The sequence below is a fragment of the Bremerella cremea genome (assembly GCF_039541315.1).
Lineage (GTDB): Bacteria > Planctomycetota > Planctomycetia > Pirellulales > Pirellulaceae > Bremerella > Bremerella cremea.
In genome coordinates, this window is sequence record NZ_BAABFZ010000003.1 from 1 (window position 1) to 57,671 (window position 57,671).

Annotated in this window: 42 protein-coding genes and 1 tRNA gene (1 of these 43 running past the window's edge); 22 read left to right on the forward strand and 21 right to left on the reverse strand. The window is 56.7% G+C overall.

Going from position 1 to position 57,671, the window contains the following annotated elements:
* Positions 1-304: 304 nt before the first annotated feature.
* Both ABD890_RS02205 and ABD890_RS02210 read left to right on the forward strand, forming a co-directional pair.
* Positions 305-712 (forward strand): hypothetical protein, encoded by a 408-nt coding sequence (locus ABD890_RS02205; protein ID WP_345085318.1) that lies wholly within the window; start codon positions 305-307, stop codon positions 710-712.
* Positions 713-803: 91 nt separating this feature from the next.
* Positions 804-1,751, forward strand: a complete 948-nt coding sequence (locus ABD890_RS02210; RefSeq protein ID WP_345085321.1) for a methyltransferase domain-containing protein — start codon at positions 804-806, stop codon at positions 1,749-1,751.
* 19 nt (positions 1,752-1,770) lie between these two features.
* Here ABD890_RS02210 and ABD890_RS02215 read toward each other — a convergent pair whose 3' ends face one another.
* The 5 genes from ABD890_RS02215 to ABD890_RS02235 all read right to left on the reverse strand — a co-directional run bounded on the left by ABD890_RS02215 (position 1,771) and on the right by ABD890_RS02235 (position 4,981).
* A complete protein-coding gene (locus ABD890_RS02215) occupies positions 1,771-3,027 on the reverse strand; it encodes a hypothetical protein (protein ID WP_345085324.1) in 1,257 nt (418 codons plus the stop codon).
* Entirely contained in the window at positions 3,024-3,566 is a 543-nt protein-coding gene (locus ABD890_RS02220; protein WP_345085327.1) for an RNA polymerase sigma factor, read from the reverse strand. Before ABD890_RS02220 ends, ABD890_RS02215 begins: the two co-directional genes overlap by 4 nt.
* Positions 3,567-3,654: 88 nt before the next feature.
* Positions 3,655-3,927, reverse strand: a complete 273-nt coding sequence (locus tag ABD890_RS02225; protein WP_345085330.1) for a hypothetical protein — start codon at positions 3,925-3,927, stop codon at positions 3,655-3,657.
* Positions 3,928-3,930: 3 nt separating this feature from the next.
* Positions 3,931-4,341 (reverse strand): hypothetical protein, encoded by a 411-nt coding sequence (locus ABD890_RS02230; RefSeq protein ID WP_345085333.1) that lies wholly within the window; start codon positions 4,339-4,341, stop codon positions 3,931-3,933.
* 49 nt (positions 4,342-4,390) lie between these two features.
* A complete protein-coding gene (locus ABD890_RS02235; RefSeq protein ID WP_345085336.1) occupies positions 4,391-4,981 on the reverse strand; it encodes a Maf family protein in 591 nt (196 codons plus the stop codon).
* Positions 4,982-5,003: 22 nt separating this feature from the next.
* On the opposite strand from ABD890_RS02235, the gene ABD890_RS02240 reads away from it, so the two are divergent.
* On the forward strand, positions 5,004-5,669 hold the full coding sequence (locus ABD890_RS02240) for an RluA family pseudouridine synthase (protein WP_345085339.1): 666 nt from the start codon (positions 5,004-5,006) through the stop codon (positions 5,667-5,669).
* Positions 5,670-5,895: 226 nt separating this feature from the next.
* The gene (locus ABD890_RS02245; RefSeq protein WP_345085341.1) at positions 5,896-7,200 is read left to right on the forward strand and encodes a serine/threonine protein kinase; all 1,305 of its coding nucleotides are present in this window, start codon (positions 5,896-5,898) and stop codon (positions 7,198-7,200) included.
* A gap of 16 nt (positions 7,201-7,216) precedes the next feature.
* Here ABD890_RS02245 and ABD890_RS02250 read toward each other — a convergent pair whose 3' ends face one another.
* The 8 genes from ABD890_RS02250 to ABD890_RS02285 all read right to left on the reverse strand — a co-directional run bounded on the left by ABD890_RS02250 (position 7,217) and on the right by ABD890_RS02285 (position 19,094).
* Entirely contained in the window at positions 7,217-8,707 is a 1,491-nt protein-coding gene (locus tag ABD890_RS02250) for a hypothetical protein (protein ID WP_345085344.1), read from the reverse strand.
* Between the two features lie 80 nt (positions 8,708-8,787).
* Positions 8,788-11,133 (reverse strand): ABC transporter substrate-binding protein, encoded by a 2,346-nt coding sequence (locus ABD890_RS02255; protein WP_345085347.1) that lies wholly within the window; start codon positions 11,131-11,133, stop codon positions 8,788-8,790.
* Positions 11,130-14,543, reverse strand: a complete 3,414-nt coding sequence (locus ABD890_RS02260) for an outer membrane protein assembly factor BamB family protein (RefSeq protein ID WP_345085350.1) — start codon at positions 14,541-14,543, stop codon at positions 11,130-11,132. Before ABD890_RS02260 ends, ABD890_RS02255 begins: the two co-directional genes overlap by 4 nt.
* 62 nt (positions 14,544-14,605) lie before the next feature.
* Positions 14,606-15,316 (reverse strand): ExbD/TolR family protein, encoded by a 711-nt coding sequence (locus ABD890_RS02265; protein ID WP_345085353.1) that lies wholly within the window; start codon positions 15,314-15,316, stop codon positions 14,606-14,608.
* The gene (locus ABD890_RS02270) at positions 15,316-15,825 is read right to left on the reverse strand and encodes an ExbD/TolR family protein (RefSeq protein WP_345085356.1); all 510 of its coding nucleotides are present in this window, start codon (positions 15,823-15,825) and stop codon (positions 15,316-15,318) included. The genes ABD890_RS02265 and ABD890_RS02270 overlap by 1 nt, the downstream gene beginning before the upstream one ends.
* Positions 15,826-15,843: 18 nt before the next feature.
* Complete coding sequence (locus ABD890_RS02275; RefSeq protein WP_345085358.1) at positions 15,844-16,521, reverse strand: MotA/TolQ/ExbB proton channel family protein; 678 nt, start codon at positions 16,519-16,521, stop codon at positions 15,844-15,846.
* A gap of 28 nt (positions 16,522-16,549) precedes the next feature.
* The gene (locus tag ABD890_RS02280; RefSeq protein WP_345085361.1) at positions 16,550-17,440 is read right to left on the reverse strand and encodes a hypothetical protein; all 891 of its coding nucleotides are present in this window, start codon (positions 17,438-17,440) and stop codon (positions 16,550-16,552) included.
* Positions 17,441-17,474: 34 nt separating this feature from the next.
* The gene (locus tag ABD890_RS02285) at positions 17,475-19,094 is read right to left on the reverse strand and encodes a hypothetical protein (protein ID WP_345085364.1); all 1,620 of its coding nucleotides are present in this window, start codon (positions 19,092-19,094) and stop codon (positions 17,475-17,477) included.
* A 443-nt stretch (positions 19,095-19,537) separates the two neighbouring features.
* Between ABD890_RS02285 and ABD890_RS02290 the strand changes: the two genes are divergently transcribed.
* Positions 19,538-19,610: transfer RNA gene (locus ABD890_RS02290), tRNA-Phe, on the forward strand.
* A gap of 234 nt (positions 19,611-19,844) precedes the next feature.
* Here ABD890_RS02290 and ABD890_RS02295 read toward each other — a convergent pair.
* Positions 19,845-20,183 (reverse strand): HU family DNA-binding protein, encoded by a 339-nt coding sequence (locus ABD890_RS02295; RefSeq protein WP_345085366.1) that lies wholly within the window; start codon positions 20,181-20,183, stop codon positions 19,845-19,847.
* A 559-nt stretch (positions 20,184-20,742) separates the two neighbouring features.
* On the opposite strand from ABD890_RS02295, the gene ABD890_RS02300 reads away from it, so the two are divergent.
* The 13 genes from ABD890_RS02300 to ABD890_RS02360 all read left to right on the forward strand — a co-directional run bounded on the left by ABD890_RS02300 (position 20,743) and on the right by ABD890_RS02360 (position 44,434).
* On the forward strand, positions 20,743-25,365 hold the full coding sequence (locus ABD890_RS02300; RefSeq protein ID WP_345085368.1) for an outer membrane protein assembly factor BamB family protein: 4,623 nt from the start codon (positions 20,743-20,745) through the stop codon (positions 25,363-25,365).
* A gap of 165 nt (positions 25,366-25,530) precedes the next feature.
* The gene (locus ABD890_RS02305; protein WP_345085371.1) at positions 25,531-26,577 is read left to right on the forward strand and encodes an AAA family ATPase; all 1,047 of its coding nucleotides are present in this window, start codon (positions 25,531-25,533) and stop codon (positions 26,575-26,577) included.
* Positions 26,546-27,448 (forward strand): DUF58 domain-containing protein, encoded by a 903-nt coding sequence (locus ABD890_RS02310; RefSeq protein ID WP_345085374.1) that lies wholly within the window; start codon positions 26,546-26,548, stop codon positions 27,446-27,448. Before ABD890_RS02305 ends, ABD890_RS02310 begins: the two co-directional genes overlap by 32 nt.
* Before the next feature lie 16 nt (positions 27,449-27,464).
* Positions 27,465-29,780 (forward strand): BatA domain-containing protein, encoded by a 2,316-nt coding sequence (locus tag ABD890_RS02315; RefSeq protein ID WP_345085377.1) that lies wholly within the window; start codon positions 27,465-27,467, stop codon positions 29,778-29,780.
* Positions 29,777-32,527, forward strand: coding sequence for a hypothetical protein (locus ABD890_RS02320; protein WP_345085379.1), 2,751 nt, complete (start codon positions 29,777-29,779; stop codon positions 32,525-32,527). Before ABD890_RS02315 ends, ABD890_RS02320 begins: the two co-directional genes overlap by 4 nt.
* Positions 32,524-34,851 carry a hypothetical protein gene (locus tag ABD890_RS02325; RefSeq protein WP_345085382.1) on the forward strand — a complete coding sequence of 776 codons (2,328 nt, stop codon included), beginning with the start codon at positions 32,524-32,526 and terminating at the stop codon, positions 34,849-34,851. Before ABD890_RS02320 ends, ABD890_RS02325 begins: the two co-directional genes overlap by 4 nt.
* A gap of 57 nt (positions 34,852-34,908) precedes the next feature.
* Positions 34,909-36,894, forward strand: coding sequence for a hypothetical protein (locus ABD890_RS02330; RefSeq protein WP_345085385.1), 1,986 nt, complete (start codon positions 34,909-34,911; stop codon positions 36,892-36,894).
* Positions 36,891-37,955, forward strand: a complete 1,065-nt coding sequence (locus ABD890_RS02335) for a hypothetical protein (protein WP_345085387.1) — start codon at positions 36,891-36,893, stop codon at positions 37,953-37,955. The genes ABD890_RS02330 and ABD890_RS02335 overlap by 4 nt, the downstream gene beginning before the upstream one ends.
* Positions 37,956-37,990: 35 nt before the next feature.
* On the forward strand, positions 37,991-39,226 hold the full coding sequence (locus ABD890_RS02340; protein WP_345085389.1) for an NPCBM/NEW2 domain-containing protein: 1,236 nt from the start codon (positions 37,991-37,993) through the stop codon (positions 39,224-39,226).
* A 15-nt stretch (positions 39,227-39,241) separates the two neighbouring features.
* Entirely contained in the window at positions 39,242-41,041 is a 1,800-nt protein-coding gene (locus tag ABD890_RS02345; protein WP_345085392.1) for a S1C family serine protease, read from the forward strand.
* Position 41,042: 1 nt separating this feature from the next.
* Entirely contained in the window at positions 41,043-42,068 is a 1,026-nt protein-coding gene (locus ABD890_RS02350; RefSeq protein ID WP_345085395.1) for a S1C family serine protease, read from the forward strand.
* The gene (locus ABD890_RS02355; protein WP_345085398.1) at positions 42,068-44,026 is read left to right on the forward strand and encodes a PDZ domain-containing protein; all 1,959 of its coding nucleotides are present in this window, start codon (positions 42,068-42,070) and stop codon (positions 44,024-44,026) included. Before ABD890_RS02350 ends, ABD890_RS02355 begins: the two co-directional genes overlap by 1 nt.
* A 63-nt stretch (positions 44,027-44,089) precedes the next feature.
* Positions 44,090-44,434 (forward strand): hypothetical protein, encoded by a 345-nt coding sequence (locus tag ABD890_RS02360; protein WP_345085401.1) that lies wholly within the window; start codon positions 44,090-44,092, stop codon positions 44,432-44,434.
* On the opposite strand, the gene ABD890_RS02365 is transcribed toward ABD890_RS02360, so the two are convergent.
* The 4 genes from ABD890_RS02365 to ABD890_RS02380 form a co-directional block, all read right to left on the reverse strand.
* The gene (locus ABD890_RS02365) at positions 44,403-45,248 is read right to left on the reverse strand and encodes a sugar phosphate isomerase/epimerase family protein (RefSeq protein ID WP_345085404.1); all 846 of its coding nucleotides are present in this window, start codon (positions 45,246-45,248) and stop codon (positions 44,403-44,405) included. The genes ABD890_RS02360 and ABD890_RS02365 overlap by 32 nt on opposite strands.
* A 162-nt stretch (positions 45,249-45,410) precedes the next feature.
* A complete protein-coding gene (locus ABD890_RS02370) occupies positions 45,411-47,183 on the reverse strand; it encodes a Gfo/Idh/MocA family protein (protein ID WP_345085407.1) in 1,773 nt (590 codons plus the stop codon).
* Between the two features lie 13 nt (positions 47,184-47,196).
* A complete protein-coding gene (locus ABD890_RS02375) occupies positions 47,197-48,000 on the reverse strand; it encodes a DoxX family protein (protein ID WP_345085410.1) in 804 nt (267 codons plus the stop codon).
* Positions 48,001-48,264: 264 nt separating this feature from the next.
* The gene (locus ABD890_RS02380) at positions 48,265-49,680 is read right to left on the reverse strand and encodes an MATE family efflux transporter (protein ID WP_345085412.1); all 1,416 of its coding nucleotides are present in this window, start codon (positions 49,678-49,680) and stop codon (positions 48,265-48,267) included.
* 191 nt (positions 49,681-49,871) lie between these two features.
* Between ABD890_RS02380 and ABD890_RS02385 the strand changes: the two genes are divergently transcribed.
* Together ABD890_RS02385 and ABD890_RS02390 are read left to right on the forward strand one after the other, a co-directional pair.
* A complete protein-coding gene (locus tag ABD890_RS02385; protein WP_345085415.1) occupies positions 49,872-50,837 on the forward strand; it encodes a D-2-hydroxyacid dehydrogenase in 966 nt (321 codons plus the stop codon).
* Positions 50,838-51,020: 183 nt separating this feature from the next.
* The gene (locus ABD890_RS02390; protein ID WP_345085418.1) at positions 51,021-52,145 is read left to right on the forward strand and encodes a serine/threonine-protein kinase; all 1,125 of its coding nucleotides are present in this window, start codon (positions 51,021-51,023) and stop codon (positions 52,143-52,145) included.
* An 8-nt stretch (positions 52,146-52,153) separates the two neighbouring features.
* On the opposite strand, the gene ABD890_RS02395 is transcribed toward ABD890_RS02390, so the two are convergent.
* Positions 52,154-53,152 carry a Gfo/Idh/MocA family protein gene (locus ABD890_RS02395; RefSeq protein ID WP_345085421.1) on the reverse strand — a complete coding sequence of 333 codons (999 nt, stop codon included), beginning with the start codon at positions 53,150-53,152 and terminating at the stop codon, positions 52,154-52,156.
* A 506-nt stretch (positions 53,153-53,658) separates the two neighbouring features.
* On the opposite strand from ABD890_RS02395, the gene ABD890_RS02400 reads away from it, so the two are divergent.
* On the forward strand, positions 53,659-54,090 hold the full coding sequence (locus tag ABD890_RS02400; RefSeq protein ID WP_345085424.1) for a thioredoxin family protein: 432 nt from the start codon (positions 53,659-53,661) through the stop codon (positions 54,088-54,090).
* Positions 54,091-54,304: 214 nt separating this feature from the next.
* Here the strand turns inward: ABD890_RS02400 and ABD890_RS02405 are convergent, their stop codons facing one another.
* Both ABD890_RS02405 and ABD890_RS02410 read right to left on the reverse strand, forming a co-directional pair.
* Complete coding sequence (locus ABD890_RS02405) at positions 54,305-54,829, reverse strand: chemotaxis protein CheX (protein WP_345085427.1); 525 nt, start codon at positions 54,827-54,829, stop codon at positions 54,305-54,307.
* Between the two features lie 175 nt (positions 54,830-55,004).
* Positions 55,005-57,029, reverse strand: coding sequence for a sigma 54-interacting transcriptional regulator (locus ABD890_RS02410; RefSeq protein ID WP_345085430.1), 2,025 nt, complete (start codon positions 57,027-57,029; stop codon positions 55,005-55,007).
* A gap of 503 nt (positions 57,030-57,532) precedes the next feature.
* On the opposite strand from ABD890_RS02410, the gene ABD890_RS02415 reads away from it, so the two are divergent.
* Positions 57,533-57,671: the start of a DUF1598 domain-containing protein gene (locus tag ABD890_RS02415; protein ID WP_345085433.1), read on the forward strand. Its footprint extends 1,223 nt past the window's final position; only the first 139 of its 1,362 coding nucleotides appear in the window; its start codon is at positions 57,533-57,535; its stop codon lies off the right edge, out of view.

Below are 57,671 nucleotides of genomic sequence, written 5' to 3' on the forward strand. Positions count from 1 at the left end.
CCAGTGCGAAAGTAGGTATCGCCGGATTCATTTACACTTCAAAGCCCCGTTCTAACGAACGGGGCTTTTTTGTTGCCCTGATGCGAAGTTCAAGGGTTTTGCTTAGCTCGAATCCCCCTCTGTGAAGTCGATTCAGAGCGGACGAATTGATTGCGTGTTGAATCGTTCCTCACATCTTCCTGCCCAGGGGTTTCTTCCGGTTCTTCGGGCCAGTACAACAGACAGAAATCGACCCCGATTCTGAATAGGGAATGTCGATGAGTGATCTGGAAGGTTTGCTGTTAACGCTTAAGGATTCGCATCCATGTTTTCGCCTCAACATCACCAGGCCCGATTCGGCGGCGCGCAGAAAGTTGTCCTGATTGTCTTGGCCGCAGTCGGCGGCTTGGCGTTGCTCGGATGTCTTTCGTGCGGCGGACTGGCTTGGTTCGGCTGGAGCGCTGGTATGGAAGCGATCGCGACCGAAGTGCGTTCCAAATATGGGGACAACCCAGCGATTCAGGAACACATCGGCGAAATCGAAGGCTTCAGCATGAACTTCACCAAGAGCCAGCAAGCTCGTGAAGAGTACGGTAATGATGACGTTCTTCTGTTCGACATCTCCGGTCCGAAGGGGAGTGGCGAACTGATCATCGAACGCCAACGAGGGACCAAAGGTTTCAGCGGGGCGATTCTGCGCACGGAAAACGGCGAGGAGTTCGATCTCGACTAAGCGAAAATACCCGCCTGGTCCTAGAATGCGACCTATCCTTGTGGCGATCTCTAGATCTTCATTGCCCCCGTCGCCCAAGGACTTGCCGAATATGGCCGCTACTCTCGATTGGCAGATCATTGCTTGCCCTAAATGCCATAGCAATATGGAGTTACGTGGCGAAATGGCAGTTTGCACGGGGGAAGATTGCCATACGCAGTTCCCAACAACCGAGGGTGTTCCGATCCTGGTCCGCGAAGACAATAGTATCTTCGACACCCAGCAATTCTTGCGAAAAGAAGACACCTTCTTCCGTTCGATCCCTAAATGGCGGGAATGGATCAGCCACAACATTCCGGATGTGTCGCTGAACGTCAACGCCGAGAAGAATGCCCGGAAGCTGCTTGATCTACTCAAACACCGCCCGGGAAAAGCGCGCGTTTTGGTGGTAGGCGGGGGTGTGATCGGTGCCGGACTCGGCGACGCGCTTCACGATGCCAACATTGAATGGGTCGAGACCGACGTTTCTTGGGGACCACAAACCCAAATCATCTGCGATGCCCACGACTTGCCATTTCATGATGGCTCGTTCGATGCGGTTATCGTTCAGGCAGTGCTTGAACATGTCGTCGATCCGCTTCGTTGCGTCAACGAAATTTATCGCGTGCTGAAAGATGACGGCGTAGTCTATGCCGACACCCCTTTCATTCAACAGGTCCATGGCCGGCAGTACGATTTCACCCGGTTCACCCGTTTGGGCCATCGCCGTCTGTTCCGCCATTTTGAAGAAATCGATAGCGGGATTAGCTGCGGACCTGGTGTCGCGTTGGCGTGGTCGCTGCGCTACTTTTTGCTGAGCTTCTTTTCTTCGCAGCGGATGCGAGGAATCGTCAGCTTCGGTTCGCGGATTTCGTTCTTCTGGCTGAAGTACTTCGACTACTACCTTGCCCGCAAAAAGCAGGCACTCGATGCCGCCTCGGCATTTTTCTTCTTGGGAAGAAAGAGCCCGATCATTTTATCCGATCGAGAACTACTCTCGGACTACCAAGGCGGCTTCTAAGCAAGCGGTCGGTTGCCAATTAAGGTCGAGCCAAAATAATCTGGGCGACCTTGTCTTCCAGCAAGATGAATCTGATTCTCTTCGCACCGTAGCTCAAATCCTGCACGACCGGATGCTGCGGCGAATTTTTGTGAGGTGCGTCAGGCTCGCCATACGCCGCGATGACTTGCTCGCGCGTCGAATCGATTCGAATTCCTTCTTCGGTTCGGCCAGGGAATGGGTTCTTTCGCAAGTTCGCCGCGTCGGCCGGGTTCGCAATGATCATCCCCAACTTGTCGGGCTCACGGCCGGTTAAAACCAATTGCATCCCCAGCGAAGGGTAGCAAAGGTAATCATTGAACAGAGTAAGCTCTGGTTCGCCAAATTCCGCGGCAATCTCTGCGCGGGTCGCTCCGAATTGAATTTTCCCAATACCTACCCCTGGCTTCAAAACCAGATCCTTTTCTTCCGCCACTTCGGAAGAGATCGGCGGGGCGAGCTGCTGGTCTCCTAACCTCTGATATTCCTCAGGAATCTTCATCGTTACGGTCGAAGCGTCGATCGGAGTATCAAACTTGATCTCGTCGAATACAAAGATCGTCTCCGGGTTGGTTTCTAAAACAACTTTTAATCGGACCGGCAATTCGGTCTCGGCATCGGACCAGACCTGTACTTTGGCCGGAACCTGGTCGTCAGGCTTCATTCCCCACAGAAACTTGCCTGACAAACCGGAAAAATGTTTTCCGGACGGCGTGACGTAGTCGTTGATTGGCTCGGTCCCTGCGTCCGCCAATTTTTGGATCAATGAAACGAAATCGGTCGAAACCATCGTGTTGCTGCCTGCCAGCTCGTAGGCAATTTTGTTGGCGTGATCGAGTTGGACTGCTTTGCCCGATCCCACTTCGCCAAATAATTCGCTACTGCCATCGGTTGAAATGAAACGCTGCTTTCCTTCGACCGAGGTCAAAAGGCCCTGGGCTTCGTCGGCATGAACGTTTGCCTGAAAAGTTTTCGTGGCGACGACCTTTTTCAATATGTCGGCCAAGGCAACTTTGGGGGCTTCGATCGATCGCCAAACCAAGAATCCCAACAACACCAACACGCTGGTAGCCAAGATGAAGCGAAAGATTCTTCGCTCTTCCTGCTGTTGCGATGTGGGGAAGGGAAGTTCGCTTCGATCATTTTCAATTTTTTCGAGTAATCCGATCGGTACCGAACTCACCGGAGCGTCCTTCATGGCCTGGGTTGCCTGCTCCAACAGGTCGTCATCAGGCTTCGATTCAATATCGTGATTCATGACACGCTCCTTTTCTGGGGGGCATATTCCGAAAGTTGTTCCCGCAACACGATTCGGGCCCGATGAAGCAGCACGCCCAGGTGATTGGCCGAGGTTTCCATCACTTCGGCCGCTTCTTGGTGAGAAAGTTCTTCGATCGCCGTCAGCACAAACGCGCTGGCTTGGTCGTCGGTCAATTTCGTAATCGCTTCCCGCAGGGCTTCTCGAAGTTCTTCCGCTTCTAACTGACGCCCTGGAAGCAAGCTTTTCGTCGCGATTACTTCGTCGGGATCGGCCAATTCGATACGGTTTCGTTCCCGAATCCTGCGGCGGACGAGATCGATCGCGCGGCTTGTGGCGATGCGTTTTAAGAGAGCTAACGCCGAACGAACCGATTTTTTTCGCTCGTGTTCGACGAATTCGAGAAATGTTTGCTGCAAACAATCGGCCGCGTCGTGGCCATCGTTTCCCAGAATTCGCACGATGACGCCCCACACCGCTTGGGCATGCTGCGTCACAATTGAATTCTCGGCGGTGATTGAAGGGGGTGGATCGTTCACGAATCAGGCTCCTTTCGACTCTGGTCGCCTGACTTTCGATTTCATTACAGACAAGTTTTCAATTTTCTTGAGACGCGACCGATCGGTTTTAGCCAGGTCCGACCGTTTGAAAGACATCGGAGACCCACCACTCGATGTATTCTTCCATGGGGCTCCAATGTCCCCACGCCAAAAGCGGATAATACAGATACATCGCGCCGTAGAAAAAATTCCAGCCGGTTGCTTCGCGAAGCCAAAACGCGATTCCCAAGACCGGGCCGACGCTTAGCACATAGAGAAGTGGCATGATTGCCACAGCTGCGGCGGCCCATCGCCACGATTCGTGAATCGTTACCGGCGAATTTCCTTCGGCCTGGCTCATTTTTCAGGTCTCACGCACCGCAGCCGCGGCAGACCAGGTCTCTTGCGGCGGAATCACAATCGGTCCGCGAAGATGTCGCAGGATGGTCATCATCAGCCCCATGCCGAACCAAACCAGCCAGCAACATGCGAGCGCCGGAAAGATTCCCCAACCGATGGCAAACACAATGCAGGGACTCATCGCCAGGCCGAGTAGAACAAGCCCAGTGGAAATTTGCGATTTGCGCGTCAGCGGTCGTTGCCAGTTTGCCGCAGGGGCATTTTCAATTCCGCCGCGAATGGCGAGGGCGACCACGGCGCCCCAGATAATTGCCAGACCGATCAATTCCCAATAGCCAGACAGTCCGAGAGAAACGAACACCACCGCATCGATTCCGCGAACCAGAAACGGTTGAGCCAGTTGGGTAATTTTCATGAGTCGACCTCCTGTGTGGGATCGATCCTCACGCGCCGCAGGGATCAAGTCAAACAGATTCGCCCATTTGAGTCAGCATCCGTGAAAGAAGTTCCATCGGCAAGCCAACGACATTCGACAAACTTCCTTCGTCGATTTGCACCCAGCCGGTCCGGTCTTGAATGCCGAAAGCGCCGGCCTTGCCTTCCCACAAGCCAGAATCGAGATACTCTTCAATCGCTTCGTCCGAAAGTGCTGCCATCTGGACGACGGTTTGATCGACGTCGACCAATACGTGGTTATCGGGACGTCGCCACAAACAAATGGCCGACCAAACATAATGATCTTCGCCGCGCAGCGTCTGCAAGATTTCGCGAGCATGGTTTCGATCGCGAGGTTTGCCCAGCGGTTGGCCGTTAAGTTCTGCCAACGTATCGCCTGCTAGAATAAGTCCCGACTCGACCCGGGCCGCAACGTCAGCTGCTTTTTCCTGAGCGATGCGTAAAACCGATTCCCGCGGTGATTCGTCTGCCCGAGGAGGCGTTTCAGCGTGGTCGTTCGGAACGATTACCGTAACATCGTAGCCTGCCTCCTTTAACAGGAGTTGTCGTCGAGGAGATTGGCTGGCCAAAATGAGAGAGCCTGCGAAGTTCGCCATCATCGATTCACCAGAAAGATCTGCGTTGCCTCCCTTAGAAGTCCTGTACGAAGATAACCACCTCATCGCGATTGCGAAACCAGCAGACCTGCCCACCATGGGGGTCAGCGATGGCGAAGAGAGCGCAGTCACCCAGGTCAAAGCTTACTTGAAGGAGAAGTATGACAAGCCTGGCAACGTGTTTTTAGGCGTTGTTAGCCGATTGGACCGGATGGTAACCGGCGTGTTGATTTTCGCGCGAACTTCGAAGGCAGCCAAGCGTCTCAGCGAACAATTCCGGGCTCGCTCGACCGAGAAGACCTATCGCGCGATTGTTTCCGGAACGGGAGTCGTCGAAACGGGAACCCTTCGCGATTGGATTCGTAAAGACGAAAAGAACCATCGCATGGTTGCCTCTCGAAATCAGGTTGGCGACGGGCAGAAAGCGGAACTCGAGATCGATTCAGTCGAAGAAGCCCAGCGCGGCTATTTGCTGAAAATCAAATTGATCACCGGGCGAAAACACCAGATTCGCGTGCAGCTGGCCAGCCGCCGCCTCCCTATATTAGGTGACCGAAAATATGGCAGTTCCGACCCGTTTCCGGAGGGAATTGCCCTGCATGCCGCCCAACTGGTCCTTCAACATCCGGTTACTCGACAAAACCTGACCATCAGCAGCCCGATTCCCAGTAGCTGGCGGAAGTTCCTGTGAAACCTATGCTTACGGGCTGCCGAATGACAACAATACGCAGGGGAATTTCGTATTTTGACGAAATTATGGCTAGCGAAGCCTCCCCTAAAACCACGCTCGAAAGCTAAAATAACAAAGCCTCAAGCCTCTTCAATCGATCCGAACGGTGCCCAGCTCTCAAACGAAGAAATTCCGAGATTCCGCGCTTGCCAGTGGCCTTGTGACTGCAAAGCAGCTCGAGGACGCCATGAAGACGCTGCGCGAAGGCTCGCTGAAGCACGAGTTCTCGGACGACGAACTTTCCGAGTTCATGGTGAACTCGAAGCTGCTCACCCAATATCAAGCCGATCAACTCTCGAAAGGCTTGAGCAAATTGACCCTTGGCCCATACGTCATCACCGACTGGATTGGTCAGGGGGGCATGGGTCAGGTGTTCAAAGCCGAACACAACTTCATGGGTCGCGAAGTCGCCATCAAGGTGCTTCCCCAACAGCGATCGACGCCGGAAGCGATCGGGCGGTTTCTCCGCGAGATTCGCATGCAGGCCCAGTTGGATCATGCCAACCTGGTGCGCGCTTACGACGCCGGTCAGGATGGTAACGTCCATTTTCTGGTGACCGAATATGTTCCCGGGACCGATCTTCGCCGGCTGGTACGTGCCAAAGGGCATTTAAACCAGCATCAGGCGGCCAGCATCGTTTCCCAGGCAGCTCGCGGTTTGGCATATGCCCATGAAAAGAAACTCATCCACCGGGACGTCAAACCAGGCAACATCCTGGTAACCCGGGACGGCACCTCGAAGGTCTCGGACCTGGGGCTGGCCGACTTCATGAATGACAACTCCGAGGAATCAAAGCTCGGCAAGATTGTCGGCACGATCGATTACCTCGCCCCCGAACAAATTCGAGATCCGCACGACGTTTCGGCCAAGTGGGACATCTACTCACTCGGCTGTACCTTCTATTACGCGTTGACCGGCAAGGTGCCTTTCCCGGGCGGCAATGTGAAAGATAAGGCACGGCGTCACTGCGAAGAGCCGCCGCTGCATCCGCATCGGTTCAATCCGAATATTGATCGCGAACTGGTCGAAATCATCGCCGAGATGATGGAGAAAGATCCGCTTCGCCGGATTGCGTCCGCCAGCGAAGTGGTTGCCCGGCTCGAGCCTTGGGCTTCCGATCATCGCGCGACCGACTTCACCGGCCAACCAATCAAGTCGGCCTGGCAGCCACCTCCGCCCGTTTATACCGGTGTCGAATCGGCTCGTCTAAACGATACGGAAGTTGGCTCGAACGTCTACGAATTGTCGGAATCTGGTTCGGAACAACCGAGTCAGTATTCACAGTCGACGGTTCAATCGTTGATGGCCGATCAAGACACGAAGACGATTCGCGATTCACGAAGATCGGGCACCATTCCGCCACCAATTCCGATCGTCACGCGGTATACCCGTCGCGAGAAGCAATTGATCATGGCGCTCGTATTTGGGCTGCCAGCCTCGGCCATCTTTGGGGCGATCGTCGCGTACGTCGCGACGATTATCAGCCAATAGCCGATCGCCACAGACCCTAGGGCTGCGACGCGTTCTTTTTCGCGGCTTCCAAATCGCGGGCCAGCTTGCCTTCGACCAGCAGCGATTTGTCTTGAGCAACCAGACGTTGTCCTTTCTCGAACAACTGATCGATTCGCCGCTTGATCGTCGGATCGAGCTTGTTGTCTTTCAGGAATTGCCCCTTGGCGGTTCGCAGATCGAAGGCCAACTCGTTGACCGTGCGGCCTGACCGCAGTGCGGCCAGCCAGCGTTCCGCTTCTTCGATTTCGCCTTCTTCAATCTTACGTTCGACGCGCTGCGACAGAATCTGCCGGCGAGCCATGGTATCGATCAGCTGATCACGCCAACCTTCGACAAAACCTTCCGCCAACAACCGCGGACCATCGTTGGTGATCCGGGCAGTGGTCGACTGCTCGAAGCCTGGTACGACCGGCAAACGAGCCAGCAGATTGCCACCGCTACGAACGTACAGCAAACGTACGCTGTTCTTCGGGTCGTTCGGAATAACCACTTTGCCGTTGGCATCCGAGGCCCCCACCAGTTCCGGGCCATCCGCGTTCTTGGCGTAGATTTCGTATCCGGCGAGCGGTGTGTCTTCGGAAGTCTTGTCGACCAGCTTTAGCGTCGTCGAGTCGAACAGCGGCCGGATGCCAATCGCCAGACGCTGCGTTCGCACGTTGCGTCGACCTGGCATCGCCTGGCTGTAGCCCGACACCATCGAGCCCTTCAGTTGCAGGCCATCGTTTTCTTCGCAGCGGATGTAAGTCCACGGCATGAACACGATGCCGTTGGCAACCAGGTTTCCCTGGCGATCGTTACGCCGCAGCACCGGCTGCAACGCTTCGCCAGGACCAACCAGCCCAGGCACCGTTTCGGGAAGTGGACTTTCCGAGGGAGCCGCCGCGGGCAACGCGTCCCAATCAACCTCAGTATCTTCCGCAGGTGGAATTTGCCCAACCGCTTCGCTCCAGCGCTGCGTTCGGCTGATTGCCTCTTCTTCGACCAACGTTGCCCCGCGAGCGGTCAGCGTGATGTTCGATTTCTGCACTTCGTTGACCCGAGCCAACGGAGCGAACTTCGCATAGCTCAAACGCAGTATCGCAGAGGAAACCAATTCTCGCTGTTGAACCGCTGCCTCGTGCACAGCACCAAACGACTGGGTCAGGCTATCGAACTCGCGAAAGCGAATCTTCCAGTCACCATCCCGTTCCAGCGAAATCAGATGCACCCGATCACACTGGTAAGGCTCGATTCCCAGTTCTTTCAGTTGTTCAGCAAACCGAGCCGGATCGGCCGATTCGCTCATCCAGCGGCTCAAGGGGAGGGGAGCCAACTCGTAGCTGGTCCGCATCACGGCGCCGCTGGTGGCATAGCCTTGCTGCTGTAGTCGATCCCCCAGTCGCGTGACGAAGCCATCGTCGACGTGGCACGACGCGTCCGGTTCGATCCAGACCTGGGTTCGATACGGATCGATCTCCCACGGAAGCTGATCCGCCCCGACTGCCATGCTCGTTCCACACAGCAGTAGCACGCATGCCCACGCGCAAGGAACTCGAGTTTTCAACGGTGCGTTCATAGTGGGAAACTTCAATTCTTCACCACGTCCAGTGCAGGGGCGACATCCCAGCGTTCGACCTGCTGGAACAGACTGATGGGTTGATAACCAACGCCCCCCAGCGAACGCCGGTAGACGAAGTAATCTTGCGTTTGAAACAGCGGCAGGATCAACAAGTCGTCGTGAGCCAATCGATGCAACGACCAGAACCGCTCGCGAACTTCCTGCCAGCTCTGCGATTCGCCCAGTTGGCGAAGTGCTAGTTGGAAGTATTGTCGCTGATGCACCAGCGGCACGTATTGATCGAACATCCGCGGCACATCGATCAGTGGCTCGGCGATTTGAATTTCGGCATACAGCAGATCGACGCCTGCTTCGGCTGGGCTGGTGATTTCAGGGCTCACCACCTTCAGTTCGCACGGCAAACCGATCCGTTTCAGGTACTGGGCAATCGACAAACAGGTTTGACTCGAAATCTCGGAGTTCGGATGGCCGATCACCAGTTTGTCGAGCGGAATCAACGCTTGTTTCAATTCTTCCGCTTGCTTTCGCATCTCGCCCGCAGCAATTGCCCGCAAGGCGATGCTCATCTGCGGTGCGTATTCGCGAGGTTCGATCGATGGATCGTAGCCGTACGCGACCGGATCTTCCAGATTCATCCCGACTGGAATCGGAGCACTCACCACGGCACACCCTTCCAGATCTTCGCCGGCCAGCAAACGCGAATGCAGGATGTCTTGCCGATTGATTCCATACAGCACCCCACGGCGGAAGTCGCGATTCTGCAGGTAAGGGTTATCGAGGTTCGGCACCAGAATATGCATCGTTGGTGCTCGGTAGTGATCAACCACCAGGTCATCCGGTGTTTCCACCAGTAAACGTTTGGCCGTCGCCGGGTCGAGACGGTCGACCATGTGGACTTCCCCGGCATTGAGCGCCGACATGGCTTCAGCCGACGAGGCAAACGGCAGCATCTGAATTTCGCTGGGCGGCAACTTGGCGGACGCTTTGAAGTCCTCGGCCGGCACGAACGCATGGCCTTCATCCTGGAAGGTTGCTTCGCGGAATGGTCCGTTCTGCGGCACCGGGAACTTCGAGACATCTCCCTTGCGGGGCACAAACCCGAACAACGCTTCCGGACGAACATGCGGTAGACGCAATCGCAAATCAACCTGGCGAACCTCACGCACGGCAAGGTCTTCAATCAAAGGAGTCAATCGCGCAACGATCGGGTCGTTTTGCGAAGCCGGATCTTGCAGTTGTCGCGAAAGATCGAAACCAGTGACCGGCGTCAACCGATCACGTACGACCACCGTCATCTCGAAACGATCGGTCGGCCGCAGCATGGTCCCGAACGGTGAAATGTATTCGCCACCTTCCGGACCGTAGCCGACGATCTCGGAAAGATCGCGATAGATCAGCCGCTTGTTACGGCGACCGCTGAGCGTCAGCGTCGAGTGCGGCGGATTCGCTTCCCCTGGGGCAAGCGTGGCGATTCGGACTTGCGGATAACGACGGATCAGTTCATTGAGTTGCTCTTTGCCCGACGGAATATCGGGATCGATCGAAAGCGCCATTTCAGTCGCCCTCAAGGCCGAGCGGTAATCCTTCTGCTGGATCTGCTGGCGAGCGATCTTCATTTCGGATTCGGCCCGCTGAGCGATTTCGGCCCGCCACTTGTTGATACTTTCCTCGAACGCCTGACCGTAAAGTTTCTCGAACCGGCCGATCAATTGCCGCGCCGATTCCCAGTTCTCGGCATCGATCTGCCCCTGAACGAGGCGCTGGCCGACGCTTTGAATCGACGTGTCGAGATTCCGTCGGTTGGGATACTTCCGGCGAGCTTCCTCCAGCATACCGAGCGCTTCATCAAGCGCGCCAGACTGGAACCGCTCGAGCGCATTCTGCACAAGTAACTCTTCCAGAATCGCGTCGATCCCCGGATAGTTGGCGTATTCGTTCTTCAGCCGCTGCAAGTAGCGGAAGCTAAGGTCGAAGTTCTTTGCCTGAAGTTGCGATCGTGCTTCGTCGAGCAGCAACTGCGGGAACTGCTGATAACGCTTGACGTTTCGCCAAGAGATCGCGAACTGACGGCCGGGAACATCGACCAATTCGATCGTCAGGTTGCCGGTCGGCGTTCCGCTTGGTGGACGTCCGCCAGGAAAGACCTGCGGCTTGATCCGCACTGGCTTGCCATCTTTGGCCGTGTCGACCAGCACCAGATCGTACGGCTGGCGTTCGAGCAGCGGCTTGGTCATTTCGACCGGAATTTTTTCTTCTTCCGGTTTCTCTTCCTGAGCGAAGACCGTGCTAGGCCCCAGCAGCCCTAGCAGAGCCAGCCAGGTGAGAACGCGTGTTAGTTCGTAAAACGACTTCACTGGATCAGGTCCTCCACTGGAATGCCGTGAAGGGTTCCGTCGTAACCGTGTGCCCACAGCTCGCCGTTGAAGTACGAAATGCCTTCGCCCAGCGGTTCGCCGATATCGAACTGCGAGGTGGGTTGACCCGTTTCCGCGTCGATCAACCAGAGCTCTCCCTGGCTGAACGAAACGGCCAGCATATTGCCGACCATGATCGGTGTGCTGGCGATCGTGCGACCTTCCAGCGGACATTTCCAAGCGACCGAGAAGTCGTCTCGGATCGCGACCAGGCCATCTTCCGAGGTCGCACAGTAGACGCGGCCGTCGGCGGCATGGGGTGCCCAGACAACGTCGCCAGCGATGGCGATCGGCTCTTGTTCGGCGAGTTCTGGTAATTGGAACAATCGCAGATACTCTTGGCCATCTTTCGCACCGACGCCTACCAGCATCAGCCCAGCGGCGGCGATCGGGCCGCTCATCGGTTCTTCCAGTTCGATCTGATCGAGCGCGGTCAGGTAAGGCTCAGGGCTCGTTTCGACTCCAAGGCGGAACATTCTTGCTTTGCCGTCACTCAGCACGACCGAAGGAACCGACCCGGCAACATTCGCGGGCGAAGACCATTGAATGAGTTCGCCAAACTCCAGCTTTGGCTGAAACGGCTGCACGTCGGCAGCACCGGTCTTTGGATCCACCACCATGATCTGGCCCATTTTCGTGGGCACCAGAACTTGTTGATTCCAAACTGAAGGGACGGTGGCTCGCGGCGTGACCGGGATCTCCCAGCTCACAATTCGCGAGATCACTTTGCCACCACCCATGCCGATGGTCAAAGCTCGGTTCTGGCCATCGGGCGGATAGAAGACGTGCGTCGTGTCGTCGACTTTATCGCCGGAGGCAAACTGATAGTTCTGCGTCGTAACGTCCAGCTTCAGCTCAGGATTATCGAGGATCTCGATCGAGCCGAGCTTTCCTTTCGGCAGCGGGAAAACACTTCCACGGGTCGTGACGACCAGCGGCGTCGGGGCTCCCTTCAGCTCGAAGGCTTTGCCAGCGGTTGGGGCGCCGACGGTTGTCTTCCAGATCTTATCGAGCCGGTTGCCTCCGATCCGTTGAGCCTGCACGACGAAGCCATCGGCGTCGGGGTTACGACGCGCCGAGATAATCTGATCGCCACGAATCAGCGGCGGGGCGACGAACGTGTCGCCGTCGTGATCGACCATCTTTCGCACGACCGAACCTCGCGAGAGCTGCATCACGTAGCGGGTCATGCGGCGACCGCACACCCACAACATGCCTCGATCGACCGCAGCGAAACCGATGATCGGTTCCGAGCTGTCCGACTTCGTGGCCGCAACCAATCGAGCCGGAACTTCCTTGGCGGCGGTGTTCACTTCGTATACCAGCACTTCGCCGCGATCGTTGGTGGCAATCAATCGCGAATCGGAGATGATTGGCGGAACGAGAATCTGTCCCGACTGGCGAACGACATCTTGCACCAGTGTCGCCTCGCCACCGGCGGCGTTCACGTTGAAGACATGCACAAAGCTGTATTCCAGACCGGCGTTCTCGAACAGAAACAGATGCCGCAGCGTGCCGGTTGGCTCGACGGGAATTGCCCCTGTTTCGTGACCAATCGGCACCACTTCGGTGCAGCTCAAATCGTCAGGCGAAAGGACGAACAAGTTCGAGTGTTCCGCCACGGCAAACACGGCGCTGACATCGGCCAGCATCCCCAGTGGAGCCGAAACCTTTTGTGGCAACTGAACTGCCTTCATCACTTCGCCGGTCTCTTTCGAGAGCTTCCAGACCTTACCGTCCGCTTCGACCGCCAGCAAAGCGTTTTCGAACACCTTTGGGCGGAAGAGCGTGCTGGCGAACTCTTGCCGCCAAGCCACTTTGCCGGTGCGAGCGTTGATCGCCACGAGCTGCCCTTCGGCAGCATCAATCAAAGCGACCATCGGTTGACCGTCGTCGGCCACCCACGAAACGGCTTGAGCATTTTCGGCCATGCCTACGTAACGCCGCCACAGCATGCGTCCCGAATCGAGTTCGATGGCATAAGCCGCACCATCGAGACGGAAGGTAACCACTTCCGAGTCTTCCGAGGCAGGCAGCATCGGCTCTCGTTGAACGTAGGTGACCTGAGCCAACGGATTGGCCATGTCGGCGTCGCCGGCGATGGCCATTGGGAAAGTTTCGATTGGCTTGACCTGATCTGCCAGCGTCATGGCCGCTTTTGACACCGCTGCGACCAAACCTTCGTCGGTTCGCAGGGCAGGGTACGAATCGAGCAACGTTCGGCGAAGTTGATACACTTCCTGGAACTTGCCACTGGCCGTGTTGGCTTCAATCTGCGTCAGAGCTTCATTGCGGGCCCGGTCGCGATCGACATCGCGGCGGACACGCACCAGGTTCATGGCGATCGTCTCAATCTTCTGCTGCTGCGTCTCACGCATCGAGGTCGGCATGTAAACCGGATCGTTAACCAACGCCATCGCTTCGTCCGCCAGGTTGGCCAGACGTTCTTTTTCGTCGACGGCGCCACTCTTCTGAGCGTTCTCGGCCAAGCCGGTGGCAATCTCCGGCAAGATCGAAGCCAACTCAGGTCGCGCTTCCTCAAATGCTGGAAGCTGATTAATTTCCGGCAACACGGTTTGCGTTGTAGTCAGGGCCGATTCCCAATTGCTGCCACCTTCCACTGCATTCCAGAGGGCTGCCATACCGAGGCGAACTTCCGCCAGCGGAGCACTGGGGTGGTCGGGGAAGCGTTTGATGAACTTGTCGTACTCGGCGGCGGCTTGCACGTACGAGCCACCGCGGTAGCTCTTCTCGGCGGCCTGGAACATTTCGTCGCCGCTATCGAATGCCAGCCAGAAGTAAAGCAGGGCACCGACGAGCAGCATCAAGATCAAGCTGCTTCCACCGATCAGCAGCAGTGGCGAATCCCACGGATTGGCTCGGCTGGTCTTCTTTTTGTGACCCTTCTTTTTCTTGTCTTCCGGTTCGCCGTCACCTTTTTCGCCAAAAGGATCGTCTTCCGAGGCTGCTTCGTCGGCACCACCCAGGCCAAACGGATCGCCTCCCAAGCCACCTTCCGAAGTCGGAAAGTCATCGAGCGCGACCATGTCGTCGGCACCGATCTCGGCGATCTCATCTTCCACCGGATCGGCAGAAACCCATTTCTCTTGAGCACGTCGACGAGCATCGCTGACTGGTAGCGAGTCGGCGGTCACCCCCGAGCGGGCTTCGGCCAGCAGCTTTTTGGCCTGATACTTGGTCAGCCGCTGCTTCTCGAGCAGAAACCGCACCAACTCCTCGATCGACATGTCGAGAGTGCCCGTGCTGAGCTGACGACGAATGGAGGCAATTTGATTGTCCGCCATGTAGTCGTGGGCTTCGATCAGATCGATAAAGTCCGAAATGTTCATCGTTGCTTTTGATTTCTTTGCTAGTGAACGAATCTGGTGAGGAGCAGGATGCTAGGCAGACGTCATATGTCTTCCTCGGTCGATGTCAGCCGAATCGAGTCGACGCCGGCGTCAGCACCAGCATCAAGGGCGGCGACGACCTTTTCGTGCAAAGCCTCGACATGAGCGATAACCAGCAGCGTCCGCGGTGGCTGTGCTGGGTTAGATGCGCGAGCTTCGCGAATCTGGCGATACATTTCCTGCTCGCTCGGTGCTTCGCGTTCCTGATCCCACCCCGCACAACTGACGAAGTAGGTATTGAAGGAATCGATCCGCACTGTGATGGTATCGGGATCGTCTTCGGGATCTTCTTGTTCCTGGGCGGCCGCGCTGGGTGCGTTGTCTTTGGGAGCCGGAACTTCCATCGACTTCTGCATCTGAAACGAAGCGGTCACCATGAAAAAGATCAGCAACAGGAACGTCACGTCGACCATCGGCGTCAGGTCGAGCTCGCCATCCTGGCCTGCGCGTTCCTTCTTGAAGGCAACCGGCTGTTCTTGGGCGACCACATTTTCCATCTCGCGTGGCTTTGGCTTGGGGGCCACCACCACGTCTTCGGTGGTCAGTTCCATCAACTCTTCCTGGTTGTGCTCATCGCTCAACCGGGCAGGCTTGGGAACTTCCAGACGGGTATCGCAGTTCGAGCAATACGTCGTGCCGCCCACCATATCGACGCTTGCCGAAAGCAAGTCGCCGCACGCCGGGCATCGAAATCGAAAGACGCCGTTGCTCATTATTTGTCTTGAACCCCCAGGTAAAGGCGTTCGATCGTGTCGACCAGCCCTCCGCGCGAAGCGGCCAACGCAATGCGTTCGACTTCGCCATAGGTCACCTTGCCATCCGCCTTGATCAGCAAGTGTCGCTTGGGAACACCACTTTCGATGGTGCCGGCGAACGATCGCTCGATGTAGTCGGCGATCAGTTCTTCTTGCCGGTTCAAGTCGGCACCGTCGGCCATGGTTTCGGCCGTGATGCCATCTCCCAGGTAAACCGTCGCACGACCATTGCTTCCGCTTGGCGTCAACGTGATGACCGCCGAATCGAGCGACGAGACCGTGGTCCCATTCTTCGCTTCAGGCATCTGGGCGGCCGTTTGCTGCTGCAGGTTCGACGTGACGATGAAGAAGATCAGCAGAAGAAACGTGATATCGATCATCGGGGTGATGTCGAGATCGCCTTCTTCCGGCTTCCGGCGAGCCGGCATGATCTCGCCTTCTTCCAGTTCGACCAGTTCGTTCGACATGGCTCTGTTCCTCTGAGATTACTCGGAGATGACCCCGACCTCTTCAAGTTCGTGCATCGTTTCGGTGGCGATCGCTTCACGAAGCGAACCCATGAACCGAGTAAGGCCGACAGCAACCAGGTCTTCCATCTTGCGAATGCGGATGTTGATGCTGTTCAACGCGAACGTCAGAGGAATCGCGATCACCAGACCAAGGGCGGTGGTGATCAGCGCGAGACTGATGTCGTTCGCCATCGCACCGGCATCGACTTTGTCGGCGGTGGCCAGCTTGGCGAACGCACCCATCATACCGGTCACCGTACCGAGCAGACCGACCATCGGAGCACCTTTGATGACCGTGTTGATCCAACTGATGCGATGGTCGAGGTCGGCCAGCACATCCCGTTGGAAACGCTCGACCACCAACTGCTTGACCTGCGAGTAACCGATCTCGCGGTTCTCGATGGCCAGGTAAGCCAACTGGGGCAGGGCACGCGGATCGGATTCGCAAAGCTCGGAAGCTTCTTCGAAGTCGCCACGCTCCAACGGCTCTTCCACCGCTTCGAGAAAGGCATCTTGCTGGGCTTCGCTACGAAACCGCTTCTGAGCGACGCGAGCCCAAACCATGGTCACGCAATAGATGCCCCAGAGAGCAACAAGAGCCAACGCCCCGTACATCGACGTGGCGAAAATGTTTGTAAGTCCGGAAATGTCCATATCTGGTTACCGCTGAATTCGCTTTGGGCTATCTCGGTTGACGATACATCTGACGAATGACAAAAAACTCGTATCCGCCCGAAGCGGGCTTGATGCCGAAGACTGTCTTTTGAATCGTGGTGAGGGGACGCTCCCCCATATATTGCTGCTCGATGTAAGCGAGCAGGTTTTCGGTGTCGGGTGGGTAGAACTGCATCGGAATGCGACCACGCGTGTCGACTCCGGCTCGCTTTAGAAGTTCGAGGTCGGCTTCTCGCAAAGAACCTGACTGCCACGTGAAGTAAAGTCGGTCCTCTTCCTTGCCAGATGCGGTTCGACGTGTCGGTCCACCGGCAGAAAACTTCGACGCATAGTCGATCGTCTGCTGACCACCGCCTGCCATGCCAAGCTCGATCTTGAAATGGTCGAGCTGCTTGGCGTAGTTGTTGATGTCGGAACCCGAGAACTCGATCTGCCAGCGTTCCCAGCGAGGCACGACGTCAGGGCCGTTGCCTTCAGGACCGAGCGGACGACTATCCCCTTGGCCGGTACCACTGTCGGTCGAAACGGCTGCGCCGTCGACGTTCTCCAAGGCAGCCTCTTGCGAGGTAACCGCATCGGTCACCGCTTCGTAGCTGGCTTCGATCTGCGGTTCGAGAACTTCTTCCAACTCTTCAAGGCCTGGCGGTTCCAGATCTTGAGCCACGCCCATCGCATGGTCTCCGCGGCCTGGGGCGGGTTCAATGATCACTGGGATCGAAACGTTGGTTTCCCAGTTTCGTGTCGTGAGGTAGATGACAAACAGCACCCCCACGCCGGTCCCCACCATTAACAGCAAGGTGACCAACAGGCCTGAGACCTGGTCGTAAGCTGAAACCCGAGCCAGGTCTTTGTGGGCTGGCTTATGTTTTTTCTTTTTGTCGGAGGCGATCGATGCCATGAGCGGAGAAAAGGCTTTCTGGGAAAAGATGCTGCTAATCGATAAACCGAGCATTGGGTCGCAGCGATTTGTACCAATCTTTCCACTGCGAAATGGCGGCATCTCGCTTCATGGGATTCATGTCACTCGACATCCCAAAGCCATCGATCTTGCGGCTGATGAACCGCAAAGTGTCGCGGGCTTCGATCGCGATGCGTGGGTCTGGATCTGACAACGCGAAAATCAAGGCAGGTACGCTCTCGAAGTCTTTGGCATCGCGAATGGCCCGAACAGCCATCAGGCGAGCCGCGTAACTTCCGTTACGTAACTTTCGCCGGACCGCCTGCAAGGCAATCTCGCGATCTCTTCCGGTCAGGCTCAAATCGAAAGTCATGTCGGCATCGACCAGATCGTCGAGCGAGCCATCGTCTTGTTGCAGCATCTCGAGAAACTTCTGCGTTTCCGGAATCTCTTTTGTGTTGACGATCTTTCCGTTTCGCAGTTCGGCTGCTGACAAGTCATCGGGAAGACCACGACCGCCTGCCAGAAGACCGTTGTCGAAGGTCTTCACGTGCTTTTTGATCGTTTCGGCCGTCCCACGCACGAGAAATAAAATGGCGAACGCAGTCCCCACCGGCGGACCTTCGTCAGTCGCTCGGACCGAACCGTTTTCGTGCACCATCGACTTGATGTACTTGTAGCCTTCGTTGTACCAGACGGGGTTCGGATCAGGCTGGCCAAGATCGAGTTCGTAGAACGCCTTGTAACGCTCCAGGGCGTACAAAAAGTAGAACGGCCAGCGGTTCCCCTCGAACTTGATGTTCGCGTCGATCCAGGTATTACCCATCTTCTTGACCGAAGCGAGGGCCTCGCGATTGACCAGCGCGCGAGCCTTCTTGATGCGTTCGGCACGTTCGTCAGCGGTCACCTCGACAAAGCCTGAAGGCAATTCCGAGTCGACATTCTTCCGACGGTTGCTCATGTCGAGCGCGTCGGCGGAAACGTAGAGCGAGCAAAGACCGGCGGTCGTCAGACTTGGGCGAATCTCCGCTTGATTCACCCGAGGTCGACCAGGCGCCGAAATGTTCCCCTGATATCCGAAGGCACCGGACGGATCTTGCACGGCCATGATCCAGTTGGTCAGACCGGCGATGCTTTCGATGGGGACCTCGAAGTGATTCTCGTTGGCCAGCCACAGCCCAAGAGCCGCGTACTGGGTCATCGAGTTATCGCCTGTTTCCTTCTCTTGATATCCATAACCACCATGTGGCTTCTGGATCTGAATGAAGAACTTGACGAGGTTGTCGATCTCTTTGTGGTGCTTATCGGGATCGAGTTCGCACAGAAAGATCAGCGCCAGGCCGGCGTCGTAAACAACGTCATGCTTGTATTCCGGCACCTTCTGAGCGAACTGCTGACAAGCGGCAACCGCTTCTTTGATCTTAGGGTGATCCTTTGCGGTGCCAGATTTCATCAAGGCAAGAGCGATGACAGACTTTCCACCAACTCGCGGATGCGATCCTTCTCTTACAAGATAGGCATTGGCAGCTTTAACGATCTGCTGCACTTCCGGCGATTTCGGTCCCAACGCGAAGGCAGGCCGAATGGTGCTCATCGCCCAAACAAGGGCCATGGCGCAGCAAACGACAACCAGACGCGCGGGTTTCGTTGACATTGTCATCGGATTGTAACTCTGTTCCCAAGATGAGTTGCGCGTAGGTTATTGCGAGAACCGTGACCGGTCGGCCTGCGTCGATGACCCAGATTGCCAGCCTAAGATTCGCGAATGAAAACTACGTGGGGGCGTTATTCCCCCAAAAAAGGGCCGTTCTTTGCCTCTTCCGGCCCTCTAATCCGCAATGCCGTTCAAACTAGGAATGTTGAAACACCTTGTCAAGCAATCTGTAAATAATTGCGCAGGCCCGTAGATAATTCCATACTTTCCAGGTATCCGTAAGCCTCTAGGTGCCTCGATCCTCTCGTGGGATTGTTTAAACGGTGTGCAATTCGGATCAACGTCTGATGATTTTGCCAAGAAATGACGTAAGTAGAGTCACCTCAACGCCCCCCAGTTGACAACCCACCAGCGGACATCTAGACTTAGCTCCTTCCAAATGAGGTCAGGTAGCTCAGTTGGTAGAGCAATGGACTGAAAATCCATGTGTCGCCGGTTCGATCCCGGCTCTGACCACCTTCAAGCACGCTTCCAGCGTGCTTTTTTTGTGCGCCCATGCAAGGGCGGCTCTTTAGAATGGTTTCGCTTGGGGCCGGACGCAATACATCGCCCTAAGACCCCCTCGACAGAGGAGGGCAGCTTGAGAACCCTTTCTCTTTCATCAGCGCACAAAAAAGGCCCTCGAAATCGTTAATTCCGAGAGCCTTTTATGATTCTTACGTCGAACGCAAGACCCTACAGGGCAATGGCTTAGACCATTTCCTTCAGGTTCTTGAGAGGACGAACCTTGACCTTCGTCGAGGCTGGCTTGGCTGGAACGTCCATCAGTTCGCCTGGCTTGAATGGGTTTGGCACGCCCTTCTTGGCTGGACGAGCAGGAACCTTCTTCTTTTCAATCTTCACGATGCCAGGGATGGCAATCGCGCCAGCACCGCTACGACCCAGAGCCTTGCCGATTTCGGAGGACAGCGCGTCCATGACCGCACTGACGTCCTTCTTCGCAACGCCCGTGGTCTCTGCGATGTTAGCCAGCAGTTGGGTCTTGGTGAGGGGTTTCTTGACGGTTGCAGCTGCAGCTTTCTTTGCCATGGGGTTTCCCTACTAGAAAGGCTATCCAATGTAAAAATGGGTCACTAATATCCGATTTCCGGAACGCGTCGATTAAAGAAGTTTGCCACGGTTTTTCAAGACAGCCAAACCACAAAAAGCCCGTTTTCCCGGGAAATAGCAAGAAATTTGCCGGAAAACCGGGTGTCGCACCTGTTTTTCAGGGTTTTAGTCCTGCTTTTCCCAGCCTTGCATGCATGTTTAGGTGCCCCGTTCGCACGAAAATCACTGCCTTTTACCGGGTCATTGGGCCTCGATTCGCCATCGACGAGATGTCCGTAACGTAAACCCGCACGATTTTCTCGCTTTCCAGGGCTCAATTTCTCTGTCCAAGAATGTCAAAACTTGTTTTCCTGAGAGAAATTGGAATAGAGTACATTAAGCGTTGGCAGAACAACGCGTGGCAGGATTGCCGTTCATCACCGCGCTCCTCCCTTCAACGGAAATGCAGGGCATGTTCATGTTTCGGAATGTATCACCTCTCCCTCGCTTCACTTCGATCTGTCCGAAACTCTTTTTCTGCTGCTCGATCCCTTTATCGTTGGCAGCCCTCGTAGCGTCGCCTCAACTGGCCCACGCCCAGTTCTCGACGCCCGGCCAAGAGCAGATCGACCTCGAGTCGTCGTTCTTTCTGCCGATCCCACGAGAAGCTCGCCTGCAGATGGAGCGGATCGAAGAGGCAGCTCAAAAAGAACAGTGGACCGATGCCGCCCAGAACCTGATCGCGATTCTGGCGGGCGAAAGCTCGGAAGACTTCCTGGTTCCGCTGACCGAAAAGAAACAAACCACTTCCAGCAGCATCAAGACCGCCACGCTCGAGATGGTCCGCAAGCTGCCGCCGCAAGTTCTCGAAGCGTACGACCTGCTGGTCGGCGGCGAGCCGGACGCCTTGCTGCAAGAGGCGTTGATCACAAACGACCCGCGTAGGCTGTCGGAAGTCTCGCGACGGTTCCTGTTCACACCCGCGGGCGAGAAGGCCTCGATCATCCTGGCCCGCAAAGCGATGGACTCCCGGCAGTGGGAAGGGGCGCTGCTCGAGCTGAAACGCCTTGATTTCAAGCCTGAAAAGTCTCGTAAATACAAAAACGAAACCGACCTGATGAGGGCCGTCTGCCTGCGAGAGGTGGGCGACAAAGAAGAAGCCAAAGCGATCGTTGCTCAGTTGAAAGACGATCAATCGCTCCGCAAGCTGCTTCCCGGCATGAAGATTGTCGGCAGCACTTCGCCGGAACAAATTCTGGATCAGCTTTCCCAGGTAACGGCTTCGTCTGAGTTCCCTCCGTATGCCTGGACGATGTTCCAAGGCTCGGAGTCGCGCACCGCGCCTTCCCGCGGTAGCGAACCGCTGCAAGAGATCCAGTGGATCGCCCGCATGGCCCAAAGTCGGCAGCAGCAAGACGAGATCCGTCAGTCGATGCAGCGGTTTCAAGACAACCGCGTGTCGGTCTTTCCAGCAATCCATCCGGTGGTGGTCGCCAACCAGGTGATATTTCGCACGCCGGCCGGCTTGTTGGCAACCGATATCCAAAGCGGCAAAGTGCTATGGAAGTATCCATGGGACAACATCGACCTCGACCTGCCGCAGCAAGAACAAGACCTGCTGACTAACATCTTCCCTGGCCTCGGTCGCGAGTTTGAGCGAGCCATTTGGGCCGATGCCCGCTCTGGCCACCTCTCGTCGGACGGCACGCGATTGTTCTACGTTCACGACGAGCAGCCACCTGGCGACAACGTGAGTGTCCTGCTGGCCAACCGTGGCTTGCAGCCGATGTCGGGCCTGTTCTCCGGTCAGCAGAATCACCTCTATTGCTTCGATATCGAGCGCGAAGGGGCCGTTCTCTGGCAGATTGGTGGTGCCTCCAGCGAAGAAGACAACCCGGACGATCAGCTTTCCGAAACGCGTTTCCTCGGTCCGCCGTTGCCGCTGGGCAAAGATCTGCTGATCCTGGCGGGGGTGATCGACGAAATTCGCTTGCTTTGCCTCGATGCCGAAACCGGCAAGGTGAACTGGACGCAGCAACTCGCTCGTCAGACCAGCAACGGCGGCGCCGATTTGTTTGAAACCTACCTCCAGGCCGCATCCCCTTCGCACAAGGGTGGTATCCTGGTTTGTCCGACGAACTCGGGCTCGGTAGTGGCGGTCGACTTGTCGAACCGTACCTTGCTGTGGGGTTTCCAATACAAAGAACCGGATCGCAACCGTCCTGGCATTCGCACCACGCGACGCGATCAGTCGAGCGACTTCATGGCCTTGGCCGACCGCTGGAACGACGGCACCCCACTGATCCATCAGGGGAAGGTCCTCGTCACACCGACCGACGCCGACTACCTCTATTGCATCGACCTGCTCACCGGCGAGAAGCTGTGGGAACGCCCACGTCGCGATAACGTAGCTTTGGCTACGGTCACCGACAAACTCGCTTTGGTCGTGGGCAAGACTTCGGTCACCGGCGTTGATATCGAGACCGGCGACTCGCTGTGGAGTTCCGGCGATGTCAGCCTCCCGGACCAGTCGCTTCCAAGCGGTTATGGTTTCCGCCTTGATGAAAAGTACTACCTGCCGACCTCGCAGAATCAGATCATCCCGATCACCCTTGCCGACGGCAAGCTGGGCGAACCGATCGAAGCCGTCGGTGAGCTCGGCAACCTGGTCTGCTACAAAGATTACGTGATCTCGGTCAGCCCAGAGTTCGTCACAGCGTACAAGCAAATCGATGCCCTCCGCCGCGAGGTGACCGTTCGCCTGGCGAAGAATGGCAACGACGCCGAAGCCCTTCGAATGCTGGGCAAGCTGCAAAAGCATGATGGCGACCTGGCAGGTGCGTTGGCCTCGCTGCAAAGTTCGATCGATATCGAACCTTCCGAAGAAACCCGTACCCAGCTCGTCTCGACCGGACTGGCAGCCTTGGGCCAAGACTTCTCGAAGTTCCGAGACGTCGTGCCGCAACTGGAAGGCCTCGTCGAATCGCTGGACGAAAGGATCGCCCTGGCACGTTTGACGGCCCGTGGCATGGACGCGGAAGGCTTGAATGACGAAGCGTTGACGCGTTACTTCGCCTTCCTCGATCTGACCGACGAATACCTCAGCTCGCAGGTCGTGCCCAACGAACTGCTGATCCATGACTTCGATCCGATGGTCGAAGCCAGCGCCGATCGCTGGGCCCGCGGCAAGATCAGCATGCTGCGTGACAAGATGACCGAAGAAGAGCGGAAGCGTGCCGACGCCGCCGTGCATGAACGCTTAGAGAAGATCTTGGCGGCCGATGCGGGAGACCGTTCGCAATTGGCCCGCTTCGTCAACCGCTTCCCACGTTTCCCCGCCGCGAGCGAGGCCCGTTTGAAGCTGGCGGAACAGCTCTATGCGAAGGGTCTGATCCTGCAAGGAGAAGCAGTCGTCCGTACGCTGATGGATCAAGGCATCGAACTTGATAAGCTCGGTCCACTCGTTTATCAGCAAGCCTCTGGCCTGAAGAAGTCGGGTCTGGAGAACGAATCGGCCAAATGGTTCAAGCAGATCTCCGGTCCGTTCAGCGGCGTCGCTGTCGATGGCAGCCGCACCGGTCGCCAGGTCGCTGCCTTGCAGCAGTGGGATCCGGTCGCCGCCGATATCGTTCGCGACAAGCCGCTCTGGCCGTATGCTTCCGCCGCAGTGGAAGTGAAAGAACATCAAAATCAGGGCTTCAGCCGAGTCGATTATCCGATTCGCTTGAAAGAACAAAACGACCAATATCGCACGAACTACTCGCTGCTTTTGGATAGCGAAGCGAACCTGATCATCGTCCGCGATGAATTCGGCAACCCAACGGTTCGCATTCCGTTCACTACGCAGAGTGGCCGAAAGCTGTACCAGCCGCAGATTGGCGCCTTGCACGCCCAACAGTTTGGTCATCTGCTGGTGATGTCTCTGGGAAGCGAACTGCAGGCCTTCAACATGATGCCCAACCTGCCGAGCGATGACTCGTCGCGTCTACTGTGGAATGCCGACCTGCAAAATGGCATGGGCGGGGCAAACCGCCGTACTCGTGAATTCGACGTCTATACGAAGAAATCGAATCCTTTCGCTGAAATGGACCGGACTGCCCGGGATGTGACCACGCATAAGGCGATCGGTCAGTTCGCCGGCGACCACGATCTGATCTGTTACCAGATCGGCGGCCGGTTGATCTGCCGCGATCCACTTTCCGGTGTGAACTATTGGGAACGCATGGGAGTTCCGATGGGAAGCGAACTGGTGGTGACCGACAAACACATCATTGCCATTCCGGAAGATGACGAACGGGAACGAGGCGAACTTGGCGACGTCGTCACCGCCCAGGTCATCTCTGCCGACAACGGCGAACTGCTTTCGACGGTCGAACTACCTAGTTCTGATCGGATCTGGACGGTTCGCGAAGGGGTCGTGGTGGTCTGGCAGAAGGCAACCGGCGACGGTCCTCAAGGCCTGGAAGGGTACGAAGCGTCAACTGGCAAGCTGCTGTGGACGCAAACCTTCGAGGCAGGGTCATCCCCGAAAGGTGTCCTGCTCAACCGCAAGCCATGGTTTGCCACGCTCGACAAATCAGGCAAGATGCAGGTCATCAACATCCTTGATGGCAAATTGGTTTACGCCAATCAGCTTCCACGCGACGGCGAAGCCATTCAGTTGAAAGCGGTCGAGTCGGACGATCAGTTCCTGCTGGCCGTTTATCGCGACATAAATCCGCGACCTCATTTCCGTAGTATTCCGTATGACAATAGCGAGACGTTGCTGCGAGGCGAGGTCTATGCGATTGAAACCGAAACGGGAAAGATGCTGTGGAACCAGCCCGCCTTGGTGCACGACAACTACTTGCTGGAAACCTTCCAGTCGAGTGGCTTGCCAGTGGTTGCGATGGTGGCTCGATTGCATCGCCCCGATGCGCGGACCCCGCAAATGAACTCGGCCCTGGAAGTCCTGTTGCTCGACAAGCGAGACGGACGTGTCCTGTTCCGCCAAGAGTTCAGTGAGCTGAGCGTGACCTTTGCTTTGACCGGGAATCCCAGTGACCTGAGCGTACAGGTAGAATTGGCGGCACTCGAGGTCAACTTGAAGTTCGATCCCGACCAACCGAATGTCCCGGCCCCACCGGCAGCCACGGAGATTGACTTTTCCTACCCCCCTCAAGCGGATGAAACGTCTAATTAAGGGCCACCTCCCCGAGAAGAGTGGTTCCTTAATAAGTTGTGAAAATGCGCAGCCCCGGTTACCATAACAGGTGTTAAAGTTAAGCGGATTGGGCAGTTGGTCCGAGTCGCAGAAACTTGACAGGCTGCTCATCAAGATATCTCCCATTCAACAGAAAGAGCCTGGATGTCCGAATCTGAGTTCGCCGCATCGGCGATCGAGAAAATATCTGTCGCGCGTGCGCGAATCCTCGAACAGTTGGGGCAGGTGATCGTCGGCCAGTCGGACGTCATCGAAGAGCTCCTGATCTGCTTGATGAGCCGCGGCCATTGTCTGTTGGAAGGTGCCCCAGGTCTGGCCAAGACGCTGATGATCAGCACCTTATCAAAGGTGCTCGAACTGAGCTTCAGCCGCATCCAGTTCACGCCTGACCTGATGCCGGCCGATATCACCGGCACCGAAATCATTGAAGAGAACAAATCGACCGGTTCTCGCGAGTTCCGCTTTCTGCAGGGTCCACTGTTTTCACACGTGATCCTGGCGGACGAAATCAACCGTACGCCTCCCAAGACGCAAGCCGCGCTGCTGGAAGCAATGCAGGAACGGACCGTCACCGTCGGCCGTGTCCGTCACGAACTGGCCGATCCTTTCTTCGTGCTGGCCACCCAGAACCCGATTGAACAAGAAGGTACTTATCCGCTGCCGGAAGCGCAGCAGGACCGCTTCATGTTCAAGGTGTTCGTGAAGTATCCAACCTTCGACGACGAATTCGAGATCGCTCGTCGCACGACCGCCAAGCAGTCGGTCAAACTGGAACCAGTGCTGACGGCGGAAGAACTGATCGAACTGCAAAGCCTGGTTCGCGATGTTCCTGTTTCCGATCACGTGATTCGCTATGCGATCACCCTCGTCCGTCAGACCCGTGTCGGCGAACCTGGCATTCCTGAGTTCGTCAAGGAAATGCTGGCTTGGGGTGCTGGTCCGCGTAGCGTTCAATTCCTTATCCTGGGCGGCAAGGCCCGGGCACTGCTGAATGGCCGCACGCATGTCTCGACCGATGACATCCAAGCGCTGGCCAAACCCGTTTTGCGGCACCGCATTGTGCTGAACTACGGCGCGGAAAGTGAAGGAGTGTCGGCCGACGATGTGATCGATCGGATTCTGCAGGAAACGCCCGCCAAAGAGGATCAGCTAACCAGCGATGCCCGATTCCAAAAAATATTTGCATCCTGAGACCCTCGGGCGGATTTCCAAACTGGAACTTCGCGCTCGGCATGTGGTTGAAGGCTTTCTGTCCGGTACTCATCGCAGCCCATACTTTGGTCAGTCGATCGAGTTCCTCCAGCATCGAGAGTATGCCGTGGGGGACGATCTGCGCCATATCGACTGGAAAGTGCTCGGCAAGCACGACCGCTACGTCATCAAGCAGTACGAAGAGTACACCAATCTTCGCTGCATGCTGATGGTCGATGCCTCGGCCAGTATGAGCTACGGCGACGGACCGATGACCAAGTACGACTATGCGTGCACCATTGCGGCATCGCTGGCGTACTTGATTTTGAAACAGCAGGACGCGGTCGGCTGTGCCGTGTTCGATGACTCGATGCGTTACCGAGTGCCGGTCCTCAGCAAACGGACCCATCTCAACACCATCGTCGAGGCCTTGGCCAACCAGTCTCCGCGCGAGAAGACCGACATGCAGACCATCTGCAAGCAGTTCGCCGAGACCTACACGAGCCGTGGCCTGGTGATTGTTATTTCGGACCTGTTTGGCGATGTCGAAGCAACCTCGAAAGGGCTGCGGATTCTACGTCAGCGAGGTCACGACGTGATGGTCTTCCACGTGATGGATGACGACGAACTCGACTTCCCGTTCACCGGCTCGACGCGGTTTGAAGGGTTGGAACTGCCGGATCACCTGACCTGCAATCCACGAGCATTGCGGGAAGGTTACCTGGCGGCCGTTAACGAGTTCACCGCCTCGATGCGTCGCGAATGTAGTAAGAACACGATCGATTACGCCCTGGTTCGTACCCGCGATTCCTTGGCGGCCGTGTTGACGACCTACCTTTCCAATCGACTCGGCATGCACCACCGCAACTAAGTTAGTCTGAGGCGTAATGCTTTTCGTTTATCCAGCCCTGGCTTGGGCGTTTGCCCTCGTTTCACTTCCCGTGTTGATCCACCTGATCAACATGATGCGGCACCGGCGCGTGAAGTGGGCGGCGATGGACTTCTTGATGCAGAGTCATCGCCGGATGAAACATTGGGTGATGCTGCGGCAGTTGCTGCTGCTTCTGACCCGCATGGCAGCGATCGCCCTGATTGTGGCGATGCTGGCTGGTCTGATCACCACGCAAAGCTTATCGAGCGTTCTCAGCGATCAAGTCACGCACCATTTGATTCTGGTCGACGATACCTTCTCGATGCAGGAACGACTGGGAGGCGACACCGCCTTCCAATCGGCCGTTCAGACCACCAACCGCATCATCGAGAACCTGGCCAACCAGGATCGGCCGCAACGCATTTCGGTGATGCTGTACTCGGACATTCTTCGCGGCGATGCCGGCACCAAAGCTCCGAACTTGGAAGCCCGGATGCGAGTCGACATGGACTCGACCAGCATTGCCAAGCTGCAGGAATTGCTGGCGAACCTGACACCGACCGAGCAGTCGATCGCCTTGCCGGAAGTCCTCCAACGGACCAGTGAAGTGGTCGACCAGTTCGAGCAATCGGAAGCGGCGACCGTTTACGTCGTATCGGACTTCCGCGAGAAAGACTGGGGCTCGGAAGCGACGCTGCTCGATCCGATCTCGCGAATCGAAGAACGGGCCACCGAGCTGAACTGGATCAACTGTGCCCGGCTTCCGCAAGACAACCTCGCCATCACCGACGTCACCATTGGAAACGGAACCGTGGTTGCCGGTATCCCGACGATCGTGAAAGTTTCGATCCGCAACTTCGGCCAGCAATCGGCGGTCGACGTGCCGGTGAACATCGAAATGTTCGGCCCGAAAGATGGCAAGACCGACATCTCGCAGGCCGGCAACTCGCTGGAACGTTTATACGATCAGCTTCCAATCACCTTCGACGACATTCCGCCGGGCGACCAGGTCACACGCCAGACTCAGGTCATCTTCCCAACCGATGGCTCGCACGTCCTCGCGTTTCGCCTGCCGGAAGATCCACTGCCGCTCGACAATCAGCGTTTTGCCTCGACCGATGTCCAAGCCAACATTCCAGTGCTGATCGTCGATGGCGATCCGAAACTGACCAGTGCGTTCTACCTGCAATCGGTCTTCAATCCTGGCCCGAACGTGTCGACTGGTGTCAGCCCAACAACCGCCAGCACCAGTTTTCTGACGACGGCCGAGGCGAAGGATCTCGAGAAGTTCGAGACGATCTTCATCATCGATCCGCCGCAATTTGACGAACGTGTCATCAAAACGCTCAAGCAGTACGCCGAAGCAGGGGGTGGCATCGTTTGGTATTGCGGTCCTGGTTCCAGCGAGATTGGATTGGCCGAACTGGCCGCGGCCAACTTGCTGCCGACCTCGCTGGAAGCTGCTGACGAGCTGCCACAGAACATTCCAGACGGACCTTCCGATTTCGCTCCGGGCGACAACCCGATCTTCCGGGTCTTCGCCGGTGAGAAGAATCCCTTCCTGCGACGCCTGGTGGTGAACAACTACTTCCCGGTCGTTCCTGATTTCGAGCTTTCCAAGCCCGAGGCAGTTCAAGTCCTCGGTTCGCTCCGCAACGGTGCTCCGCTGGTTCTGGAACATCCTGTCGGCCAAGGCAAAGTGGTGACCTTCCTCACTTCGCTCGGTCCGCAGTGGAACAGTTGGGCGACCAACCCAAGCTTTATCGTGATGGTGCTCGAACTGCGGAACTACGCCGGGAAAGGGAAGTTCGCCGCGGCCGCCAAGCCTGTCGGCTCGCCGATCTCGGTGACGGCTCCTTCGTCCGACTATCGCGAATCGGTACAGTTCTACACGCCCGGTTCGACTCGCTTGCCAACCGATCGTAGCGAATCGGTCACGATGCAAGCCATCCCAGGCACACTCAACAGCGAAGCCACCTTGGCGGGCATCGATTCGGTCACCGGTCGTTTCATCACCGGTTCGGCCGGCGTGTACGAAGCCTGGATGACGAAGGTCGACGGATCGAACGAAGTCCGCCGCTACTCGCTCGCCCCAGAGATCGCTGAAAGCGATTTGCTGGGACTGACCGAAACCGACCTGCGACAGCTTTACCCTTCGGTCGTGTTCAACTACTTCGCCGCGGATGCCTGGCAGTATGACAATGCGGCCAACCAAGGCACCAACTGGCAATCGATTTTACTGATGCTGGTGATCGGAGCGTTGCTCTTGGAACAAGTGCTGGCCTTTTACGCGAGCTACCATCCGGTGGCTCCAGGAGCGACTGCCGCGTGAATCAGGCCACCAACACCGTAACCGCCTATCAGTTCAGCCGGCTGGCCGAACTTCCTAACTGGTCGCAATGGGCAGCCTTGGTTGCCGTTGTCGTCGCCATCATGGCGTTCGTCTGGTGGTGGTCGCGTCGCGATACGCACGCACTGCCAGGTCTCAGCCGACTGGTTTTGTTCGGTCTGCGAACCGCCGCACTGCTTGGGCTGCTGCTCTTCTTCTTCAACCTCGAAAAGAAAACACAGCGCGAAGTTCGCGAGAACTCCCGCGTCGCCGTGCTGGTCGATACGAGTCAAAGCATGGGGCTTTCCGACGATGCCCCTGGCGCCGGATCCGATCCGACCTCGCGGGCCGACAAAGCGATTGCACTACTTTCGCAAAGTGATCTGGTCAGCGAACTCCGCAAAGATCATGACGTCAGCGTAATGACCTTCGACGACTCGTCGCCCCCCAGGAACGTCGCGTTCTTCAGTCGTACTGGCGAAGCCGCCGATGTTGCCGACGACCAGCCAAGCGAATCGTACGAACAGCAATGGTCCGAGATGACCTGGATCACCTGGACCGGCATCGGGCTGGTGGCGGTCGGCGTGGTAACTTTGCTCGCCGCCGGCATCTTCGCGACCTCGGCCAGCGCCGCGTACATGAACTTCGTCAGTGCCATCTGCCTGCTCGCCGCCGTTGTGCTGGTTGGGGCAGGGGATCTGCGAAACGATCAGGTTCGTCCGTGGGAGATCGTGTTCGGCAAGTCTTCTCAAAAGCCAACCGACACTCAAACGGATATCCTCTCGACCGAAGACGAAACCAAGTCGGACGAACTGGCGAACGTCGATTGGGCCAAGTCGCTGCAGCCGACCGGCCTTGAGACCCGTATCGGCGATGCCGTCATTCAATTGGTCAACCGTGAACGTGGTGGCCCGTTTGCCGGCATCTTGCTGGTTTCGGATGGTGCCAACAACGAAGGAACGCAGCCGATCGAAGCGGCACGCATGGTCCGTGAAATTGGTGCCCGGATTGTGACCATCGGCCTTGGTTCCGATCAGCAGCCACAGAACGTGCGGATTGTTGACCTGGAAGCACCTTCCAAAGCATACCCAGGCGACCAGTTCCAACTGCGCGGCTACGTCCAAGGCTTCGGCATGCCCAACAAGTTTGTCACGCTTCAGGTGGCCTCGGGTGTGATGGACGACGAAGGGAACTTCCAGGAACAATCGATCGACATGGCTTCCGAGCCGATCCGATTGGGCGAAGATGGCGAAGTGATTCCGGTCGATTTCCAGATCACGCCTGAAAACATCGGCACCCGGGCCTATCAGCTTCGGATTGTTTCCGCGTCCGAATCGGACATCGACCCGAGCGACAACCAAAAGACGGTCAAGGTTCAGATCGTTCAGCAGCGTAACCGCGTCCTGCTGGTCGCCGGTGGGCCAACGCGTGAATATCGCTTCCTCCGTAATCAACTGTTCCGTGATAAAGATGTCGAACTGCACGTCCTGCTGCAGACTGGTGAACCAGGGATCTCGCAAGAGTCGGACGAACTGTTGTTCGAGTTCCCCGACGACCCGACCGTGCTGTTTGAAGAGTACGACTGCATCGTGGCGTTCGATCCCGATTGGTCGCAATTCTCTTACGATCAAATCCAATTGCTGGAACGCTGGGTCGGCGAGAAGGCTGGTGGCCTGATTGTGGTCGCTGGTCCGATCTTCACGCCAGTCTGGGCCAGCCAGAAGCGTGGCAACGATGCGATCGACATTGTGAAAGACCTTCACCCGGTGACCTTCTTCAGCCGCGGTACCGGGATTGGTCTGGGGCGATTTGGTTCCGAGACACCTCACAAGATTCTGCTCTCGTCCGAAGGGCAGAAGTCGGAAGCGTTACGACTCGATTCCGACGCCGACGTCAGTGCCCGGATCTGGCAACAGTTCCCTGGTGTGTACGGCTACTTCACCGTCAGCGGCGTGAAGCCAGGTGCGGCGGTGTGGGCCGAGATCGACGGCGATTCGACCGGCAAGTCACCGGTTTACATGGCTTCGCATTTCTACGGAGCCGGTCGCGTCATCTTCCTGGGAAGTGGCGAAATCTGGCGACTTCGTTCGATGGGTGTTGGCTACTTCGAGGCCTTCTACACCAAGCTGATTCGTTACGCTTCGCAAGGCCGACTGGCTCGTGACTCGAGCCGTGGTTTGCTGCTGGTTAGCGCCGACCGTGTCTCGCTGGGCGAAACAGTCGACGTGCGAGCCTTCCTCACCGATGCCCAGCACAACCCGCTGACCGATCCGCAACTGGAGGCCCGTCTGGTGAAGCCAGACGGTACGGAAGAATCCTTGATGCTGCGACAACTTCCGGAGTTCGAGGAAGGTCAGTACGCCGGACAATTCACGCCACTGCAAGATGGCGAATATCGCGTTGAAGTAATACTGCCTGGCGGCGGCGACGATAGCCTGCTGACGCGTGAAGTCAGGGCTCGTATTCCTGACCGCGAAATCGCGAACCCTCGCCGCGACGATGCCGTGTTGACTGCGCTCAGTGGCGAAACGGGGGGCAAGTCGATCGTCGGAATCAGTGACTTGATGAAACAAGAGAACCTGGCGGCCCTGGTTGGCCCCGAGGCTCTTCCACCACGAGATATGTTTACGGCTCTCCCTGACCTGACCGACCGAACTTTCCAGCTTCAACTGCGAGGCTGGCTGATGGCGTTCATTGTCCTGGCGTTGAGTGTGGAATGGATTCAACGGAGGTTCGCGAAACTGGCATGAGCACTTCTCGTGACCCCATTCCTGATTCGATCCTACAGCTTCTCGATAAGCTGCGTGGTCGCATTCGCCGCTATGTGATCTTTGAAGGGATCGCCACCATCCTGATTTGGTTGGGGATCGTCTTCTGGGGTGGGCTGGCTCTCGACTATTTGCCGGTCACCTTTGGTGCCAGCGAAATGCCGGTCGAAGCACGGACCGTTGTGCTGGTGATCGCCGGCCTCGGCTCGGCCTGGCTGCTGTTCCAGTTGATCCTCCGCCGCGTCTGGGTGAAGCTTCCCGACCGAAGCATGGCCCTGCTGATCGAACGCCGTTATCCGCAGTTTGGCGAAAGCCTGTTGACGACGGTCGAAGCCGCGGAATCGACTTCCGAGATGGATGCCTACGAGCAAGAGATGCTCGCCCAGACGCGGCGCGATGCGTTGGCCACGTTGCCGGAAGCGAACGTCACCGAACTGTTCGATCCGACCCCGCTCTGGCGTAAAGGCTCGCTGGCGGTGGGGGCGCTGCTCAGCATTGGTTTGTTCGCCCTGGTCGCGCTGCCAGCGTTCCAGACCTGGATGAGCCGCCTGGTGATGCTCAGCGATACGACCTGGCCACGCTTGGCCCGAATCGAAGTTGTGGGCGTCGAAGTCCTTCAGCGTAGCGACACCGGGGACGAAGAAGGTTCGACCACGGTCGTGCTGCCGTTCACCGATGGTGTCGTGAAAATTGCCCGCGGCAGCTCGGTGCGACTGTTGGTTGCGGCTGATGCTAACGCCCCGTACACGCCTCGTTACTGCTCGCTCGTCTATCGCACCGGCGATGGCGTGTCGGACTCGGTCCGGATGCAGCGAATGGGCAATGCCGACGACGATGGCAAGGTCTCGTTCGTTTACGACCGCAAGCCGCTGATCAGCATGACCACTTCACTCGGCTTCGATGTGATTGGCTACGACCACAAGTTGTCGGACTATCGGATTGAAGTGGTCGATCGACCGTTCATCACCCGCAGCGAAGTCGACGCCGTCCTGCCGGAATACACCGAATTGCTCCCTCGTAAAGAAGCAGTCTCTGGGGCAACGCAGCTTCCCGTTGGCTCGCAGGTCACGTTGTCGATGGTTTCCAGCAAACCAATTGTCTCCGCCACGCTGTTCGACCTGGGAACGAAGGAAACCAAAGAACTGACCTTCGATACACCCATCACCGAAATCCAGGAAACGTTCGCCAGCCTGTCGCGCGATCTGCCGCTGGAGGTCTCGCTGACCGACATCGACGGCGTCTCGAACGAGATCCCTTACCGTTTAAAGATTACGGCTGTGCCTGACTCGCCACCGGCTGTTGAGATGCGTCCGATCGGCATTGGTTCGGCCATCACCAAAGATGCTCAGATCCGCCTGGAAGGTCGCATCCAAGATGACTTCGGCGTGGCTCGCTCGTGGATCGAAGTTCAGGTCATTGGTGGCGCGAAGATGGAAATCCCGGTTACCACCGATATCGACGGGCTGTTCTCGACCCTGATCGACTTGAAAGATCAGCAGACGCCCGATGGCATTTTGCGGGTCGAGCCGGACGACAAGGTCACGATTTCGTTGTTCGCCCAGGACAAGTGTGACCTGGATGGCGAAGGAAACATCGGCACGGCCGATCGGCTGCAACTCGATGTGGTTACCCCGGACAAGCTGCTATCACTGCTGGAAGGACGCGAGCTCGACCTGCGTCGCCGCTTTGAGCAGATCCGGGAAGAAACGATTCGCCTTCGCGAGGAATACGCCCGAATTCAGATCGACGCCAAGCGTTTCGCCCAGGGAGCTGAGAAGTTCGCCGCCGCAGAAACTACCCCGCGCGAGGGAGAAACCGCGACCGATCCACAAGAATTGTTCCGAAAGGCACTCGATCTGCAACGTTTGCGGATCCAACGAGCCCAGCAGGCGAGTAAGAAAGCCGATGGAGAACTTGTAGGTATTCGGGTCGGTTTCGAAGAAATCCGGGTCGAATTGACGTCTAATCGGATGGATACGACCGCTCGCAAGGAACGACTCGAGAAAATGATTATCGAGCCGATCCAAAAGCTGTCCGATCCGATGCATGCTCAATTACAAAGCACGACGCAAGAATTGGAGGCACTGTACGACCAGCCTGAGCCGTTTCTGCCGGTTGTAGAGGTTGCCATTCAGAAGACCGACGCAATCATTCTCGAAATGGAACGTATCCTAGAGAAGATGTTCGATTTGGAGAACTTCAACGAACTTATGGAAAAGATGCGTCAGCTGATCGACGCTCAGACCGAACTTCGCGAAGAAACGGAAGATTTGCGGAAGAAGCAGATCCTGGATCTGTTAAAGTAAAAGAACCGGTGGCCAAATAATGGCCATCCCCTTTTCTGAGAGAGTAGGGAGAACCTAATGCCTGAATGTCCTGCGAAAACTGGTGCGCGGTTTGGACTGCGAGGGCTGATTCTCCTGACTTGCATCATCCTGGGCCCTTCGTTTCTGCTTGCCCAGGAAGTCGCCACGAAAGATGGCCTGTCTGATCGCCAACGGCAACTGAGCACGAATTTCGACGAGCTCGAAAAGCTGATGCTCAAAATGGCTGATATCGACGAGGCCAACAACCCGCAGCGCTCTAATCTGCTGCGCGAAGCGGTCCGCAACAGCCGTAACCTGCGTGTCCAATCGCGGATGCAAGAGACCACCGATTCACTTAGCGGCGGTCAGCTCAAGCGAGCCAGCGATCAGCAGACATTGATCGAGAATGATCTCCGTTCTCTCTTGAAGCTATTGCAGAGCGAAAACCGCGACGAGCAACTCAAAGACGAAGAAGCGCGTATCAAGAGCTACATCAAGTCGGCTCAGAAGCTGCTCAATCGCCAACGCAGTATCCAAGGCCGCACCGAAGGGGGAAGCTCCCCCAAACCGCTCAGTGACGAACAAGCCCGTCTGGCCGACGACGCCAAGTCGCTCTCGGATCAGATCGCCGAACAAGAAGAAGGAGGTCGCCCCAGCGATCGTCCTCAAGGCGAGAACGGCGAGTCTGGTGATTCCCAAAAGGGAGATAAAGGTGATCCGTCCGAAGGTGAGATGAAGCCAGGCGAAGAAAACGAGGGCGAATCGAAATCGGGCGAAGAAGGGGAATCGGCCGAAGGGAAGCCTGGCGAGGAAGGCCAAGAAGGCAAACCATCTGGCGAAAAGTCAGGGGAGAACGCCGAAGGCAAGTCAGGCGAAGGCGAAAACAAACCAGGGGAAGAAAAGTCTGGTGAAAACCAATCAGGCGAGCCATCCGAAGGTGAGTCAGGCAAACCGGAAGGTGACATGAAAGAGGGCGAGCCCTCGGACAAAGAGTCGAAGTCTGGCGAGTCGGAATCGAAGCCCGGCGAGATGGGCGAATCTGGCGAATCGAAAGAAGGCGAATCCCAAGAAGGGGAAAGCCAGGAAAGCAAGCCTGGCCAACCAGGGCAACAAAGCCAGCAGCAAGGACAACAGGGCCAGCAAGGGCAACCCGGAGAACAAGGCGAGCAGGGCGAACAAGGCCAGCAGCAACAGCAGCAGCAGGAAGAGTTCTCGCCACGGAAACGTATCGAAGAAGCCCAGCGCCGTATGGAACAGGCTCAAAAGAAGCTTGACGAAGCGGACAAAGAAGGTGCCGTCCAGGAACAGCAAGCGGCCCGCGACGAACTCGCCCAGGCCATTGCCGAGCTGGAAGAAATCTTGCGTCAGCTTCGTGAAGAAGAAATCGAACGCGTGCTTGCTCGCCTCGAAGTCCGTTTCACCAAGATGCTCGAGATGCAGCTTCGCGTGAACGACGACACCGAACGCCTCTCGCAGATCCCGCTCGACCAGCGCGGTTCGGCCGAAGACGCGGAAGCCGGCAAACTGAGCTTCGCTGAAAAGCAAATCATGGTCGAAGCCGACAAGTGCCTCGAACTGCTCAAAGAAGAAGGCTCGTCGATCGCCTTCCCTGAATCACTGCAGATGGTGCGGGAAGACATGCAGGAAGTCGCCAATCGCCTGGGACAGTCCAAGCTCGACAGCCTGACCATCACCATCGAAGAAGACATTGTGGCGGGCCTGGAAGAACTGCTGGAAGCGTTGAAGCAAGCCCAGCAGGAACAGGAAGAACGTCGCCAGCAGCAGCAACAGCAACAACAGCAGCAACAACAACAAGGTGAAGAACCACTGGTCGACCAGATTGCCGAACTACGGTTGATCAAGTCGATGCAAGTTCGTGTGAACCAACGTACCAATCGATACGCTCAGATGCTGGACAACGCCGACGACGAAGTCGGTCAAGCCACCAGCGAAGATCTGAAAAACCTGTTACGGGATTTGGCCGAACGTCAAAGCCGGATTTACGACATCACTCGGGACAACGTTCAGGGGAAGAACCAATGAGTTTTCGCCGAATTGCCAGCAGCCTGACCGGTTTCGCGGCTCTTGCCGGACTGCTCAGCTCTGCGTGTCTGGTACACGCTGAATCGGGTCTGTCGGTATCCAATCGCTGGACGCCTCCTTCCCGCCAACAGTTGTCCGAAGAACTCACCGCGTGGTCCCAAACCACGCATGCTCCGAATGAAACCAAGGATCGCCTGTTAAGCCTGTGGGCCGAAGATGGTGACACCACGCTCGACCTGCGACAACTGCTCGATCAATCGCTGGAAATCACGTCCGTCGATATCTGGCAGCAACTTCAAGCGTTCCAGGATACTGGCATTTATCAAGGCCCGATCGAACTCGACCCTGCCAAGCCCGATGCGTGGCCGCCAGCGTTTCTGGTGCATCATGCCAAGTTCGTTTACGGCAAATGGCTGGCGGAAAAGGGCTTTTACGATGAAGCCCTCACCGAACTGGACGAGCCGACCCCAGACCAGGTCGTTGACCCTGCCGCCTTGCTGTTCTTTGAGGCCGCTTGTCAGCACTACCTGTTGAAGAAAGAAGAATGTGTTGCCACGCTGCAGCAGCTTCTAGCTCGCTCGGAAGGCCTGCCGGCGCGTTACCTCGCCTTGTCGCAAATGATGCTCAAAGACATTGAACCGCTCGAAACCGATTCGCTGGACGAAGTTGCTCGTCTGATGCGCGACATCGAACGCCGCTTGGACCTGGGGCGTGCCGGCAAGAAGGTTCGCCAGACCGAAGAAGACGTGGTCGCCAAGCTCGACAAAATGATCGAAGATCTGGAAAAGCAGCGTCAACAGCAGCAGCAACAACAACAGCAATCGCAAGGGGGCGGGCAAGGCTCGCAACCGATGCAAGACAGTCGCCCTGGAACCGAAAGCGGTCCTGGCGAAGTCGATGAGAAAGAGATGAAGAACAAAGGAGAGTGGGGCGACCTTCCACCAAAGGAACGCCAGGAAGCTCTGCAACAAATCTCGAACGAATACCCCTCGCATTATCGCCGAGCGATCGAAGAGTACTTCCGCAAGATCGCACGCGATCCTTCGTCCGGCAATAACTAGATTCCCTCCTCCGACGCCTCGCACCCCAAAGCTTCATGAAGACGTTTTGCTTGATCATGCTCTCGCTCCTCGCCGCACCACCTGCGGTCGAGGTGCAGCAATTGGATGGATCCAAAACTGAAGGCAACCTCGTTCAGATGACGGCCGATTCCCTTTCGTTGGAATTAGCCGATGGATCTTCCAGCACGCTTTCAACCAAAGACATCATCAATGTGGTGCCCACGTCACCGGCGCCGTTCGAGCCGCAATCGCCGCCTGCCTTCGAAGTTTCGCTGGCGGATGGCTCGCAGCTTCTGATTGCGAACTTGAACATTTCTTCCCGCACGGCCGATCTCAAATCGCCCGGCGGCAATAAGATCTCACTCGGCAAGAGTGCCATGAAAGGCATTCGCTTTCTGCACCCCGAAGCCGATGCCAGCCTGGCGGACGACGACCCTCTCAAGCAGCGTTGGTACGAGATCGTCAGCGAATACACCGGAGCCGACGCGATCGTGCTGATACGCGAAGGGGATCTCACCATTCAGGAAGTGGTCATCCACGGCGTCTCTTCCAAAGGTGTGAAGATCCAGCTTGACGACCTGACCACAACGGTCGATTTGTCGAAGCTGTACGGTCTGCTGTTTTATCAGCGTGGGGCACGGACCTTTCCCTCACCACTTTGCCTGGTCGAACTGAACGATCGCTCGAAGCTGTTGGCCCGTTCGGTCCAGCTCAACAACGGTCATACCCAGGTCACCACGCTGACCGGAACCGAAATCCCGGTCGCCTTCGACCAGATTACCAAGCTAGACTTTGCTGCTGGCAACATTCAATTCCTTGACGAAATGAAGCCGGCCCGCGTCACGTGGACTCCGGTTCTGCAGTCAGGCATCGCGATCGATGACTTCGCGTTGGTTTATGCTCCGAAGATGAACACCTCGTTCCGCGGCACGATGTTGACGCTGGAAGAGGATGGCGAGCCGGTCGCTTATTCCCGCGGCATGGCCGTCCACGCGACTTCGGAACTGTTGTACGACTTGCCAACCGGGTTCCGCCAGCTTCAGATGCGAGTCGGGATCGCCCCGGCCAGCCTTGGTTCGTGCACGGCCAAGCTGCAGATCGTGGGCGACCAGAAGATTTTGTTCGAGAAAGAATTCTCCGGCGACACACAGCCGGAAGACATTGCATTGAATATATCAGGCGTTCGCCGAATGAAGATCATCGTCGATGCGGCAGATGGTGAAGATTGGGGCGACGTGCTGCACCTTTGCCAGGCACGCCTGATCAAGTAATCCAAGAGAATCCGCATGCATCGCGTTACTCCATTATTAATCTGCCTGACTCTCGTTTCGTTACCTTGGCTGCATGCCGAGGCCGCCGAGATGGACGTCGTTCTGAAGGCCGAACAGGCTCGTATCGACGCCGTCGCCAAAGCTTCCGCTTCGACGATCTCGGTCTTCGCAGGTGCGGCCGGTGGCGGTAGTGGCGTGATCATCAGCCCCGATGGTTATGCGGTTACCAACTTTCATGTCGCCGATCCGGCTGGCAACTTCATGAAGTGCAGCATGCCAGAAGATGGCGGTAAGGTGTACGACGCCGTGATTGTCGGTGTCGATCCTGTCGGCGACGTCGCCGTGATCAAATTACTCGGCAGAGACGACTTTCCCGCGGCCGAAATCGTCGATAGCAACTCCGTTCAAGCAGGCGACTGGTGCTTCGCCGTCGGTAATCCCTTTCTGCTGGCGACCGACCTGCAGCCAACGGTAACCTGGGGCATCGTCTCGGGCGTGCATCGCTACCAATACCCGGCCGGCACACTGCTGGAATACACCGACTGTATCCAGACCAATGCGGCCATCAATCCGGGCAACTCCGGTGGTCCGCTGTTCAACGACAAAGGGCAGCTCATCGGCATCAATGGCCGTGGTTCGTTTGAAAAACGTGGCCGTGTGAACGTCGGCGTCGGCTACGCCATCTCGATCAACCAGGTGATGAACTTCCTTGGTTACTTGAAGAGTGGCCGCATCATCGACCATGCCACGCTGGGCGCGACGGTCAGCACCGACACTGAAGGCCGCGTTGTTGTGACGAACATTCTTTCCTCGTCCGATGCCTATCGACGCGGGCTCCGCTACGGTGACGAGATCGTTAGCTTCGGCAATCGCGAGATCACGACCGTCAACGGTTTCAAAAACATTCTGGGGATCTATCCACGCGGTTGGAGCATTCCGCTTTCGTACCGTCGCGAAGGGAAACGCTTCGATACGGTCGTCCGTCTAGCAGGCGTTCACTCGCGACGCGAACTGCTCGAGAAATCGGGCAACGCTCCAATTCCACCAAGTCCGGAAGAATCTCCGGCTCCGAAGGAAGGCGAAGAGAAAGAGGGAGACGACAAGCCAAGTCGTCCGATGAAGCCGCCCGGGCACCCTGGAACCGAAGAAGCGAAACCGCCTGAAGAGTGGAAGCACCTGCACGCTGAAAAAACAGGCTACGCCAACTATCAGTTCAACGAAGCCCACCAGCAGCGACTGCGAAAGGCGCTCGATGCTTTGGGCGATTGGGGCCAGTCTGGCGAAACCTGGTCGATGGAATACACGCTGGTCGATAACGACAGCGGCACCATCCACATCGGCCCGATGACCGTCGAAGGCAAGATGGCCGGGGTGAACCACAACCTGGAAATGACCGGCGACCTGACTCAGAAACTGGAACCTGCCGGTAGTGGTGGTTTGTTCCTGACGCTTTATACCTGGAAGCGTCTGCTGAAAGAAAAGTTCGAGACCTTCGGCGAAGTCTATTACCTGGGCACCGCACCGCGACGTGATTTCGACGTGCAGTACGATGTTCTGGTCGGCCTGTATGATGCCTTGGAAATCCGAGCCTACTTCGATCAGAAGACAGGCCAACTGATGGTACTGGAGATGTTCCCGGAATCGGACTCCGATCCGTGCGAGATCGAATTCAGCGACTACCGCGAATCGGATGGCTACACGCTTCCGCATCGCATGGTCGTTCGTTTTGGTGACGATCCCTTCGATATCGTGACCATCAAAAAATGGACGGTCGCCCCGAAAGACAATAAGCCAGCCAGCGAGAAGGGGGCCTAAGATGCAACGGAACGCGTTTGCCAAACTGGGACTACTGATCGTTGCGGCCTGCTGTGTCGCTTTGCCCACTGGCTCGCTGAATGCAGAATCGACTTTGCGAGAGGTTACCCAGGACGTCCAGCGGAAGATCGTCAAGATCTACGGGGCAGGGGGGCTGCGTGGGCTCGAGTCGTACCAGTCGGGCAGCCTGATTTCTCCCGAAGGACATATCCTCACCGCGTGGAGCTACGTCCTCGATTCCAGCGTAATCACGATCGTGCTCGACGATGGCCGCCACTTCGTGGCGGAACTTTCCGCGGCGGATCCTCGCTTCGGAATCGCACTTTTGAAGATCGATGCCCAGAACCTTCCCTATTTCAATCTCGACGAAGGGGTCTCGCCCCAAGCAGGCGATCGCATCCTTTCCTTCAGCAACCTGTTTGGTATCGCGGCCGGTGATGAAGCGGCCAGCGTTCTCAGCGGATATGTTTCCGCCGTGACACCCCTGGAAGCACGCCGCAGTGCGTTTCCTTCCGCCTACCATGGCCCAGTGCTGATTGTCGATGCGATCGTCAACAACCCCGGTGCCGCCGGTGGCGTGCTGACCGATCAACAAGGCAACTTCGCCGGGCTGCTCGGCAAAGAACTACGCAGCTCGCGAAACGACATCTGGCTGAACTATGCCATTCCGATTGCTCAGCTTCGCGAACCAATCGAAGACCTTTTGGCTGGCCGCTCGCGTCCGGTCGTCGATCCAGAAATGGAAAAGCCGCTAACGCCGCTCACCTTGAAGCACGCCGGTTTGGTGCTGGTGCCAGATGTTCTCGACAAGACGCCACCTTACGTCGAACGCGTCGAGAAAGGTTCGCTGGCGGAATCGGCCAAGCTGCAGCCTGACGACTTGATTCTGTACGCCGACGGAACGCTCATTCCGTCCCAGAAGGCGTTGATTGAAAAGCTTAGCTACATGGATCGGGACGACATCGTTTCTTTGACCGTTTTACGGGACGGACAACTGGTCGAACTCACCCTCAACGAATTGCAATAATGTCGAAGTCGCTTTCCATCCTGACACTCGCAATCGTGCAAAGCGTTTGCCTGGTTCTTGCTCCGTTGTCCGCTCAGGAAGTGAATGTCGCGGAACAGGTCGCCATCAAAAGCGCCGTCGATAAGGTTGCCGACAGTGTCGTCCAGATCGAAACGGTTGGCGGCCTGGTCGAAGGTGGCGGACCGCTGGAAGGTGCCAGTCGAACCAGCGGCACGATCATCTCGCCCGACGGCTTTATCATTTCGAGCTACATCGGGTTTATCCAGCAGCCCAGCGGCATCCTGGTGACATTGCCCAATGGCAAACGTGTGGCCGCGAAGCTGATCGCGAAAGACACCAGTCGGAACCTCGCCTTGCTGAAGGTCGAGACCGAGATGGAACTGCCAGTGCCTGAAACGACCGAACGTACCGAGTTGCGGCCAGGACAATGGGCGATTGCTTTAGGCAAAACGTTCGCCGCCGATTCTCCCTCGGTTTCGGTTGGAATCGTGAGCGCCACTCATCGCGTGTGGGGCAAAGCGGTGCAGACCGATGCCAAGATTTCGCCAAATAACTATGGTGGTCCGCTGATCGATATTCACGGCCACGTGATCGGGATCCTGACGCCTCTTTCCCCTCAAGATCCTGGTGCCACTGGCGGCACGGAATGGTACGACTCCGGGATTGGCTTTGCGGTTCCGCTGGCCGAGATTCTGCAGCGTGTCGACACGCTGAAAGAGGGCACCGACCTGAAACCAGGCCTGCTGGGGATCAACCTGAAAGGGAACGACATCGTCGCCGATCAGGCCGAGATCGCGGCAGTTCGCTACAACAGCCCTGCTCAGGTCGCTGGTATTCAAGAGAAAGACATCCTGGTCGGTGCGAACGGCCTTCCAATCGAACGTCAGGCTCAACTGAAACACATTTTGGGCGTTGCGTATGCGGGCGATACGATCGACTTCAAGGTGAAGCGCGGCGAAGAAACACTCGACCTGAGCGTGACCTTGGCAGCCGAACTGATTCCATACGATCGCCCGCTGCTGGGTGTACTGCTCGATCGCAATCAAAGTGACGTTGCCATCGTTTACCATGTGTTCGGTGACACGGCAGCAGCGACCGCCGGTCTGAAGGCTGGCGATCAGATTATTAAATACAACGATGCCGAGATCTCGACTCCACTCTCCCTTCGCACGGCAGTCGCCACGGCCGAACCGGAAGTTGCCCATAAGCTGGTCGTTCTGCGGGACGGCAAGGAAGAAACGATCGAGGTAACTCCCAAGAGTGTGCCGTCAAAATTCTTAAGCGACGCTCCGCCCCAAACCGCCGCCGCAGATGCCGAGGCCCAGGAAGGTGTAGTCACCGGGGAAAGCGAATTCCAACTCGCCGAAGAAAAGAATGCCGCCAAGCTGTTTGTGCCTGAGATCGCCAAGAAGCTCCCTTCGCTGGGCCTGATTGTGCTGCTGAACGATGCCGAGTTCAAATTCGAGCCGCAGCGAGACAGCTGGAAAGAAGAAGCCGAGGCGTTTGGTTTCGCCGTCCTCGAGGTTTCGCCTGCCAACGACTCGCGTTGGACGCGACCGGAAGCTTCGGTCGTTCGCAAGATGATTGATCGGGTGCGAGACAACTACCCAATCGACGCGAACCGCACGATTGTTGTGGGTGGCAAGTCTGGCGGGGCATTGGCCCTGATCCATGGCTTTGAAAACCGCGACGTGCAGAACGGTTCGGTCGCTATCGAAGCGGGCATTCCACGCGGCACCAACATTCCAGACAACGAACCGCTCGACCAACTGGAAATCGTCTTCATGGCAGCAGCCGAATCCGATTCTGCCAAGGCCTTGAAGAGCCAGATCGCAGCTCTACAGAAGATGAAGTACCCGGTCATCGAGTCGGAACTGACCAGCAAAGAGGCTACCACGCTCTCGCCGGCCGAAATCAAGATGCTGGCCAACTGGCTGAACACGCTCGATCGCATCTAACCGCCTGGCGATCGAGCTACGCCACCCCGCCTCGTTCTTCCTCCCTGAATCCGCATTGGCCCCATGCTCTCGAAACGATCACAAATCGGTATCGTCGCGTTGTTGACGTTAGGGCTGGCGGGCGGAATGTGGCTCTTGGGAGGCGAAACGTCGAATCTGGGCCCGTTTCAGGCCGCTCTGCTGCGGATTGGCGTGGTGATGGCAGTTGTCTGGCTGGCGTTCCCACAAATCAGCAAGCTGCCGATCTGGTTGGCGACCATCGGCATCGGCTCGGTCCTGGCCATCCTGGTATTAAAAAAAGCGGCGATCATTGTGATCCCGCTTTTAATTTTGATCTGGTTTTTGCGTCCGCGGCCTGCCAAACAGGCCAGTTCGATTAGCCGAGGATCTTCGTCTTCAGACCGGTGAGTAAAGTGACGGCCTGGCCGACTTCGCTCTTTTGCCGTTCTGGTTCCTGTGGGATCTCGCGTTCAATCGTCAGAGGACCGTCGTAGCCGACTTCTTTCAGGGCACGCAGATAATCTTCCATGCCGACGTCCCCTTCGCCCAGAGGCACTTCCTGGCCCCATTCCTGGCCTGGGTTGGCGGCCCACTTAGCGTCTTTGCAGTGCACGCTTCCGAGGTACTTGCCAACCTTCTTAACCGCTTCGATCGGCTCGCCGGTCCCGTACAGGATCATGTTGGCAGGGTCGAAGTTGACTTTCAGGTTCTCACGACCAACATCACCGATGAACTGCAGCAGGCCATCGGCAGATTCCTGGCCGGTTTCCAGATGAACGTTCTGGCCCATCTTGGCCGAGTAATCACACAGCTCCTGAGCCACCGCGACGACTTCGCCGTACTGTGGATCGCTGGTGTCGTGCGGGATGAAACCGATGTGCAGACCAACGCACTTGCAGCCGAGCATGTTGGCGAAGTCGGCGATCTCTTTCATCTCGGCCACGCGAGCCGCACGCGTTTCCGGAGGCACCAGGCCAACCGTCTTTTGCGTGGTAGGAATGTCAGCGTAGCTTTCGCCGTCGAAGCCGCCAAAGACGACCGTTGGCGTGATGCCGAGTTCATTCAAGCGAGCCTTGAAGGCGTCGACCTTTTCCTGGGTACGCGACGATTGGTGTGGAGCGTGCAGTTGGATCGTTTTGATACCCAACTCCTGGGCCACATCCAGGTTTACTCCAAGTCCGGCATCGATACTGGCGAATACGCCAATGGCCCATGGTTCCACAGTCAATCTCCTTCTAGGCAGGGTAAAAGAATTCGCAGAAGCGGAATTTAAACCGCCGTTGGACTGGTCGCAACCGTGCGTCGCGACCCATCCATGAAAAAAGGCTCAGTTAGTAATTCACTGAGCCTTTTCGTTTTTTTTAAGCTTGGGAAGCGATGGCAATTAAGCCAGATCTTGTTCTGGCGTCGCATCGCTGTGAACGTCGAACCATTCTTCCTTGAAGGCAACGTAGCTGCCCTTGCCCTGGTTTGATCGCTGAATCGCCAGACGTGCGGTCAAAGCGATGACGGCGTCGGCCATGGCAACTTCTGGATGACACTTCGGCTTGTTCTCTGGATCCTTGTTGCGGATGCAGTAAGCCCAGTGTTCGATCTCTTCGGTGTAACCACGGCTGACAGGTCCCTGGGTGGCGGCGTTGGCGAGCGAAGCTGCCTTCGTCTGACCACCGCTGGCCTGGGTGTCCATGGTTGGACCGCCGGCGTCTTTCTTGACGCTCAGCTTGGTGTCGGCCGAAACGCCGTTCTTATAGAGAGCGACGTCCTTTTCATTGTGCAGGACGAGCGAACCCTTGGTCCCCATGACCACTTCGCCGTAACCACCAAAGCCGTTGCCGTTGATGGACGAGTAGGTGACCACAACCTTCTTGTGTGGATCTTCGTCGTACGAAGGAACACCCTTGCCCTTAGGTGGCCAGTTGGTGACGTTGTCGTAATAACCGACCGGGAACTCTGGGTCGTAGCCACTGCCTGGGAACTCGAACATGCAGTAGACGTGATCGTCGGCATCGCGGTCGTAACCGAAGATGTGACGGCCACCGGTCGCACTGACGGCGAGTGGATGAGCCTTCTTGCCATCCTTACGCAGGGCACTGATGAAGATCGACGCGGCGTCCAACTGGTGGCTTCCCAGTTCGGCCATCAGACCACCACCGGTACGATCCCACAAACGCCAACGGCACAGTTCTTCCATCGCCGAGATCTTGCGATCTTCGCCTTGACGGTTGGTGATATTGAAGTCGTTGTAACCGTATTTGGTTGGGTCGATGTTGCGGTCTTCGTTCCAAGCTTCGTACTGGGCGAACATCGCCTTGTACTGGGCTCGCAGTGCTGGATCGCTTTCCGATTCAGCACGCTTCTTGAAGGCCCCCATACGCGCTTTGATTTCGTCGACCACCTTGCCATCGGCCAGCTTTTCGCCGCCTGGCAGTGGCTGTTGCCAGCTATCGCCACCTGGCAGATTACCGCGGTGCCACTGAGCGCGGATGTGATGGATTTCACCCAACACGCCCCACTGAATCAGGTTCACGGCGTTGTCGTACAGCACGCTGTAGTGACGTTGGTGACCGGTGGCGAGGTAAAGGTCCTGCTCCTCGGCCATACGTGCCATTTCCTTACACTGCATGACCGTGTGGGCCATCAGCTTTTCGGTCAGCACGTGCTTGCCGGCGGCCATGGCATCCATAGCGACTTGCTTGTGGATGAACAGCGGCAGAGCACAAATAACGGCTTCGACGTTCGGGTCGGCCAGCAGTTCTTTGTAGTCCGAGTAGACCTTCACGTGCTTCTTGGCTTCGTCTTCGGTCTTCCAATCGTAGACCGACATCAGACCCTTACGAGCATCCAAAGCCGCTGGGCTCGAATGGTCGCCGTGGAAGGCACGGTGCACGTTGTAAGGACGAATGTCCGAGATGGCGACAACGTCGACGTATTCTGGATTCAAGGCACCGATCAGCACGCTACCTTCGTCACCGGTACCGATGACACCGATGCGAACCGGATCTTTGACCTTCGAGTAGCCGAAGTACATGGCCCCCAGGCCAGCACCCGACACGGCCCCAGCCGCGACGACGCCTTTCAGGAAGTCACGACGGTTGACCCCCAAAGCTTCGTTGAAGTTTTCCTTGCCGACGGCGAGTTCTTCTGGTTTCAAATTCATGATTTACTCCACCTTATTTAGATGCACCGCGGCTGCAGCACTGGGAAATTGAGTTCCAAACGATATAGTCCAGCCCGGCAAACTTGCCTGCACCGATCGCTGCGATGAACAGCAACGCGGTGAACTCGACCGATTGATAATAAACGTAGGTAAGGTCGGCCCCGTGGGCAAATGGCCACTGAGCCAACATCACCTGAGCCAGGAAGCCGGCAACCGCCAACGCAGCTAACCGCGTACACAGTCCCAGAATCAACAGGATACCGCAGCTAAAAAGCACCCAAGTCACCAAACGATCGACAGTTCCCATGTTTGGGTTGATCTGATAGATCGCTTGATTCGACTGCGTTTCGGCCTGACCGATGCGGTTCAGATCGTCGATGTAATCGGCTTCGGCAGTGGCAATTTCTTTTGTCCACTTGCTCAGACTCTTGTACAGCTCTTTGTCTTTGTCGGCCAAACGGTCTTCGTAGTGGGCCACACCACGGTAACGTTCGTCCTGACGCTTCTTTTCGTAGACCTGGACTTCGTTGAAGTACTTGTCGATGTCTTCGGCGTTCTCTTCAAAGTAGTAATTGATACGGCCGAGGTAGCGTTCGAGCGACTTCTGAGCCTTCGGTGCGATGTTGTCGCCGAACTCGCCAATCGCCAGATCGCGATAGCCAGCCGCACGGCCAGCGATGTTGTCTTTGTTGAGACGGTCGGCTCCGTACAAGTCGAAGGTCATGTTTCGGAAGTTATCGGCGAGGGGGCCTTTGGCATTCCGCAGGAATCCAGCCGACGAGAAGTCGCCAGATTTGACTTTCTTCGATCCTTCCATGAAGAAATGCCAGCCGGTCAATAACCGGAGCACGACTAAAATAACGATGGCAGTCCAGCCAATCTGGTATTTCGAGGTAGACAGGGAACTAGCTCCTCAAAAGATTCTTTCGGGGGTGGCAGATCAATGATGGGATGGCACGTTTGTATGGCAGATGCGCCGGGTGTGTATGGATATCCATCCAGTATTAATTATTGCCACAACCGACCAATTCGCCAAGAACCAGCGGCGTAATTCCCCGAAACTACGCCCCAATACGCCATTTTAGGCGGGATCAATGACATTCTTTTGACGCCATTGCCCCGTAAAGAACCGCACCCAGTGCGTAATGGCTAACAGAATCACCCAACTGGTCATTACCAGCCAAAGCCCAGCAACGTGGATTTGCCCCAGCCAAACAAACGCGAAGGCCAAACTCGCCAGAATCAAGCTGAAAACAATCCCCACCACCATAATGAAGCGGACATCGCCAGCCCCTTTCAGGGTGCTCACCGCGACGACGTTCAATGCGTCAAACACGCAAAAGAACGCCACGAATCGGAGCAGAAAGATACTCAAAACGCGGATCTCTTCAAACTCGGTCGGCTCCATCCCCATCGCATGGGCCGCCAGGAAGAAGTCAGGCACCAGGAAATAGGTCATTCCCATCGTGCCCGCGTAGATCAAGGCGATCACCAGCCCCGACCATGTCGCAGTCGCTGCCCGGCGAGGGTCTTCGTGGCCGATCTCTCTCCCCACCAATGTGGCAATGCCGGTCCCCAGACCAATCATCGGCACAAACGTGAGGGCATTAATATCGACGGCCAAAGTCGACGCGGTCATCGCCGTCAGGCCCATCCGCCCCATCAAGAAGGTGAAACCAGTGAAGGTCCCGACTTCGAGCAGCACCTGAAACCCGCTCGCCGAGCCGTAGCGGAAGATACGTCCCAGCAAACCCGGTTCGTCCCGAGACCAATCAAGCAAGCCGAACTCGCCTCCGCGAGCCGGCTTCCACAGTAGGATGAAGTAGGCAATCACCTTGAACCATTGACTGGCCGTGGTGGCGACTGCCGCTCCGGTGATCCCTTCCAGCCACTCCCCACAGAAGCCAAAGACGAACAAACCGTCCAACACAACGTTCAAAACGCAAGAGCCAATTTCGACGAACATCACCAGAGTTGTCTTGCCTCGTCCGGTGAAAAAGCAGGACATGGCCGCCGAAACGACGGAAGCTCCGGCACCAAAGGAAAGAATCTGGAAATAGCGGACTTCCAGCACCTGCACCTCGGGAGCATGCCCCACCATTTGAAAAGCCCACGCGGCCAATGGAATGGTGAGGAAGTAAAGCGGCACCATTACGGCACCAAACTGCACCCCCTTACGGATCACCGCGCCGATCTGCTCGGGCCTGCCCGCTCCGTCGTATTGAGCGACGAACGTGTTCAAGTACGAAGCGAGACCAATCGGGAAGCAAAGCAGCGTAAAGTGCAGCATTCCCGCAGGAAGCGCAGCCGCCATCGATTCAGGCGAGTACCAGAAGAGGAACATCCGATCGACAAAACTAGTCATCGACCACGATGCCGTCGATGCGATCAGGGGGAGGGCAATCCACAGCAATTCGCGGATCCCGCAAGGACGGCTCCACCAGCTACGTTCGTCGGTAGGAGACGACGAATCAGTGCGTTCTAATGTATCTAGCATGTTGCCCTGGGGAGAGGTACGTACCGTGAAGCGAGCCTCCATTATTCGCCATCGCAAAAGCCAGACAATCGCAAACCATTGAGGTTCGTTTTTTTCTTCGGCAAACTAGACCAATAGCCGCTATTCTCAGCTTGGATTACGATAGTTCCCCTTCACTTGCCTGGATGCCGCCTCGATAAAGAATAAACACCATGAAAATCGCTCTCTGTTACCAGACCCAGCCGGAATTCATCGAGGCCATCGCCCAGGTCGCACCAGACGCCGAAATCATCGACGCCGGGCAAGAGCGGATTGCCGAAGCGATCCTCGAAGCCGACATCTTCTGCGGACACGCCAAAGTCCCGATGCCATGGCCAGAGGTCGTGAAGCAAGGGAAGTTGAAATGGATCCAGTCTTCCGCGGCCGGCATGGACCACTGCCTGGTGCCGGAAGTCATCGCATCGGACATCATCGTTTCGAGCGCCTCGGGCCTCTTCGCGAACCAGGTGGCCGAACAAACGTTCTCTCTATTGTTGGGTTTGATCCGATCGCTGCCGGTCTTCTTTCGGGCCCAGAACGTGAAAGATTACACCCGACGCCCCACCCACGACCTGCATGGCAAGACGGTCGGGATCGTCGGTCTCGGCGGAAATGGTCGCCGGATCGCCGAGATTCTGTCGGCGTTCCAAACCCGCATCATTGCCACCGACTTGTTTCCGTACGACAAACCCGACCATGTCGAAGAACTGTGGCCGGCCGATCGCCTGGACGACCTGTTGGCAGAATCGGATGTTGTCATCCTGACTCTGCCACTGAACGCGAGCACCTATCACATCATCGACGAAGGTCGATTTGCCGCGATGAAGCAGGATGCCTGGTTCATCAACGTGGCTCGCGGTCAGGTCGTCAAAGAAGTCTGCCTGGTCGAAGCCCTGCAGTCGGGCAAGTTGGCTGGGGCAGGGATCGATGTCGCCGAAATCGAACCGTTGCCGCACGACAGCCCTCTGTGGGAGATGCCAAACGTCATCATTACTCCGCACGTTGGTGCCCAGGGAGCTACCCGCAACGCCGATGCGACGGCACTTTTTTGCACGAACTTGAAACGCTATCTGGATGGACAACCTCCAATTAATCTAGTGGATAAACAACTTGGATTCCCGGTTCGAAAGCCTTCGTAGCCGTATCACCCAAAGCGCTGCGAGTCCCCGATAACACACAGTTAATCGAGGGGATATTTACTTTCACCAGATTTTCATTTATTTACGGGAAAGAATCTTTACCCATCGATTCGCCTCCCCCTATCATGCACAAGGAAATTGAGCGTTTTGAACCCCGAAGACGCCGACAGGAAGTCGCCACTTATGCTGACTACCACCCAACAGAATCTTCAACCGACGCTTTCGATCACGGGCGGTGCCTCGGAGCGGAAATGCCCGGTCGAGCTGCTCCAGCGGTACGAATCGCTGATCAACTCGAAGCGTTCTAGTTGGACCGAACACTACGCGCTGCGTCGCCTGCTTGGTTCAGGTGGCCAAGGGCTCGTCTTCTTGACCGAGCGGCGTGGTGCCAATGGCTTTACGCTTCCTTTGGCCATCAAGATCTTCTCGCCAGAGCGTTTCGAGAGTGCCACACAATACAACGACGCGATGGCCCGCAACGCTCGCGTCGCCTCGCGAGTCGCCCAGATCCAGCAGCATAACCTGCTCGAGATCCACAACTTTCTCGACTCCAGCTCCATCCGCATCATGGTGATGGAATGGGTCGACGGCTACGACTTGCAGCAGCTTTCGACGCCTGGCATGGTCGAACGGATCCGCCCGCGCGTCTCGGACGAACGGTGGAACTACATCAACCAGGTCGTGGTGACGAAGGGACCGCAGCAGCCTCGCTTCAAGCCGGGCGTGGCGGTGGCGATCGCTCGTGACTGTCTCGCTGCTTTGGCGGCGCTGCATCGCGAAGGGATCGTGCATGCCGACGTGAAGCCGTCGAACATCATGCTCAAGCGTACCGGCACCGGTAAGTTGATCGATATCGGCTCCGCTTTCGAGATCGATAACGCTCCTGATACGCGGACCTGTACGCCGGCCTATGCGGCTCCTGAGGTGCTGGAAGGTGCCGAAGCGACGCCACGCAGCGACTTGGCCAGCCTCGGTTACGTGTTGATCGAGATGCTCTCGGGGCGTTCGCTGTTCGGACATATCCAGAACTTCCGCGAACTGCTGGAAACCAAGCGTTTCCTGGCTCAGCGACTGCTCGACATCCTTCCGAATGAAGTTACCTGCAACGAACTGCTGATGAACTTCTGTCGGCGGTTGATCGCGCCCGATCCGTCGCGTCGCTTTCCTTCGGCCGAAGACGCCGATCTGCGAAGCGGTGGTGCGGCTTCGTTCCATCGCCAATTGGTGAAGGGAGACTTGGCCGTGGAATATGAAAACGAGATCCGACTCTGGATCGAAGAACTGCAGCAGACCGAAGAAGTTCGCTAGTCGGTCTGCTAGAAAACGATCCGGCGGTTTTCGGCGATGCTTTGCCGAGCCGCCTGAATCACGCGAGTCGATTCGCGAAACTCATTGAGGCAATCGAAGTGATGGTTGCCATTCTCTAGCAGTCGATGAAACGACGCGAGCAATCGTTCGCCGACGGGGCGTTCCCCTTCCAGCGATTCCATATGCCGCCCGGCACCGTTAAACCAGATCAACGTGTTAGGCAAATCGATGAACGCGATGCCATTCTCGCAGCAAACCTGCATCGCGGCGGGAGGACGGAACGAAACCGCTTCAGGCCAATCGCTTCGCAAATAGGTCCCAGCACTGATCTGAGCGACCACACGACGGGCAGGGTCTTCCTTCGATTGGAAATCGACGCTGAGCATTTGGTATTCGATATCGTTCGGCTGTTCGGCGCGAGGATAACTGACGCTGAACAGCGACTCTGGCTTGCCATCGACGATGTAACGACACCAATCGAAGATCTCGGCCAGGTAACGCTGAATGATCAAAGAGCGCGGGCTGCTGCTGCCGTTCGCCGGCGTGATGCGATGATGACAGAAGATCAGCTTCGGTTGGCCCAGCTGGGTTGCGATCAGTTCTTTCAGACGAATCGTGGCCGGGGCGAATCGCCGCGGGAATTCGATCATGAAAGGAACCTTGGTCGTCTCGATCAAACGCACCAGTTCGCTTTGAGAATCCGCGTCCATTTCGAGGGCGGTATTCAGATAAACCGCCTTGCCCGCGGCACAAGCGGACTGCATCGGCAGTAAGCCAGACCATTGCTGATCCAGCAAGAACACCGCGTCGATATGATCGGCGGAAATCGCGCGTCGAAATCCGTTTGGGGCCATCGCATTGAACTGCGAAGCCGCGTTGCGCGCTCGAAGCGCAACTTCATCACAAATGAATTCGACCTTAAATCGATCTTGCAGCGAGTGAAGGGCAGGGCGGTGTCGTGATTCCCAATCACAGCCCAATCCAACCACGCCAATATGTAGCACCATACCGGGTGACATCCTTGAGACTACTGCCGAGTGGCCACTCGGCTGCCTTGCTGTAACTATCGACTATTGAAGCATTTCCGCTAGCACAACTCTAGTCGAAAATGAGAAATCTTTTTACCCGTTCCAAGATGTGGTTCTCAGAAGACTTGCCACGGCAATCAGAAAAGTCTCCGGCAAGTTCTCAAATTGGACACTTGTCATGTCCCCTTGAATCGTTAAACTTGGCCCAACCCGCAGGCCCAGGCGTCGCTTCAACCACGGTTGGTTAACGACACAAGGGGGTTCGACAGTGTATCCAAACACTGCACTGGATTCAGCGTACCCGCACGCTGAAAGGCGTCTCATGTGAAGGCGACCTGATCCACGACCTCTGACTGGGATCTGCCCCCCAACAATCACACCCCACCCAATTTTTCTGGATTATGTGGTCTGTGAATTACCTGTGACCCAGAACGCAGGCCCAACTCGCCCTCCCCGGGGCAAAAATTAAGTAAGGAACTTAGTGTATGCTCGGCATTACCCTGGCCATTCTGTTGCAAGTCTCTGCCGTCGGTGATCAACCCGCACAGTACGACGACGCTTTCAAGACCGCAATGGAAACCGGCAAACCAATGCTCGTTCTGGTTGGTACCGATTGGTGCCCAGCGTGCGTGACGATGAAGCAATCGATCATGCCACGTCTGAAGCGAGCAGGCCGTTTGAGCGGTGTCGTTTACACGGAAGTCGACGCGGACGCTCAGCCTCGGATTGCTCAGCGCATCATGTCGGGCGGTGGCTATCCTCAGTTGGCTCTGTACCGCAAGACGAAGGATGGCTGGCGTCGCCAGATCCTGATCGGCGTTCAGTCGGAATCGACCATCCAGACGATCGTGGATCGTGCTGTGGCCGCTCAGGAAGAAGAAGCTGGCAAGCTCGAAGTGCTGCCCGTTTCGCAGTAAGCTTTCCCTGAAGGAAGCAATCTCTCAGGCACTCTTCCGCTTCGCCTGAGAGAGGATGGAACCGACGAAGTCCCGCCCAGGAACGGTGTGACAGCAAGGATGCAATTCGTCGTTCTCTCGACAAACCAACCGATTCGCTTGCCCTGGATTACGAGACGACAGGGCGAGCCAATTCTAAGCAAGGTCGGTTGTCTCTTGGAAATCTGATCCGAGTTTACAGTTTCAAGAAGCACATGCTGACCGACAGCAGTCGATCGTCCAGCATCACCGCTTCGGGATTGTCGTGCTCGAATGTCGCGCTGACGAAGTCCAACCCGCGGGCAAACGCCATCGAGTAGCCTTCACCGACGATGATCGAAGGAACGGTGATACCCTGGAACGAAAAGTTCGTTTTGGCCAGCTGCGACTTGATGCCACCGCAGATCATGTTGGTGACTTCGCCGGCACCGTCGACCACCTGGCTAGTGAGCTTGCCGAATTCTTCTTGCAGCAAGCCTTCGACCACCGAGATCGCCAGTACTTCAGACATGTTCACGGTGATAAAGCCTGACACGCGGCCATGCACACCGATGATGCCCGTCACCAGGCCTTTATCACGCAGAGGAACGGTCGCGACGCCGACACAACGGGCCGACGCGCCACACATCGTCAACGCCTTCTCGACAGAATGAACCACGGCATCAGCCAGAACGCTGTTGGCACCAGACAAATTCGAGAAGGATTCCATGACAGAAGACATAACGTGTACTCAATTAGGGGACTTTGAAACCCAAAATTAGTCATATATTGATCACGTAAGTATGGGATAATGCGGCGCGCACAATCCATGGTCCGTCAAGAACGCGGTACTCATCAAGATGCTGTATCCGTCGTAATCGCGACGTCCGATACAATCAGAACGCCCACAACCGGCCCTATGCCTCGGCGGGGGGCTGAATATGGTAGCGACGGATCTTGCGATCGAGCGTTGAACGTTCGATCCCCAGGATCCCCGCAGTCCGGCTCTTGTTCCAGCCGGTTGCCCGCAGCGTGGCACCGATGTGCCTCTTTTCCAGATCGGCGAGCGAAAGGGGTTCGTATCCACTCTTCACTGCATTCAGTTCGGCGGTATCGCTGCTGGCGGTCAGGTTCGACAACGCCAGATCGTCGGAACTGATGCGTTCGGTCTGCGAAAGGACCACTGCTCTTTCGATGACGTTTTTCATCTCGCGAACGTTGCCAGGCCAACGGTACTTCTTTAAGTCGTCAATCGCTGACTGGGTGAACCCCAGAATACGTCGCCCCGTTTCCGCGTTGTATTTTTGCACGAAGTAGGAAGCCAGATCGAGAATGTCTTCCGGCCGCTTTCGCAGGGGAGGCACATTGATTTCGACGACCCGCAAACGGAAGAATAAGTCGCGGCGGAAGCGGCCTCGTTCGACTTCTTTTTCCAGGTCGCGATTGGTCGCCGCAGTCACGCGAACATCGACTTGAACCGCTTCGTTCCCACCAACACGTTCAAAAGGATGGCCTTCCAGCACACGGAGGAACTTGGCTTGAATCGCTTCGCTCATCTCGCCAATTTCGTCGAGCATGAGCGTTCCGCGATGGGCCGCCTCGAACTTGCCGACCTTGCGATCGGTCGCTCCGGTGAACGCACCTTTCTCGTGGCCGAACAGTTCGCTCTCGAGCAGCGACTCGGTAAGCGCGGCACAGTTTAAACAGACAAAGGGGCCTTTTTTACGCGTACTGGCGAAATGCACCGCACGTGCGACCAGTTCCTTACCGACCCCACTTTCGCCGGTGATCAGAATCGTGGCCCGGCTCGGAGCGACGCGGGCAATCTGCTTCTGGACGTCGAGGATCAGCGGACTGCTGCCGACGATATTGCTTTCCGCTCCCAGCTTCTGCCGGAGCTCGTCGATCTCGACCATGGACTGCGAAATCGTCTCGGTCAGTTCCTGCTGGCGTTCCAGGTTTTTCAGTGCGAGGGCGACGTTCTCGGCGACGGCCAAGGTGAACTCGAGGTCTTCCGGATCAGGGATTCTGCCGGCATCAGTCGAGTAAAGATGAATCAGGCCAATGACCTTGCCGTTCTGCCGGATCGGTGCAGCCAATACGCTGGTCGCATGGATATCCCCTTTACTGTCTCGGCTGCCGAAACGGCTGTCGTCGGTGACGTTGCGGGCCAAGACTGCTTCCCCTTCGCGGAGCACCGTATTGGCCAGAAATCGAGAGATGCGATGGTAAACCGGAAGCTTATCGGTTCGGGAACTGATCAGTTCCAGGTCCTTTTCCGTCGAAGGTCCTTTGAACCCCCGCGGCAACAGCAAGACCGCGCCCGAGTCGACCTGGGTGCTCTCGAAAAGGCCTTCCAGGGCCAGGTTTGCCACGGCAATGATGTCGGCCTGTTGAGCCAATTCGAAGGCCAATTGGCACAAACGAGCAGCAGCACGACCGACGCGCGGTACGACCGAGCCTTCTTTGGCGTCTTCGCGTTCCGGCTTGAGGAAGCGAGTCTGTTGCCGGCGATGGGTAATGTTTGTCGGCTCGGCGATATCTAATACATGTTCGCTGTCGTAACCGACCATCGTCTGATCGATGGCTGCGTTCGAGTCGAACAAGTGGCTGCTACTGGACGAACCATCAGGGAAGGCGGCGGATAGATCATTGACGAAGGCGAGCTGCGTGTTGGCGACGCGGATAATGTTGCCCGGCGTTAGGGCCTGATCACCTCGAATGGGGGAGTCTTCCACGGTGGTCCCGTTCCGCGAATCGAGATCGCGAATGGTCCACACCCCCTGAGATAGGAAGATTTCTGCATGATACCGGCTGCAGCGATCATCCTTGATCACAATCTGGTTGGTGGGCGCACGGCCGATCGTCACGTTTTGCCCTTCGACGAGGCGAAAGACATCGGTCCACTTGGAACCTTCTCGAATAATCAAATATGCGATCATTCCGTTTTTTTGCTGACCCGTTTCGCGAAAGTGACACCACCCCTGATATCCAACACCGGTCGTGCCGACGTGTATCGTAATAATACACTTATATGCACATGAAGGTTCGACGCAAAACGGGGGATGGTTAATTTTGCGTCAGTTACGTCGATTTCCTCGGCGCTGGGCGTAGTCGATCGCCCTGGGACATCTAGGCAAGATAGGCGTCGGCCCTGGTGCCGGACTGATTCCTTTAACCGGTACGATCGGTTGGGGAAGATTTGGAAAACGGGATTCGTGCTGAATCCTTGCAACCAATTCCGAGGCGAACTATTGTAGATTGAATGGAAATCCCAACTTGCGCGGATTTTCTTTCCTTGTCGGACTAGCGGATGTAGGCAATTTCGACCTGCATGCGTTCCTGTCGTTACTCAGCATATCATGTGCTCTTTGTGGGCTTCCCGCGACTTCCTGCATTTGGAACTTCGTGACGCCCCTTCGCGATAAAACCGGAGATCTCTCGAATGAAGGCCCTTTTGCACCTGCGCTTTCGCTTTGCCCTGGTGATGATCCTTGGCGTTGCCATGACCGCGACGCTGGTCCAGGCAGGTCAACTCCTGAACAACAATCGAAACGCCGTGGGTGGTGTCTCGATCAACGTCG

Excerpts from the sequence above, each read along its gene's own strand:
- ABD890_RS02400 (WP_345085424.1), top strand. The coding sequence starts at position 53,659 with ATGCTCGGCATTACCCTGGCCATTCTGTTGCAAGTCTCTGCCGTCGGT.
- ABD890_RS02275 (WP_345085358.1), bottom strand. The coding sequence starts at position 16,521 with ATGGACATTTCCGGACTTACAAACATTTTCGCCACGTCGATGTACGGG.
- ABD890_RS02225 (WP_345085330.1), bottom strand. The coding sequence starts at position 3,927 with ATGAGCCAGGCCGAAGGAAATTCGCCGGTAACGATTCACGAATCGTGG.
- ABD890_RS02230 (WP_345085333.1), bottom strand. The coding sequence starts at position 4,341 with ATGAAAATTACCCAACTGGCTCAACCGTTTCTGGTTCGCGGAATCGAT.
- ABD890_RS02350 (WP_345085395.1), top strand. The coding sequence starts at position 41,043 with ATGCAACGGAACGCGTTTGCCAAACTGGGACTACTGATCGTTGCGGCC.
- ABD890_RS02355 (WP_345085398.1), top strand. The coding sequence starts at position 42,068 with ATGTCGAAGTCGCTTTCCATCCTGACACTCGCAATCGTGCAAAGCGTT.
- ABD890_RS02360 (WP_345085401.1), top strand. The coding sequence starts at position 44,090 with ATGCTCTCGAAACGATCACAAATCGGTATCGTCGCGTTGTTGACGTTA.
- ABD890_RS02345 (WP_345085392.1), top strand. The coding sequence starts at position 39,242 with ATGCATCGCGTTACTCCATTATTAATCTGCCTGACTCTCGTTTCGTTA.
- ABD890_RS02315 (WP_345085377.1), top strand. The coding sequence starts at position 27,465 with ATGCTTTTCGTTTATCCAGCCCTGGCTTGGGCGTTTGCCCTCGTTTCA.
- ABD890_RS02205 (WP_345085318.1), top strand. The coding sequence starts at position 305 with ATGTTTTCGCCTCAACATCACCAGGCCCGATTCGGCGGCGCGCAGAAA.
- ABD890_RS02370 (WP_345085407.1), bottom strand. The coding sequence starts at position 47,183 with ATGAATTTGAAACCAGAAGAACTCGCCGTCGGCAAGGAAAACTTCAAC.
- ABD890_RS02280 (WP_345085361.1), bottom strand. The coding sequence starts at position 17,440 with ATGGCATCGATCGCCTCCGACAAAAAGAAAAAACATAAGCCAGCCCAC.
- ABD890_RS02250 (WP_345085344.1), bottom strand. The coding sequence starts at position 8,707 with ATGGCAGTCGGGGCGGATCAGCTTCCGTGGGAGATCGATCCGTATCGA.
- ABD890_RS02260 (WP_345085350.1), bottom strand. The coding sequence starts at position 14,543 with ATGAACATTTCGGACTTTATCGATCTGATCGAAGCCCACGACTACATG.
- ABD890_RS02330 (WP_345085385.1), top strand. The coding sequence starts at position 34,909 with ATGCCTGAATGTCCTGCGAAAACTGGTGCGCGGTTTGGACTGCGAGGG.
- ABD890_RS02395 (WP_345085421.1), bottom strand. The coding sequence starts at position 53,152 with ATGGTGCTACATATTGGCGTGGTTGGATTGGGCTGTGATTGGGAATCA.
- ABD890_RS02235 (WP_345085336.1), bottom strand. The coding sequence starts at position 4,981 with ATGATGGCGAACTTCGCAGGCTCTCTCATTTTGGCCAGCCAATCTCCT.
- ABD890_RS02310 (WP_345085374.1), top strand. The coding sequence starts at position 26,546 with ATGCCCGATTCCAAAAAATATTTGCATCCTGAGACCCTCGGGCGGATT.
- ABD890_RS02375 (WP_345085410.1), bottom strand. The coding sequence starts at position 48,000 with ATGGAAGGATCGAAGAAAGTCAAATCTGGCGACTTCTCGTCGGCTGGA.
- ABD890_RS02265 (WP_345085353.1), bottom strand. The coding sequence starts at position 15,316 with ATGAGCAACGGCGTCTTTCGATTTCGATGCCCGGCGTGCGGCGACTTG.
- ABD890_RS02410 (WP_345085430.1), bottom strand. The coding sequence starts at position 57,029 with ATGATCGCATATTTGATTATTCGAGAAGGTTCCAAGTGGACCGATGTC.
- ABD890_RS02210 (WP_345085321.1), top strand. The coding sequence starts at position 804 with ATGGCCGCTACTCTCGATTGGCAGATCATTGCTTGCCCTAAATGCCAT.
- ABD890_RS02215 (WP_345085324.1), bottom strand. The coding sequence starts at position 3,027 with ATGAATCACGATATTGAATCGAAGCCTGATGACGACCTGTTGGAGCAG.
- ABD890_RS02405 (WP_345085427.1), bottom strand. The coding sequence starts at position 54,829 with ATGTCTTCTGTCATGGAATCCTTCTCGAATTTGTCTGGTGCCAACAGC.
- ABD890_RS02285 (WP_345085364.1), bottom strand. The coding sequence starts at position 19,094 with ATGTCAACGAAACCCGCGCGTCTGGTTGTCGTTTGCTGCGCCATGGCC.
- ABD890_RS02305 (WP_345085371.1), top strand. The coding sequence starts at position 25,531 with ATGTCCGAATCTGAGTTCGCCGCATCGGCGATCGAGAAAATATCTGTC.
- ABD890_RS02335 (WP_345085387.1), top strand. The coding sequence starts at position 36,891 with ATGAGTTTTCGCCGAATTGCCAGCAGCCTGACCGGTTTCGCGGCTCTT.
- ABD890_RS02270 (WP_345085356.1), bottom strand. The coding sequence starts at position 15,825 with ATGTCGAACGAACTGGTCGAACTGGAAGAAGGCGAGATCATGCCGGCT.
- ABD890_RS02340 (WP_345085389.1), top strand. The coding sequence starts at position 37,991 with ATGAAGACGTTTTGCTTGATCATGCTCTCGCTCCTCGCCGCACCACCT.
- ABD890_RS02390 (WP_345085418.1), top strand. The coding sequence starts at position 51,021 with ATGCTGACTACCACCCAACAGAATCTTCAACCGACGCTTTCGATCACG.
- ABD890_RS02385 (WP_345085415.1), top strand. The coding sequence starts at position 49,872 with ATGAAAATCGCTCTCTGTTACCAGACCCAGCCGGAATTCATCGAGGCC.
- ABD890_RS02380 (WP_345085412.1), bottom strand. The coding sequence starts at position 49,680 with ATGCTAGATACATTAGAACGCACTGATTCGTCGTCTCCTACCGACGAA.
- ABD890_RS02245 (WP_345085341.1), top strand. The coding sequence starts at position 5,896 with ATGAAGACGCTGCGCGAAGGCTCGCTGAAGCACGAGTTCTCGGACGAC.
- ABD890_RS02295 (WP_345085366.1), bottom strand. The coding sequence starts at position 20,183 with ATGGCAAAGAAAGCTGCAGCTGCAACCGTCAAGAAACCCCTCACCAAG.
- ABD890_RS02325 (WP_345085382.1), top strand. The coding sequence starts at position 32,524 with ATGAGCACTTCTCGTGACCCCATTCCTGATTCGATCCTACAGCTTCTC.